Origin of the sequence: Streptomyces sp. NPDC005202 (assembly GCF_040608235.1) — a bacterium.
In the GTDB taxonomy this organism is placed as follows: Bacteria; Actinomycetota; Actinomycetes; order Streptomycetales; family Streptomycetaceae; genus Streptomyces.
In genome coordinates this window covers 1-57671 of the sequence record NZ_JBEXHW010000016.1, presented here as the reverse complement: position 1 = coordinate 57671, position 57671 = coordinate 1, and the positions used below count along the sequence as shown (strand labels likewise).

Sequence of the window (57671 nt, the reverse complement as noted above, 5' to 3'; positions counted from 1 at the left end):
GCTCGGCCACGCCCTCGCGGTGGTCCCTTTGCCGCACCGCACGGCGACCACCGCCGGGCGCGGCCGGAACAGGCTCGTACCGGCCGAGGAGAACGTCCTCGTGGGGGTCGGCCGATGAGCGCCGCCCTCCTCGCCGTGGTCCTGTCGCTGGTCTCGGCCGTCGCTTACGCGGCCGCGGCCGTCGCCCAGGAGCGGCTCGCCTCCCGCGACGCCGGGACGGGAATCCTGCGGCTGCTGCGCTCCGGCGCCTGGTGGGGGGCCGTGGCACTGAACGGGTCGGCGGCGCTGCTGCACGTCGTGGCCCTCAAGTACGGTCCGCTCACCGTGGTGCAGCCGCTCGGCGCGCTCACGCTGGTGGCCGCCGTACCGATGGGGGCACGGATGGCCGGGCGGCGGGTGACCGGGGTCGAGTGGCGGGGTACCGCGTTCACGCTCCTCGGGCTGGGCGCGCTCCTCGTCGCGGCGTCCGGGCCCGCGCCCGAGCAGGTGCTCAGCCCGGCCGAGGCGCTGGCCGTCGCGGGTACCACCGCCGTGCTCATCGGCGCGCTGTCCCGGCCGGGAGCACGGCCGGGCCTCAGGCACGCGACCGCGTCCGGCGTCGCCTCCGGGGTCGCCTCGGCGCTCACCCAGACCGTCACCGTGGCCGCGACAAACCACTCGGGGCCGCTGCTCAGTGCGCGGGTGATCATGGTGGCGCTGCTCGTGGCGGCCTTCGCCACGGGCGGGCTGCTGCTGTCGCAGACCGCCTACCGGGGCGGCCTGGGCGCCCCGCTCGCGGTGGTGACGCTGGCGAACCCGGTGGCCGCCGCGGTGATCGGGCTGACGCTGCTCGGCCAGGGACTGCAGGGCGGCGCGGCGGGCGTCCTGCTCGCACTGGCCGCAGCGGGCCTCGCGGCCTGGGGCGTGGTGCTGCTGTCCCGGGCCATGCCTCAGCCGGCGCCTGCGGAGCCCGCACAGCACGACGGCCACGAGGCGCACCCCGTGGCCGCTGTCCTGGCCCTGGAGCCGGAATCGACGTCGCAGGAACCGGCGTTGCTGCCCCGGCAGCCCGGGCCGGGGCATCTCACCGCGCTGTGACCGTCCCTCAGCCCAGCCCGCGCGAGTCCTGCTTGAGCGCCGTGTCGACGGTCAGCGCCGTCGCCACCACGAGGCTCAGCAGCGGCTCGGGCAGCTGGTAGTGGATCTGCAGGACGTAGTTGTCCGCGGTCGTGAACATCGTCTTGGCCAGGCCCTCCCAGGTCTTCGTGATCCGGGCGACCTCGTTGTCGGCGTGGTCGACGATCGCGAAGTTCCAGGCGCGCCAGTTCTCCGCCTTGATCGCGCCGACCTGCTGGCCGTTCGCGTTCATCGCGAAGTTGATCTTTCCGAAGACGTTCTGCTGGACGATCTCGCCGACGACCTGTCCGTCCGGACGCGACACGATCACCCGCGACTTGAAGAACTTCGCGGGCCGCGTGAGCAGCAGCTGCGGCTGGCCGTAGGCGTCACGGATCTCCAGCTTGTGCGTCATGAACTGGTCGAGGCTGGAGACGAACCGCAGGATCTTCTTCAGCGCGCTCTGCCCGACCTCGGTGACCGCGCCGATCTGGTTGCCGTTCTGGTCGAAGACCTTGTACTCGTTGGTCAGCTCGATCAGCTTGGCCTTCTGGTTCACCACCAGCACCGGCTCGCTGAACAGGGAGCCCCCGCCGGGGCCGTTCGGTGCGACCCCGGCCTGCTGTTGGCGCTGCACGCGCGGGTCGGGACCGGCCGGCTGCGGAGGTACCTGCGGCGCGGCCTGGCCCTGCTGGCCGGCATGGGTGTGCTCGGTCCACTGGGAACCGTCCCAGTAGCGCAGCGTCTGGGCCGCCCCATGAGGATCGGGGTACCAGCCTGCAGGTGTGTTCGAATGCGTGGTCACCGGGGCACACTACCGCGCGTCGGCCGGAAAGCAATCAACACGCGGACTCCCTCAGCCGGTCACGATGGCCGGGTCGCTCACGCCCGGACGCCCGTTCTCGACATGTCCGGCGAATCGCCGCAGGAACGTCTGATCGGCCTCGGACGTGACGGAGAGGTCGTACCAACGCCTGCTCGACCCGAGGTCGAAGAGGTGCTTCACCGTGGCACCGGGCCGCACCCTGACCGCCTTCGTGTGCCCGCCGTAGCCGCACGTCACCTTCAACTGCACCGTGCCGGAGCTTTTGTTGGTGAAGGTCAGCTCGACGTCGTCGCCGACGTGCCGGGCGGTGACCTCGGGACCCGCCGCCTTGCCGGGGCCCTTGAAGACGCGCAGGAAGCCGTTCGGGCCGTGCACGGTCAGGTCGTAGGAGCCGCCCGAGTACGCCGAGTTCCAGGTGTCGGAGATGGTCCTGCCGGCCTCGGTGGTGTAGGTCCACGGCCCGTCGGTGCGGTTGCCGGAGGTGACGAGGAAGGCGGCACCGGCGTGCGCCCCGGAGCCGAAGGTCAGCGTGAACTTCCCGGCCTCCGCGTCCGCCGAACCGTCGACCACCGGCGCGTATTTGAGTGGGCGGGTGGGACGCAGGCCGCGCTCCTGCCGGGGCAGGACGGGGTGGGCCGGCGGGGTCGGCACGTAGTCGGGGTGACGGTCGTGGTCCGGCGGCCGGTAGCCGGCGGTGTCGGGCAGGGCGACCGGCCTCGTGTCCTTGCGGGAGAAGTCGAAGGCCGAGGTCAGATCGCCGCAGATGGCGCGCCGCCAGGGCGAGATGTTCGGCTCGTGCACGCCGAAGCGGCGCTCCATGAACCGGATGACCGAGGTGTGGTCGAGCGTCTCCGAGCAGACGAACCCGCCCTTGCTCCACGGGGAGACCACCAGCATCGGCACCCGCTGGCCGAGCCCGTACGGGCCGGCGACGTGGCTGCCGTCGCCCTTGAACAGGTCGGGGCCCACGTCGACCGTGGACTTGCCCTGGGCGGCGGAGGCCGGCGGGAACGGCGGCACAACGTGGTCGAAGAAGCCGTCGTTCTCGTCGTAGGTGATGAACAGGGCCGTCCTCGCCCACACCTCCGGGTCGGAGGTGAGCGCGTCCAGCACCTGGGCCACGTACCAGGCGCCGTAGTTGGCGGGCCAGTTGGGGTGCTCGGTGAAGGCCTCGGGGGCGACGATCCAGGAGATCTGCGGCAGCCTGCCGCCCTTCACGTCGGCCTTGAGCCGGTCGAAGAACCCCTCGCCCCTCCGGGCGTCGGTGCCGGTGCGGGCCTTGTCGTACAGCGGGTCGCCGGGCTGGGCGTTCTGGTACTGCTTGAAGTACAGCAGCGAGTTGTCGCCGTAGTTGCCCCGGTAGGCGTCCTGGATCCAGCCCCAGCTGCCGTTCGCGTCGAGCCCGTCGCCGACGTCCTGGTAGATCTTCCAGGAGACGCCGGCCTTCTCCAGGCGCTCGGGGTACGTCGTCCAGCTGTAGCCGGCCTCTTCGTTGCCGAGGACCGGTCCGCCGCCCTGGCCGTCGTTGCCGGTGTATCCGGTCCACATGTAGTAGCGGTTGGGGTCGGTGGAGCCGATGAACGAGCAGTGGTAGGCGTCGCAGATGGTGAAGGCGTCGGCGAGCGCGTAGTGGAACGGGATGTCGTCGCGGGTCAGGTACGCCATCGTCGTGGACGACTTGGCGGGCACCCACTTGTCGTACCTGCCCTGGTCGAAGGCGGTGTGCCCGTCGTTCCAGCCGTGCGGGAGGTCCTGGATGAAGGCCAGCCCCAGGTCGTCGGCGTCGGGGTGGAAGGGGAGGATCTCCTTGGTGCCGTCCGACTGGTACCAGACCGGCTTGCCGTTCTGCAGCGTCACCGGGCGCGGGTCCCCGAAGCCGCGGACGCCTCTGAGGGTGCCGAAGTAGTGGTCGAAGGAACGGTTCTCCTGCATGAGGACGACGATGTGCTCGACATCCTCGATCGACCCCGTGCGGTGACGGGCGGGCAGCGCGGCGGCGCGCTCGATGCTGCTGGACAGCGCGGTGAAGGCCGTGGTGGCGCCCGCGAGTTGGAGGAATCGACGCCGGTTGACTTCGGGCATGGGTGAGGGACCTCTCATCCTGGCGCACGGATGGCCGGACGTGACGGAATGCGCGCGGAGCGAGTGTTCCAAGAGCACCAAACGGCAGGGAAGGGTCGGATGGAGCCAATGTGAAAGTCGGCGGTACGCAAGGTGCAGCGGCCGGCGGACGGCGCCGCTGCCGGTCCTTCGCGTCCCGGGCGGCGCCGCTACCGGCCCTGCGTGTCCCAGGCCCCGGTGGCGGTGACGTGCTCGAGGCCGGCGAGCGTCGGTCATCCAGAGCCTTGGGCGCGGCCGGCGCCTGAGCCAGCGCTCGTCTACTCAGCGCGCGGCTACCGGCTTCGGACCCGCTTGTAGCCCTCCCGGTCGAAACCGGAAAGGCTCCCCTCCGGCGGGCCTCGGACGGGCGTACCCCGCGGCAGCTGACCGATGCCCTGGCCGGAGCAAGCGACGTGGTGGTCACCACGAGCGGGGCTGACGCGTGCCCCGCCCTGCCGGGCCAGCGACATGAGGACTGGCCGGTGGACGATGTCGCGGACTACACCCGCACCCGGTCCCCGGCCAGCTCCTCCAGGAACGCGGCGGCGATCTGCGAGCGGCCCGCATTGTGCGCGCACACGAACAGCACCGTGGGCGGGGACGGTGGCTCCAACGGGTTCTCGGACACGAGCACGACCTCTCTGGCACGCCGTCACGACACAGCACGCCATGGCGACCGCCACGCTGGGCCGCGATCTCGCCGCAGCACTTGATCTTCAACCTCGGGCCTCGAATGGCTCGTCGTACTTGATCACTCGCATCGCGAACCGCCGTACGTGCAGGCGGCCTTCGGCTGATCACGTGCTCCGACCAAGGAACACACATGCTCAGCACGAAGGCCGTGGCGATGAGTCTGTTGCATCATGCTGTCCGGCAGGAGCCGTTCGCGGAACTGCCACGCTTCCAGGGCGAGTTCTACTCCTGCCTGACCCGGCGCGCGGATGCGTGGTTCGAACTGGCCGACGCCGTACTCTGTGCGGACGGCCCGGTCCGGTCCCTGGTGGAATTGTCGCTGGTGGGCGAGCACCACCGCGGGCATGGGGCTCTACGACGCCCTGGCCGCTGGTGATCCTCGCGGTCCACACCCAGCTGCGTCTGGCCCGGCCACACGTTTTGTGGGCAAATGTTCCGTGACAGAGGTGTCCGGGCCGGTACCGGCACCTCACCCCGGAGATGCTCGCGCACGCCTTCTGCTGACCGGATTCGCGCGCCGTCAGCTCTCGATGATCGTGCAGACGACAGTCGCGGTGCTGCCGCCGAAGTTCAACGTCGCGAACCGACGTGCATCCGCGACCTGGTAGCCGCCCGCCTGGCCGGTGACCTGAAGATAGCCGTCGAGCAGCATCCGCACACCGGTGGCCCCCACAGGGTGTCCGACGCCGATGAGTCCGCCGCTCGGATTGACCGGTATGCGCCCGTCCCGTGCCGTGTCGCCGCTGAGGACGGCCTCGCCGCTGCGTCCGGGCGCGGTGATGCCGAAGTGGTCGATGGCGAGGTACTGCGACACGGTGAAGCAGTCATGGGTCTCGATGCCGTCGAGCTCGAACACATCGCTGATCCCGGCGCGTGCAAAGGCGTCGGAGATGGTGTCTCTGACATGCGGGAACACGAAGTCGCTGTCCGCGCTGGCGTCCAGCTTGTGCTGGAGGTGCAGGGACGCGCTGCGGTGTCCCCACCCCGCGATGCGCGCGACCGGGGTGTGGACGGCATCACGGTTGTCCCGCAGCCAGCGATCGGATACGAGCACGACGCCGGCGCCCCCGTCGGTGACCTGGCTGCAGTCATAGCGCCGCACGCGACCGACCACCCGCGGGTTGGCGGCGTCGTCGTCGCTGAAGCACTCCGGCGGCGTGTCCCAGCCGCGCGTCTGGGCCTTCGGATTGGCCTTGGCATTGGCGATGTTCTGCCGCGCGATCGCCCGAAGGTGTTCGTCATCGAGGCCGAACCGCCGGTCGTATTCCTGCGCGATCTCCGAGAAGGTGAACGGCCACATGTACTCCTGGCCCTCCCCCTCATGCCCGACCCACGACGCGCTCGCCAGATACCCGGCACCGACCTTGCCCGGGACGTTGCGCTCGATCTCGGCGCCGACGACGAGGGCGACGTCGTATCGCCCGGACTCGAGATCGGCCATGGCCGCCATGACCGCCACACCACCGGAGGCGCAGGCTGCTTCGTGCCGCGCGGCGGGGATCCCGCTCAGCTCGGGCAGCACGGTGGCGACCATCGAGCCCAGATGGCCTTGCTTGACGTAGAACTCGCCCATCGCATTGGCGAAGTGAATCACCTCGACCTGCTCGGCCCCGATCCCGGCGGCCTCGAGAGTGCCGGTCGTGGTCTCCTTCACCAGGTCGCTGATCTCGAGTTTCTCCTTGCTGATGCTGCGGGCGAAGTCGCTCTGGTAGCCGCCGAGAATCCACACTGGCGCCGTCATCGTCATCGGTCCTTTGCTGGTGGGCTTTGCGTCTGGGTCCGGGAAGTCCGCGCACGGGCCTGGGCGAGCGCCTGGCGCAGCTGTGACTTGAGCACCTTGCCGTAGTTGTTCTTCGGCAAAGCCTCGAGGAAGTGGTAGTCCTTGGGCCGCTTGAATCGGGCCATGTACCGGCAGCAGAACGTATCGAGGTCCTGCGCGTCCACCGACGGGTCGCCCAGGACGACACAGGCCACCACCGCTTCGCCCCACTCCGGGTCGGGGCGGCCGATCACGGAGACCTCCGCGACACCCTCGTGCCGCAGCAGTACCTCCTCCACCTCACGGGGGTAGATGTTCGTGCCCCCGGAGATGATCACGTCCTTCGACCGGTCCTTGAGGGTGAGATACCCGTCCTCGTCGAGACTGCCCATGTCCCCTGTCCACAGCCAGCCGTCACGGATGGCCGAGGCGGTGGCTTCGGGGTTGCGCCAGTAGCCGAGCATCACCGTGTCGCCACGCACAACGATCTCACCGGTCACACCCGGTGGCACCGGCTTCCCGTCTCCGTCGACCACGGCGACCTCGCACATCGCGAACGCTCTGCCGACGCTGCCGATCCGCTCCAGCCACCGCGGGTGCCCGTCGTCGGCGATGACGTCGCGGCTCAGCGTCGTGATGGTCATCGGGGACTCGCCCTGGCCGTAGATCTGGACGAAGCAGTCCCCCATCACCTGGCGTGCCCGGATGAGGTCCTGGACGTACATGGGTCCGCCGCCGTAGGTGATGGTCTTGAACGCTCCGGTCTCCTTGACCGGAAGTCCGGTCTGCTCGACGTGCCGCACCAGGCGGTTGACGATCGTGGGTGCGGCGAAGAGGGACACCCGCCCCAGGGTCCGGGCGATGTCGCAGACCTCGGCGGCATCGAAGCCGCCGCTGGGCGGAAACACGTGCCCGGATCCGTTCAGCGTGAACACCCCGCTGTAGATCCCCGCGCCGTGCGACATCGGGGCCGCATACAGGGTCTTGTCCTGGGGTCCCACCGCGTCCACCTGTGCGTGGTAGCTCATGATCATCGCCAGCAGTTGCCGATGGGCGAGCGCGACGCCTTTGGGGCGGCCGGTCGTCCCCGATGTGTAGAACAGCCACGCGATGTCGGTCACCGCGACGCTCGCGCACGGCTCCCCGCGGCCCGGAGGGGTGTCGACCAGCGCGTCGTAATCCGCCGAGTCCGCGACGAGCAGATCGACCCCGGCCAGATCGCCGCCGAGGATCGGGCGGATCCCGGCGACATGCGCCTGGTCCGTCACGAGGAGCCGCGCCTGAGCGTCGGTCAGGATGTAGGCGGCTTCCTGCGGGTGCAGCTTGGCGTTGATGGGGACCACGGCCAGTCCGGCCCACCAGGAGGCGAAAAGGAGCTCCAGGTACTCGGGCCGGTTGCCCAGGAACAGCGCCACCCGGTCACCGGGCCGACAGCCGCGTTCGCGCAACGCTTGAGCGAGAGTCGCGACGCGGTCCCGCAGCTGTCGATAGGTTCGCAGGGGACGCGCGCCGACGTATACCGCCGTACGGTCCGGCGCATCATGAGCGGCTCGATCCAGAAGATGGCCGATGTTCATGCCGAATGCCCCTAGATCAGCGGTGGTTCGGTCGCGTCGCGCACCTGGGACTCCGTGACGCCTGGAGCGCACTCCACAAGCTTCAGGCCGGCGGCCGTGACGTCGATGACGGCGAGGTCGGTGATGATGCGCTGGACGACGCGTTCCCCCGTCAGGGGAAGGGAACACGTGTTGAGGATCTTGAACGCCCCGTCCTTGGCGACATGCTCCATGAGGACGATGACCTTCTTGGCGCCGTGCACGAGGTCCATGGCTCCGCCCATGCCCTTGACCATCTTGCCGGGGATCATCCAGTTGGCGATGTCGCCGGTGGCGGAGACCTGCATCGCCCCGAGGATGGCGGCGTCGATCTTGCCGGAGCGGATCATCCCGAAACTGGTCGCGGAGTCGAAGAAGGAGGCGCCGGGTCGTACCGTGACCGTCTCCTTGCCGGCGTTGATGAGGTCGGGGTCCTGATCGCCGTCGAACGGGTAAGGGCCCGTGCCCAGGATGCCGTTCTCGGACTGCAACACCAGCTCGATGTCGTCCGCGACGTAGTTCGGGACGAGCGTGGGCAAGCCGATCCCGAGGTTGACGTAGTCACCGTCCTGCAGCTCCTGCGCGGCGCGCGCCGCCATCTCTTCTCTCGTCAGCGCCATGATCGAGTACCGTCCTTCGCGGATCGCGGACGGGTGGTGAGCCTTTCTATTCCCTTGTCCGCAGCCTGTTCTGCCGTCAGAGCCACCACCCGGTCGACATAGACACCGGGCAGATGCACGTCATCCGGGTCGATGTCGCCTGGTTCGACGAGGTGCTCCACCTCAGCGATGGCGATGGCGCCGGCCATGGCGCATACCGGGTTGAAGTTGCGTGCCGCCTTGCGGAACCGCAGGTTTCCGTGACGGTCGCCCTTCCAGGCCCGCACGATGGCGAAGTCTGCGGGCAGCGCACGTTCGAGCAGGTACGTCCGGCCCTCGAACTCCGCCGTCGGCTTCGGCGGGGAAGCGACGGCGACCGAACCATCCGGGGCATACCGCCACGGCAGCCCGCCCTTGGCGACCTGAGTGCCCATGCCGGTCAGCGTGTAGAACGCCGGTACGCCCACACCCGCGGCCCGCAGTCGCTCGGCGAGGGTGCCCTGCGGGGTGAGCTCGACCTCGAGCTCACCCGCGAGGTACTGGCGCGCGAACTCCTTGTTCTCACCCACGTACGACGCCACAATGCGGCGGATCTGCTTGTTCTCCAGCAGCTTTCCGAGCCCGACCCCGTCGGTGCCGCAGTTGTTGGAGAAGATCTCCAGGTCGGTGATGCCGCGTTCCACGATCGCGTCGATGATCACCGCGGGGATCCCCGAGATGCCGAAACCACCGGATGCGATGCTGGCCCCGGAGGGAATGTCCGCCACCGCCTCGGCCGCGCTTGCTACGACTTTGTCCATCCTGTTTCCCCCCTCAGGTCAGATGTGCGAGCTGGGCCAGCACGGTTTCAGGGACTGCGTCCGCCGGGATGTCCGCGATGAGGAAGTCACCCACCGGGGCCGTGGCGCCCTCCGACCGCCAGTAATCCGGTGGCACTGCGACACCGGTCACCGACCGCCCCGCCACCCTGACTCCGTCGTCGTCACGCTGGCCCAGTGTCCAGCGGTAGTGGTCCGTGATGTTGGAGATCGGTGTGTAGGCCGTGAGATCGACCGCGGGCAGGCGCCCGGGACCGGCCCAGCGCGCATCCAGCAGAAGCAGAGACACCGGAAGAGCGGACAGGCGCCGGAGCCAGTCGGCCACGTACATGGCCATGTTCTCCGCGTGGTCGGCCTCGAGGTCGTCGAGGGCTCCCGCACCGCTGAGCTCGTGCGTGCGCGCCAGCCACAGCATCGGCGAGGGGATCTGCAGGACGAGGGGCGAGCTGGAGGTCTGCGACAGCACGCTCGCGAACTCAAGAGCCTTGCCGGCCAAGCCTTCGTCGGCGAGCAGCGTCTTCAGCGCGTAGCCAGTGCGTGAGCGTGCCGACATCGAGGTCTTGAGCGCGTCGTCGGAGGCGAGGAGGAAGTCGTACAGCGCGCCGAGGTCGAGCAGGGTGGCGTCCGGCTTGAGCAGGGCTTGGGCCTGACCGAAGAAGTTGGAGTAGGCCATCGCATCGCCCCACGGGACAGGTTGGCCACGCAGGAGGACGGTCCGCGCGTACTGCTGATGGTCGATGATCACGGCGGTGCTGCGCCCTGACGGCGGTGCGGAGACGACCGATACGAAATCGAGGGCCACGGTGGCTCCTGAGAGTCGGGGGAACGGAATGTCGGGAGGCCGACGACGGTGGCGGTGTGGTGGTGAGCGGTGACGTCACTCTCCGCTCTGCGCGAGCCAAGAGTGACGTCACCGCCGAACGGTGCCCTAGGACTTGCGGACGATGTGCTCGCCGTGCTTGTCCTCCAGCTCGCGCACGCGGGCCTCGAGGGCGGCGACCTTGAGGTCCCGGCGGTCCGGAAGCATGATGATGGGCATCTGAGAGACCGGAGCGGTGACCCGCTTGGGGCCGTTGATGTCGAACACCGTTGCCGTGAGCTCTTCGGTGTCGTCGCCCCAGGAGCCGTAGTACAGCAGGTCCTTGGGGGGCTCGGGCGTGACGAACTCCTCGACGAACTCGGCGTAGGGCTTGCCTCGCGTCAGCCGGTCCCTACGGGCCTGCTCACGCAGCGCCTTGGTGCCTTCCACATCGAGGACCAGGGTCTCCGGGTCGTAGGCGACCGCGAAGATGTCCTTGGCGACCTTGGGGGTGATGCGATTGAGTTCGAGGTCCTTGATCACCGCCAGCGGGTCCCGCTCGAGGGGATCGCCGTAACCACCGCCGGCGCCCTGGCTGATCATGTAGAGCTCGCCGTCCTTGGCGACGTCGAACTGCATTCCCATGTGGCTCGTCATGTACTGCCCGCCCTCGAAGGGCTGCTCGTTCATGACCTTTTCGATCGAGAGGTCGAACCGACTGGGATCCTTGCGGACCACGTCGTAGACATTGACCCCCTTGACCCTGGCCAGCGGGTAGGTGCCGCAGCCGTAGCCACCGAACATGCCGTAGATCGACGAGAACTTGGCGCCGGAGGTGACTGTCATGAAGCCCCACAGGGGCGTCCCCTCGCTGGCGACGATCATCTCGTAGCCCATGCCACCGGTGTACTTGCCGAAGCCCATGTTGTCCCGCACCAGGCGCTTGGACACCAGCTGCATGAAGGGAACTTCCTCCTCCATGACCTCCTGCTCCGCCATGTCGGCCATGGCGCAGAACAGCGGAGAGACCGCGTCCTCGCCGTCCATGAAGGCCTTGGCGCCCCCCGGCATGCCGTTGAGGTCCGCGCAGAGGTTGCCGAGCTGGTCTCCGTGCTGGTTCTCACCGCCCCACAGGAACGTGTTGATCTGGTTGAACCACGGCGCGATGACGTTGGAGAACTTCTCCGGGTTGGAGAACTGCAGCTTGGCCCACGACGACTGCAGGGCCGAGAAGCCGCGGAACGAGGCCTGCAGCGACTGCCCCATCGGAGCGTCGTAGCCGGCGTCGGCCCAGGTGTGCTCGTCGGAGATGATCTCGATCGGGCTCATCGCCGACGTACAGCGCGGCAGGTCCGGCCACCAGAAGGCCAGGATCGCCTGCATGAACATCGACTTCACCGAACACAGCGGCGAGTTGATGGCGCGGTTGAGGATCTCCGGCCCGGTGCCCCGCAGATCGATCGTCATCTTGTCGCCCTTGACCGTCACCTTGCAGGCGAACTTGATGAGGATGTTCTCCTTCAGGGTCGAGTCCATGAACTGGTTGAAGCGCACCGTGCCGTCGGGCAGTTCCCTGATCCTGCGGCGCACCTCCTCCTCCACGTCCTCGACCGTCACCCGCAGTGCGGCGACGAAGGTCTCCACACCGACCTCGTCGATGATGGCGTCGACGCGCTCCATGATCCGCTTCACCGCGCCGATCTTGACCTTGAGGTCGGCGAGCTGAAGCTTGGGGTCGCGGACCGAGTGCTGCAGGAAGGTCAGCAGGTCACGGCGGAGTTCACCGCGCTCCACGATTTTGAACGGGCTCATCCGCAGACCGTCGTCGAAAGGGGTCTCCGAGCCCGACGGCATGCCGCCCGGTTCGCAGGCGCCGTTCTCGCCTTCGTGGATGGTGGCGGCGACCCAGGCGATCACCTCGCCGTTGCGGATGACCGGCATGATCATCGACTGGTCGGTGTTGTGGACGTTGCCGAACCGGGCGTCGTTGTGGATGAAGCCGTCACCGGGGTTGATGCCGACGGTCGGCTCGTCCTTCCAGTACTTCATGATGTACCGGATCGGGTGGTGCAGGATCGCCGAGAAGGCGATCACGCCGTGGCAGGAGAGGTAGGTGACGTCTCCCGCGGCCGTGTAGATGGCGGTCGTGAGGTCACCCCACTTCGCGCCGGGGGCGGCACCCATCGCCTCGCACATCTCGTAGCCCTCGTCGAGAGCGCCGGCGAGACGCTTGCGGATCCGGTCGATCTGCAGCGGGTCGATGCCCTTGGCGATGCACTCCTGCTCGAGCTCCGATCGCGGCGCGATGTGGTGGGACCGCATGATCTCGCGGTCCGGACCGAGGAACAGGGTGGTCTCGTCCATGAACTGGTCGACCCACTCCTGCTCCTGCGGAGTCAGTCCCTTGTTCTGCTTCTGCTCGTGCATGACGGTCATTGCGATTCTCCCTGAAAGCCGATGGGGACTAGTCCCGCAGGAACCACACCGCACCCTGCGGGGTGGGCTCCAGGCGCCAGCCGGGCTCGACGAGGTACGTGGTGTTCTCGGTGGTGACGATCGCCGGGCCGACGACCCGGTGTTCGTGCGTCAGTGCCGTGGCGTCGTAGATCGGCGTGTTGATCGGCTGGTCCTCGCCGACGAAGTGGACCCTGCGGTGGTTCACCGGGGTCGGATCCGTGCGTTCCCCCGCGAACTCGAGAGAATCGAACTTCACGACGTCACCCTCGACGAAGGACGCGACGCGGATGGTCTGGACCCGGATTCCCGCCTCGGGAGCCTCCGAGCCCTCGCCGTAGCGCTTGCCGTAGATGTCGGAGAAGGTCCGGATCATGTGCAGGACGTCGCCGACACCGTTCATCCGGGTGATGTCGAAGACCACCGCCGTCGTCACCAGCTGGTTGCCGTACCGCATGTCCATCTCGAGGCGGTACTGGACGTCCTCCGGGTCGTATCCCTGGCGGACCAGGTCCTCCCGCCCCTTGGCCTCGAGCTCGCCGACGATGGCGTTGAACTCGTCGTACTTGTCGTACAGGCTGCGGTCCGTCGCGTTGTACAGGACCACGTGGGCACCACGCTCGTGGATGTGCAGCGGCTGCATGTTGCCGGCGCCGCAGGCGGAGAACACGGAGGAGAACGGCGGAGCGAGGATCTTCTTGATGCCGGCGTGGTCGGCGATGCCGCAGGCGTGCAGCGGGCCGTTCCCGCCGTAGGCGAGCATGGTGAAGTCCTCGGGAAGGTAGCCGCGGACCCGCAGCTCCTTGGCGATGCCGATGGCCATCTGCTCGTCGACGCCCCGCTTGATCTCCTTCGCGACGTCGATGACATCCATGTCGAGTTCGTCGCAGAGGGTCTCCTCGATCGCGAAGACCGAGCGCTTGGGGTTGAGCTTGATGAAGCCGTTGGCGTAGTTGTCCGGGTCGAGATAGCCGAGCAGCAGGTCCGCGTCGGTGACCGTCGGCCGCAGGCCGCCTCGGTCGTAGCACGCCGGCCCCGGATCGGACCCGGCCGACTCCGGACCGATCTTGACGCCCTTGTGAATACGGTCGAACGTGGCGATGGAGCCACCGCCCGCCCCGAGGGTCAGCAGGTGGACCATCGGCACCGACACCAGCCAGCGGTCGATCGTCGGCTGGAAGTCGTAGTGCTTGACGCCGCCCTCGGGAACCAGGCCGATGTCGAAGGACGTGCCGCCCATGTCCGTCGCGATCACATTGCCGATACCCGTCTCGCTCGACAGGTGCTCCGCTGCCCCGACACCGGCGATCGGACCCGAGTGGATGGTCTGGAGGGCGTCGGTGGAGTTCATCTGCGCCATGCCGCCCGAGTTGTGAATGACCAGCATCGGCTTGTCGTAGCCGGAGTCGCGCAGGTTGTTGGCGAGCTGGCTGAGCGCGTGGAACATGATCTCGTGAAGGAAGCCGTCGACGATGGTCGACGTGGCCCGCACGTACTCGCCCTTGCGGCCGGAGACCTGGTGGCCCAGCAGCACCGGAATGGCGCCGAGCTCGTGCGGCGGGTACTCCTCGAGGATGATCTCCTGGATCCGCAGTTCGTGCTCGGGGTTCTCGGTCGCGTTGGTCAGCGACACGACGAGGGCCTCGGCGCCGTTGTCGACGAGCTCGCGGACCATGTTGCGCACGTCCGTCTCGTCGATCGGGACGACGATCCTGCCGGCCGAGTTCACCCGCTCCTTGACCGAGCGGATGAGATGGCGCGGCACGAGGGGCTCGGGCCGTTCCGCGGCCGGCAGGTTCTGCTGCATGGAGGGATCCAGTCCCTCGCCGTAGCCGCGTCCCCGTGACAGCGGGATGGTGTCCTCGAAGCCGTGCGTGACGAGGGCGCCGACCTTGGGACCCTTGCGCTCGATGAGCGCGTTGGTGCCCAGAGTTGTCGCGTACCGGACGGAGTCGACTTCGGACAGCACCAGGTCGCGGTCCAGCCCTGCCCGGCTGCACGCGATGTCGAGCGCCTCATTGAAGCCGAGGGCGAGGTTGTGATGCGTCGTCAGGGCTTTGGCCTCGACGTACTTGTCGTCCCAGACGAAGAAGCAGTCGGTGAACGTTCCGCCGATGTCGACGGAGATACGCTTCATGGTGATGGGTCTCCTTCTCGACGGCGGTCAGTGGCGGTGGGCGATCTTGCCGTGGTCGACGTTGCTGCCGGATTCGACGCCCGGGCCGTAGCTGATGGCTTCCATGGGGTCGGTGCCGCGCTCCTGCCACTGGGCGCGAAGGGCGTCGATGTCCCAGAGCATGTCGACGGCCGGGGGGTGGCCCGGCGGCACGTACTCGGTCTCGAGCTGGGTGGCACACCCGGGGCAGTAGAACTCGAGGATCCGGCAGTACGTGGGATCCGGGGAGAAGGTGAACTCGTACCGCTCCGGATCGATGATCGGCTGGTGGATCTCGCGAGGATCACGGTCGTAGACGAGCGTGCCCTCCTTGTAGTTTCCCCGGGCGCTGCCGAGGTCGTGGTCACAGACCCGGCACACCCACCTCTCGGTGTCCAGATCGATGAACAAGTACTCGGTCATCGGAACGCGCATGGTGACCGTTGCCTTTCTTGTGAACTGTGGGTGGGCGGTCAGCGGGTGTCCGTGAGCATGAGGTCGCCCGTCGCCGTGACGTCGAGCTTCCAGCCCTCCAGGACGCGGGCGGTGAAGAACGGTCCCTCGACGATCGCCGGACCTTGTGCTGTGGCACCGGGCGCCTGGTCGACGAGGGAGTACACGGACACCTCGTCCACCTGAGTGGCACTCGAACGCACCTGACGGGATCCGTTGGGGACAGCCGGCGTCGGCGTCGCCGCGGCACCCGAGCCGAGGCTGGGGTGCGGCAGTTCGACGGTGACGCTGAGTTTCAGGGATGCGCGCTGCCCGTCGCTGAGGCGGGGTACGTCGCCCACGGTGTAAGGCGTCTCTGAGACGAAGCTGCCGTCCGCTTCCTCGACCGCCAGGTGCCAGGCGACCTGACACGATGCCAGGTCGTATCCTTCCTGGAAGATGTCGCGTTCGGCCCGGGCCAGCAAGGCGTCGTACACCTCCTTGGCGGACTCGGCGGTCGGCTCGGGGATCCCGCCCTCGTAGTTCTGGCCGATGTCGGAGAAGCTGATCCCGAAGGCCGAGAAGACGGCCGCGAGCTTGGGGATGAGCACGCTCTTGACGTTGTTCAGGCGCGCCGCGCCGCAGGCGCTCATCGGACCGGCGCCACCGAAGGCCGCGATCGTCGTCTCGGCCGGGTTCTCGATCATCGGCGCGAACGACTCGGCCATCCGGGAGAAGTAGGCGGCCTCCATCCGCACGAGCGCCTCTTCCAGCGTGATGCCGAGAGGCTCGGCGACCGTCGACCTGATGACCGCCTTCGCGCGCTCGGCGTCCAGCGAGACACCCCCGTCCAGATAGGTCGCCGGGTCGAGCACACCGAGCAGCAGGTTGACGTCGGTGATCGTGGCGCTCGTACCGCCGAAGCCGAAACAGGCCGGGCCGGGCGCCGCACCGACACTCTCGGGTCCGACCGTGATCTCGCCGTCCTTGACAGAGATGACCGAGCTGCCGCCGACACCGGCCGAGTGCACGTCGCTCAAGGGGAACGAGATCGGCACGCCCTTGACCGAGCCCCGGCGTTCGACCGCGATCTGCGCGTCCTTGACAGAGCCCACGTCGGTGGTGGTGCCGCCCACGTCGATCATGAGGACGTGCTTGAGGCCGTAGGCCTGGGCCAGGGCACGGGTGCCCTCGAGACCACCGCGAGGACCGGAGGAGTACGTCTTGAGCGCGACCGACTTGGCGACGCGCGAGGAAGCGCCGTCGTTGCGGTAGATGAGCAGCGGGTTCCTGACCCGGTGTTCCCGCAGCCGGTCCTCCGCGTTGTAGAGGAAGCGCTCCATGGTCGGGTGCAGGAAGGAGTTGATGATGCCGGACCAGATGCGGCGGGCACGGACCCGGTCGGCCGCGAACTCCCAGGAGTAGAGAATCGGTACCGAACCCAGCAGGTGGCGGGGGAACTTCCGCAGCAGGATCTGCCGCAGCCTGCGCTCCTCGTTCCCATTCGTCTCGCCGACGGCCACGACGATGCGCGCGGCACCGTCCGTCGTCAGCGCATTGACGTGCTGGACGAGGTCGAAGTTGAGGGCCTCGTCGTCCGCATGCGGGTCGACGATGGCGACGCGGTTTCCGACGAGGTCGTCGAAGAGACTCGCCTCTGCCTCGCTCTGACGCAGCTCGTCCACGACGGCCGCGTCGTCGGTGATGAGGCCGATGCGTGGCCCCTTGCGCTCCACAAGGGCGTTCGTGCCCTGCGTGGTCGAGTAGCGGATGTGCTGGGTGCTGTGCAGCAGCCCCTCGAGGTTCTTCTCGCCGAAGACCTCGGCAGACGCCTTCGTGATGCCGTCGAAGAGGCACTGCGACAGGTCGAACGGCGTGGTCAGCGTCTTGGTGTAGGTGAAGTCCTCGCCGTCCCAGACACAGATATCGGTGAGAGTCCCACCGTTGTCAATGTTGATCAGACGTTCCATGAAGGTCCCTTGCGTCGTCCGATGGGGATGCCGTGGTTCGTCTCTCCTCGGGCTCAGGAGGACTGCGGCAAAGTTCACTTCATTCGCCGGAACCCGACGTGTCCCACATTCGGACACCGCCTCGCGGAAAAAAGACCGTCCCCAGCCCTTCCCCTGAGAGATGCGGCGAGGTAATTTCGCGCGTTCACCTTGTATGTTTCACATGCGTGGCGCTTGATCGTGGGCCCGTGATGCCGCCTTCATCCCGTCTGTGGCGGTGCCGCGCGGGAGGGGCGTCGACTGTCGCGCCGGACCGGCCGTCCGGACCCGGTCGCCGTTGCGCCGGGTCGGTGTCCAACCCCAGGACAGGCGACGCGTCGCGGCGGCATGGGCGTCTCTGATCGTCGCTGCGCGGTGGCAGCCCGCCGAGCGGCGGGGGCCGCCATGACGCGACGGCCGGCTGCAAGGGTGGGAGCAACTCGGGCAGGCTTGCCTATAGACGCGGCCGGGTCCGTGCCTTGATACTTCTACTCCAACCGGGGCCCGTACCACCTGACTGGCCGCATCTCAGGTGCGCGGGCATTCGCGCTCGCCGACAGGAGACCCCGTCCGGCCGACCGCGCGCCGGAGAAGGTGTCCTCACATCCTACGAGTAGTCCGCCAAGGCGATGATCATGGCGCCGCTCGGCAGGTCGGTGCAGTCCGACCCGTGAGGTCTCGAGCCGAAGTAGGGACGCTGAGGACCGAGGAGCTGGACTGTGGATGTAGCCAACCGGCTGCTGCGCACCGCCGCTGCGCGTGCCGGCTTTCTTACATCAGGGTCGGCCGACGTGGGCGACGTCCCCGATCTCGTCGCCGCGTCATGGCAGCGCTCGCAGAGCGCGGGTGTCGACGCCCACAGCCTGCGGGCGGAGTACCACAACGACCTCGACACCTCCTCGCGACTCGTCCGCTGCTCCCAGCCGATCATCAAGCGGCTCAGCGAGGAGACCGCGGACATTCCGCTGAGCATCGCCTTGACCGATGCCAAGGCTCGCGTCCTGAGTCGTGTGGACACGGCCCGGCCGATCGGGCTCCTGCTCGACGGCGTGTCCTTTGCTCCCGGCTTCAGCTACGCAGAAGGGCATCTGGGAACCAATGGCGTGGGCACGGTCTTCGAGTCGGGACAGCCGGTCCACATCATGGGGCCGGAACACTTCCATGAACGGCTTCAGCCGTTCTCCTGCGCCGGCGCACCGGTCCGGGATCCGCTGACCGGACGCATCGAGGGCGTCCTCGACATCAGCTGCCTCACCGAGCACGCCAACCCTCTCATGCACTCCATGGTCCGCTCTGCGGCGCAGGACATCGAGCGCAATCTCCTGCTCGACCGGAGCCAGTGTCAGCAGGCATTGTTCGAGACGTTCGTCCGGGTCGACTCGCGGTCACGGGAAGCCGTCATGGCGGTCAGCGGCAACCTCGTCATGTGCAACTCACTGGCCCAGACCCTGTTCGATCCCGTCGAGCAGCGGACAATCCAGGAGCACGCGCGGTACCTCATGGCGCGTGAGGCTCAAGCTGTCGACGAGATCGAGCTGACGACCGGCAAGATCGTCCGGATGCGGGGCACACGGATCGTCGTGGGCGTGGATGTGGCCGGCATGGTGGTCGAAGTCACTCTCCGTAGCGAGAACAGCCCGCCCATGACGGCCAGGGGGCACACCGTAGCCGAGGTCTTCTCGGCGCCCTCGGCCGCCAAGGGGGACACGGGCTCGCGTCGGCATCCACTGCTCGGCCTCAAGAAGCTCAGCGGCAGCGGGCAGTCCCCTTCATGGAAACGAGCATGTACGGATATATCGGCCGCACTGGCCGAGCACAATGCGCTGCTCGTCATGGGGGAGACCGGCACCGGCAAGTTCTCGCTGGTCACCGAGATCTATCACAGCATCACGCCGGGTGGCCGCAGCGTGCTCATCGACGCCGTCGACATCTCGCATGACTCGCACACCAATGCGGTGGAGGCGATGGAGGCCACCCCCATCCCGACGCTGTACATCTTCCGCAACATCGACGCGCTGTCCACCGCCGGCGTGGAACGGCTCGACACGTTCCTCCAGGCCCTCACGGACAGCGAACGACCCGCGTACCTCGCAGCCACCCTCTCGGACGCCAATATCAACTCGGATCTCCCCTTCCGGGAAGTGCTGGTCCACTTCCAGCAGGCCGTGACGGTGCCGCCTTTGCGCCACCGGATCGACGACATTCCCACGGTGGTGTCCCAGTTGCTCGCCAGGCTCTCCAACGGGCGCGAGATCCGCGTCAGTCCGGCTGCGATGAGGGTGATCTGCCGCTACACATGGCCGCGCAACATCCACCAGCTGGAGGAGGCCCTCCGGGCCGCGCTGATCAAGCGTCCGGTCGGAGACCTCCAGCCCGAGGATCTGCCCGGCTACTGCCACAACGCATCACGGCGGCAGCTCACCGGCCTCGAGTCGATCGAGCGCGATGCCATCGTCAGGGCCCTGCACGATGCGCGCGGTAATCGGATGCAGGCCGCCGCTGCGCTGGGGATCGCCCGATCTTCGCTCTACCGCAAGCTCAAGTGCTTCGGCATCGAGACGATCTGAGCCCAGTGCGGCCGACCTGGCACTCGCGCTTCGGCGGATGATCCGCCGCCACCATCCGGCGCACCGCGTTCCGGGATGCGCTCGGCGTCCCGGTGACGATCTGGGCCGGCCGGATTTCGGTTCAGCAGTGCCCCACGGCCCCCGTTTCTCCGGGATCACGGCTGTGGAGCAGGGAATATCCGGGCCAGGTGAGCGCCTGCGAAGCGCAGCCAGCAAGCCTCGCAGGAGAAGCCGAGCAGGTCCCCCGAGCGGATCAAGCGCCGACAACGACTCGGCGGCCTCATCGACGAGTACGAGCGAGCGGCGTAAAAACGCAGGTCGTCGCAGGGAGCCGTGTTCTGGAACCCCACAGGTTGGCGGCGGTGACGACGAAGGCCCGGTAGGGGACAGGGGTCACGACGTACGGCTCCAGTCCCCGGACTTGCCTCCGGTCTTCTCCTCGACCCGCACATCCGTGAGGACCGCGGCCTTGTCGACGGCCTTCACCATGTCGATCACGGTCAGGGCGGCGACGGTGACGGCTGTCAGCGCCTCCATCTCGACGCCCGTGCGATCGGTAGTCTTGACGGTGGCCTCGATCTCGACGGCGTCGTCGGCCACCGAGAGGTCCACCTTCACCCCGGAGACGGCGAGCGGATGACACAGCGGAATCAGATCCGGGGTGCGCTTGGCACCCATGATTCCCGCGATCCGGGCCGTGGCGAGGGCATCGCCCTTGGGAACGCCCTCTCCGCGCAACAGCTCGACGACGTGCAGGGAGACCAGGACCCGCCCGCTCGCGCGCGCGGTGCGCGCGGTGACGTCCTTGTCCGAGACGTCGACCATGCGGGCGGCACCCGCGTCGTCGAGATGCGTGAGGTGACGCTGCGTGCTCATGGCTGACGATGCTCCCAGTGGTCTGCGTGGGCAGACACGGTACCGGCACCGCGGAAAGACGGCAGCCCAGGGCCGATCCACGAACCCCGGAGGTCCCGGGCCGGCCCGACGAAGGCTCGGCCGAGCACGATCAGCCGAGCAGGAAGGCGTCCAGCTCGGCACCCGGCTCGACCTCCGTGGTGTCCTCGGGGATCACGATCAACGCGTCCGCATGGGCCAGGGCGGCGACCAGGTGCGACCCGGCCCCGCCGACCGGAGCGACACCGCCGGCCGTCCCCTCCTGGGTGGGCGGCTCGTACCTGCCGCGCAGGAACTGCCGCTTGCCGGCCGGCGAGGTCAGCGGCTCGCCGACCTCGAGACGGGCCCGGACCACCCTGCGCTCGTGGGGCTCGAGCCCCATGAGGGCCCGGATCGCGGGGCGGACGAACAGCTCGAAGGAGACATACGCGCTGACCGGGTTGCCGGGGAGGGCGAGCAGCGGGGTGCGGTCGGGGCCGATGCGGCCGAAGCCCTGCGGCTTGCCAGGCTGCATGGCGAGCTTGCGGAACTCGACCCGGCCGCCTTCCGCGGCGGAGGAGCTGCCGTGCGGTCCGCCGGCGTCGTCCCTGTCGTCCCTGTCGTGCGCCCCTCCCCCGAACCGCGACAACGTTTCCTTCACCACGTCGTACGCGCCGACGCTGACGCCGCCGCTGGTGACGATGAGGTCGGCGTGGGCCAGCTGCTCCTCCAGGGCGGCACGCAGGCTCTCGGCGTCGTCGGCCACGGCCCCGGCGCGGTAGGCGATGGCTCCGGCGTCCCGGGCCGCGGCGGTGAGCGCGAAGCTGTTGGAGTCATGGATGCGGCCGGGGGTCAGCTCCTCGCCGGGCTGGACGAGCTCGCTGCCGGTGGACATGACGACCACGCGCGGGCGCGGCCGGACCGTGACGGTGCTGCGGCCGATGGCCGCGAGCAGCCCGATCTGGGATGGGCCGAGGACCGTACCGGCCTCCAGGGCGAGATCGCCGGCCTGCACGTCGCTGCCGCGGAGGCGGATGTGCTGTCCGGCCCGGGCGGGGCGGTAGACCCGGACCTCGCCGCCGGCGCCCTCGGGAGCGGAGGAGTGGGCACGCATGGTGGTGGCGGGCCCCCGGCCCGTACCGCCGTCGGTCCACTCGACCGGAACGACGGCGTCGGCGCCGGGCGGCAGCGGGGCACCGGTCATGATGCGGGCGGCCTCACCGGGGCCGACGGTCGGCAGCTCACCGCTGCCGGCGGCGACGTCCCCGATGACGGTCAGCACGGCCGGGCGGTGCTCCGAGGCGCCCTCGACGTCGGCGGTGCGGACCGCGTAGCCGTCCATGGAGCTGTTGTCGAACGGCGGCAGCGCGACCGCAACCGTGACGTCCTCGGCGAGGACACAGCCCTGGGCGTCGAGGAGGCGCAACTCGAGGGGCTCCAGCGGGCGGATGTGAGCGAGGATGTCCGCAAGGTGCTCGGGCACCGACCAGATCGGGTCCTCGGCGGCGGCCGTCCCGGCGTCGTGGGCTTCCTGGGCGGCCGCCGGGCCGTGGCCCGAGGGGGTGGGCACGGCCGACGCGGCGGCCTGTTCGACACTGCTCAAAGCGCTCCATCCCTCGTGACATGACTGCGAAGCCTGGTCCGGAAGTCCGGTCCCGATCTTCACGTTCGCGTGCGAGTCTGACAAGGGCACGCAGACAGTCGACACGGTCCCCGGTGTCGTTGCGGCGGCCTGGAAGACGACGCCGTGCACGGGCCCGCCCAGGCTCCGGGTCTCGGCCAGCGTAGGCAGGGCGTCGGTGAGCTGGATCTCGCCGCCGCGGCCGGCGCGTCGCCGACGGACGGCCAGAGACATGGGACGTGTCCCCTTCACGCTGAACGAGCACGGGTTCACGCTGAACGAGCACGGGCTCGCAACAGCAACGGGTCACTTCTCACGCACGGGAACGGCCCAGGCTCAGGGAGGATGCGGTCAGGCGCGGTCGATGTGGACGCTGGTCGACTTCACGCGGGAGACGGCGGGCCCCGACTCTACGAAGAGGCCGTTCATTTCCCCTCCCGGGAAGTGATCAAGGGCCGGGCAGACGGTGCCGAGTGGACATCACGGATCTCGTACTCGCCGGAGGCCGAACCGATGATCATCTCATCGGCTACGCCGGTGAACAGGCCGTTCTCCACTACCCCCGGAATGCAGTTGAGCTGGCCATCCAGTGCGATCGGGTCCTTGATGGCCTGCAGATGCGCATCGATCAGGTAGTTGCCACTGTCGGTGATCACGGTCTCGCCGTTGCTGGTGCGGAGCCGAAGGTCAGGTTCTGGATAGCCGAGGCGGGTCAGGAGCCGGGCGATGGAGCGTTGGGTTGATTCCCAGGCGAACGGGATCACCTCGATGGGGAGCGGGAACGCGCCGAGTGTGTCGACCACCTTGGTGCCATCCACGACTGCCACCATCTTGTCGGACGCGTCGGCGACGATGCGTTCCCACAGCAGGCACCCACCCCCTCCCTTGATCATGGCCCCGTCGTGGTCGATCTCGTCGGCGCCGTCGATGGTGATGTCGAGCCTGTCGACCTCAGCCAGCATGGTCAGTGGGACGCCCACCTCGATGGCCAGATCGCGGGTGCCGGTCGAGGTGGGGACTCCTACGACGTCGAGCCCTTCGGAGACGGCGGCACCGAGTGCTCGGACGAACCAGTGCGCGGTCGTACCGGAGCCCAGGCCGATTTTCATGCCGTCGCGGACGTAGGCGTGGACTGCTGCGATACCGGCGGCCCACTTGGCCTTTTCCTGGTCGGTGCGAGGCTGCATGGTGCTGTCTCCTGTGGAAGGTCGGGACGATCGCGTTCGGGGAGAGGGGTCCGGTCGGCAGAGCTCACCGGCGAAGCGAACTTCTCGATGACAGTGCAGTTCGGGACGGGGTGTCCCCACGCGACGTGTCGGTAAGTGACTCCAAGGCGTTGTGCGGTGTTGCGTCGATGTTGGTGTCCCCGACGTAGATGGCTTCGTCGGTGGTGACCCCGAACTGGTCGAGCACAGCACGAAGATGGCTGGGCTCGGGTTCGCTGACCGGCACCGAGTCGATCGATCCCCAGCACGACGTCGACGAGTTCGGCGAGGCCAGTGCCAGCCAGCACGTGCTGGGCCCGGAGTGTTTCACCGAAGTGTCGTTTGAACTCGCAGATGAAATGCGACTGGGCGGCCGACGCCTCGGTGGTCTCCGCCTTAAGACGCAGATGCCGGGTGAGCACCACATAGTGGAGCGGGTCGTACATGTAGTCCCGGCTCCCGATCCGTGCCGTCTTGCCGCCCGCCCTGGGCGACCAGGCAGACGCAGCGAGTTCACCGCGTCCCAGTCCGGCGGGACCGGGGAGTCGAAACGGTAGAGGGTCAGACCGGGCCAATCGGAGCAGTTGGCACCCTCATCGGGCGCATATTGGGCGATCGGCGAGACCAGCTCTACGGCGCGGACCGGCTCGTCCGGCATGAATTCATCAGCCATGAACGTACTCCACTCCAACTGTGCCGCGGCTGTCTGTATCAGGTCTCCGCAAGCCAGTCCGCCCACTGACTCGCCCTGGGCCAGAACCGGGATTCCGGCGTCGGCCGGCACCCGCTGCCGCGCTGCCGCGCTGCCGCTGCTGGGGGTGGCTGCGTGTCGGCGGTTGACGGGGGTGCAGAGGTACGGAGCGGCGCGATGGACGACGCCGTTGCGAGTGAGCCTGCTGCTGGTCCCGGTGCTGGTCCCGGTGGGAGACGGAGTGAGGCAGAAGCCAATGCCGCAGCCTGTGGCCAGGAACGTGGCCAGGAACGCGGCCAGGACCTGGCGCCAGGTGAGCTCACCACGGCCGGGAGGGCGGCGATGGTGAGCAGCCGCACCATGATGAGCAGGCACAGTGCCGCGCTGTCAATGCCGGTGGCGAAGAACACACTTCGGAGACGGAGGCGATCGCCGCCACGTCTGATCCGGGCGGCGAGCCGTATCCCGAGGGGGCGCGCCGGGCGTGGTCGGCGGACGGTGGTGCCCGATGACGGCGGTGGCCTCGTTGGCGCCGGCACATACGCCGGCGGCATGCCCGGCAGGGCGATGAGCAGCACGAGAAGCCGGCGCGGCCGGCGTCTTGGCCATCCCCTCGATGATCCCCCCGGCAGGGGATGTGGGCCTCGTAGCGGATTCCTAGTCTCCCTGGAGTCGGTGCGCCGCCGGCGGAGTTCTGGTGGACAGGGGCGTGACACCGCGGCGGAGTACCGGACGGAGTGCACCGCCGACGGAGCACGCATGGGAAGGAGTTGGGTGACCTGGGGCCACCAGGGTTTGTGGACCGCCTGACAAGGATGATCACGGGGTCCCCGGCAGAGCAGTGCGAATGCAGTCAGGCATGACCTGCGGAGGGAGCGGGAGCCTATGAACGCGTACGAGCCGATCCTCGTGCTCGGTGCCATCGCGGCGGCGTTTGCGGTGGGATCCATCGTGATGGCCGCCCTCGTCGGCCCCAAGCGTTACAACCGGGCCAAGCTCGACGCGTACGAGTGCGGCATCGAGCCGACCCCGCAGCCGGCCGGCGGCGGGCGGTTCCCGATCAAGTACTACCTGACGGCGATGCTCTTCATCGTCTTCGACATCGAGATCGTCTTTCTCTACCCCTGGGCCGTCACCTTCGACGCCCTCGGGATCTTCGGGCTCGTGGAGATGCTGCTCTTCGTGCTCACCGTCTTCGTCGCCTACGCCTACGTCTGGCGCCGCGGCGGCCTTGAGTGGGACTAGCGGAGAGGGCATGTCCATGGGACTCGAAGAGAAGCTGCCGAGCGGCTTTCTGCTGACGACGGTCGAGCAGGCCGCCGGGTGGGTCCGGAAGTCCTCCCTCTTCCCGGCCACCTTCGGCCTCGCCTGCTGCGCCATCGAGATGATGACCACCGGCGCCGGGCGCTACGACCTGGCCCGCTTCGGCATGGAGGTCTTCCGCGGCTCCCCTCGGCAGGCGGACCTGATGATCGTTGCCGGGCGTGTCAGCCAGAAGATGGCCCCGGTGCTGCGGCAGGTCTACGACCAGATGCCGAACCCGAAGTGGGTCATCTCCATGGGCGTGTGCGCCTCCTCCGGCGGCATGTTCAACAACTACGCGATCGTCCAGGGCGTCGACCACATCGTCCCCGTCGACATCTATCTGCCCGGCTGCCCGCCCCGCCCCGAGATGCTGATGGACGCGATCCTCAAGCTCCACCAGAAGATCCGCGAGGAGAAGCTCGGCGTGAACCGCCTCCGGGCGGAGAAGCAGGCCGAGCAGGAGGCGCTGCGTGCAGTCCCGACCATCGCGATGAAGGGGCTGCTGCGATGAGCGCCATCAACGGTGCCGGGCGGAATGGCGACGCGGGGAAGAACGGTTCTCCGCCCGTCCCGCGCGGCGAGCTCGGCGAAGTGATCGACACGCGGCGCGGCATGTTCGGCAGCGGCGACTCGGGGGATACCTCCGGCTACGGACGCCTCGTACGGTCCGTACGGCTACCCGGCGCGACCGCCCGCCCGTACGGCGCTCCACGCGGCCGAGGTGCAAATGGAGACTTTGACGAGGTCGCCGACGAGCTCGAGGGTGCCCTGGAGGAGCAGGGTCTGGCGCCCGAGAAGGCCATCGAGAAGGCCGTCGTCGACCGCGGCGAGCTGACCTTCCACATCCGGCGCGAGCACTTGCTCCAGGTCGCCAGGACGCTGCGGGACGACCCCGCCCTGCGCTTCGAGCTGTCCCTCGGGGTGAGCGGAGTGCACTACCCCGGCAACACGGGCCGCGAGCTGCACGCCGTGTACCACCTGCGGTCGGTCACCCACGGGCGGCTGATCCGACTGGAGGTCTCGGCGCCGGACGCCGACCCGCACATCCCGTCCACCGTCTCGGTCTACCCCACCAACGACTGGCACGAGCGCGAGACGTACGACTTCTTCGGCATCGTCTTCGACGGGCACCCCGCTCTCACCCGGGTCCTGTTGCCCGACGACTGGCAGGGCTTCCCGCAGCGCAAGGACTACCCGCTCGGCGGCATCCCCGTCGAGTACAAGGGCGCCCAGATCCCAGCTCCGGATCAGCGGAGGTCGTACAGCTGATGTCCGAGACATATGCAGAGGCGACAGCCCGGGAGACCACCGAGGGCCGGGTCTTCACCGTCACCGGTGGCGACTGGGACGAGGTCGTCGCGGCAGCCGCCGACACAGCCGACGAGCGGATCGTTGTCAACATGGGCCCGCAGCACCCGTCCACTCACGGCGTGCTCCGGCTCATCCTGGAGATCGACGGCGAGACGGTGACCGAGGCCCGCTGCGGCATCGGCTACCTGCACACCGGCATCGAGAAGAACCTCGAGTACCGGACCTGGACGCAGGGCACCACCTTCGTCACGCGGATGGACTACCTCGCGCCACTCCACAACGAGACGGCGTACTGCATGGCGGTGGAGAAGCTGCTCGGCATCCAGGACCGGATCCCGGAGCGGGCCACCGTGCTGCGCGTGCTGCTGATGGAGCTGAATCGCATCTCCTCGCACCTGGTGGCCCTCGCCACGGGCGGCATGGAGCTCGGCGCCACCACCCTGATGATCTACGGCTTCCGGGACCGCGAGGTAATCCTCGACATCTTCGAGCTGATCACCGGTCTGCGGATGAACCATGCGTACGTCCGTCCGGGTGGCCTCGCCCAGGACCTACCCCCGGGCGCCGTCGACCAGATCCGCGAGGGTGTCGCGCTGCTGCGCTCTCGGATGCACGAGTACGACAAACTCGCCACGAACAACCCGATCTTCAAGGCCCGGCTGGTCGACGTCGGCTGTCTCGACCTGGCCGGCTGCATGGCACTGGGCATCACAGGGCCGATCCTGCGCGCCACCGGCCTCCCGCACGATCTGCGCAAGTCCGACCCATACTGCGGTTACGAGACCTACGACTTCGAGGTCGCCACCGCCGACAGCTGCGACTCCTACGGGCGCTTCCTGATCCGCCTGGAGGAGATGCGGCAGTCGCTGCGGATCGTCGAGCAGTGCCTGGACCGGCTGGAGCCCGGCCCGGTGATGGTCGACGACAAGAAGATCGCCTGGCCCGCCCAACTCGCCCTCGGCCCCGACGGCATGGGTAACTCCCTCGACCACATCCGCAAGATCATGGGCACCTCCATGGAGGCCCTTATCCACCACTTCAAGCTCGTGACCGAGGGCTTCCGGGTCCCGCCCGGTCAGGCGTACGCGGCCGTCGAGTCGCCCCGGGGCGAGCTGGGGGTGCACGCGGTCAGCGACGGCGGCACCCGCCCTTACCGGATCCACTTCCGGGACCCGTCCTTCACCAACCTGCAGGCCATGGCGGCGATGTGCGAAGGCGGCCAGGTCGCCGACGTCATCGTCGCGGTGGCCGGAATCGACCCGGTGATGGGAGGTGTGGACCGATGACGGTACACGCAAACGAACCCGTGGGGCTGGGCATGCCGGCGCTGCCGGCGCCCGCCTTCCCGGCAGAGGTGAAAGCGCGGCTGAAGGCCGCCGCCCGGGAGATCATCGGGCGCTACCCGGTGCCGCGCTCGGCGCTGCTGCCGTTGCTGCACCTGGTGCAGTCCGAGGAGGGGTACGTCAGCAGCACCGGTATCCGGTTCTGCGCCGAGCAGCTGGACCTGACCACGGCTGAGGTCACCGCCGTCGCCACCTTCTACACCATGTACCGGCGCAGGCCCGCCGGCCGCTACCACGTCGGAGTGTGCACCAACACCCTGTGCGCGGTGCTCGGCGGCGACCAGATCTTCGCCGAGCTCAAGGAGCACCTCGGGATCGAGAACAACGAGACCACCGAGGACGGAGCGATCTCCCTTGAGCACGTCGAGTGCAACGCGGCCTGCGACTACGCGCCCGTGGTGATGGTCAACTGGGAGTTCTTCGACAACCAGACGCCTGAAAGCGCCAAGCAGCTCGTCGACGACCTGCGGGCGGGCCGCACGGTCCTTCCCACCCGTGGCGCTCCGCTCTGCACATTCCGGGAAACGGCCCGCATCCTCGCCGGGTGCCCGGACCAGCGACCCGGCGTGGTCGACGCCTCCGGGGCCGGCGGCGAACCCTCTCTCGCCGGGTTGCGACTGGCCAGGGGCGAGACCCTGGCCGGCACCGGCAGCGCCCCGCGGGACACCGCCGTGTCCGACCCCGGCCGCCCTGCCGGTCCGGAAGGGCGGGAGGGCCGGTGACCGCCGACATCCTTCTCGAGGGGATGGGGCCGGAGAAGCTGCTCACGCCGGTGCTCACCGCCTTCTGGGACGAGCCGCAGTCCTGGACCCTGGAGACCTACCGCCGCCATGACGGCTACCAGGGGCTGCACAAGGCCCTGCAGATGCCCCCCGACGACGTGATCGCCCGGGTGAAGGAGGCGGGGCTGCGCGGACGCGGCGGCGCGGGCTTCCCCACCGGGTTGAAGTGGGAGTTCATCCCGCAGGGCGATGGCAAGCCGCACTATCTCGTGGTCAACGCCGACGAGTCCGAGCCCGGCACCTGCAAGGACATCCCCCTCCTGTTCGCCAACCCGCACGCGCTCATCGAGGGCATCGTCATCGCCTGCCATGCAATCCGCTCGAACCACGCCTTCATCTATCTGCGCGGCGAAGTCGTTCCCGTACTGCGCCGGCTGCACCACGCCGTCGCCGAGGCGTACGAAGCGGGCTACCTCGGCAAGGACATCCAGGGCAGCGGCTTCGACCTCGAACTCACCGTGCACGCCGGCGCCGGCGCGTACATCTGCGGCGAGGAGACCGCCCTGCTGGACTCCCTCGAAGGCCGCCGCGGCCAGCCCCGGCTGCGACCCCCCTTCCCGGCCGTCGCCGGCCTGTACGCCTGCCCCACTGTCGTCAACAACGTCGAGTCCATCGCCTCGGTTCCCGCGATCCTGCATCGGGGCAAGGACTGGTTCCGGTCAATGGGCAGCGAGAAGTCCCCGGGCTTCACGCTCTACTCGCTCTCCGGCCACGTCGCCCGCCCCGGCCAGTACGAGGCCCCGCTCGGCATCACGCTCCGTCAGCTCCTCGACTTGAGCGGCGGCATGCGGCCCGGGCACCGGCTGAAGTTCTGGACCCCGGGCGGCTCGTCCACTCCGCTGCTCACCGACGAGCACCTCGACGTGCCGCTGGACTACGAGGGCGTGGGCGCGGCGGGCTCCATGCTCGGCACCAAGGCACTCCAGTGCTTCGACGAGACCACCTGCGTGGTGCGCGCCGTGACCCGCTGGACCGAGTTCTACGCCCACGAGTCCTGCGGCAAGTGCACCCCATGCCGCGAGGGCACGTACTGGCTGGTGCAGCTGCTCCGTGACATCGAGGCGGGCAAGGGCGCGATGAGCGACCTCGACAAGCTCGCCGACATCGCGGACACCATCAACGGCAAGTCCTTCTGCGCGCTGGGCGACGGCGCCGCCAGCCCGGTCTTCTCCTCGCTGACGTACTTCCGGGACGAGTACGAGCAGCACATCACCGGCCAGGGGTGCCCCTTCGACCCGGCGAAGTCCACGGCCTGGGCCGACGACCACAAGACCGCCACCAAGGGGGTGCTCGCGTCACCATGACCATCGCCACGAACGCTCCCGCCGGGGGCGGAGCCGCGCCGGTCCCGCCGGAGGGCCTCGTCACCGTCACCATCGACGGCATCGAGATCAGCGTGCCCACGGGCACGCTCGTCATCCGGGCCGCCGAGCTGCTCGGCATCGAGATCCCGCGCTTCTGCGACCACCCGCTGCTGGACCCCGTCGGCGCCTGCCGCCAGTGCATCGTCGAGGTCGAGGGCCAGCGCAAGCCGCTCACCTCGTGCACGACGACGGTCAGCCAGGGCATGGTCGTACGGACCCAGCTCACCTCGCCGGTCGCCGAGAAGGCGCAGCGCGGGGTGATGGAGCTGCTGCTGATCAACCATCCGCTGGACTGCCCGGTCTGTGACAAGGGCGGCGAGTGCCCGCTGCAGAACCAGGCCATGAGCGCCGGGCAGGCCGAGAGCCGCTTCGAGGGCCGCAAGCGGACGTACGCCAAGCCCGTTCCGATCTCCACACAGATCCTGCTGGACCGGGAGCGGTGCGTGCTGTGCGCCCGCTGTACCCGCTTCTCCCACCAGATCGCCGGCGACTCCTTCATCGACCTGGTGGAGCGCGGCGCGCTGCAGCAGGTGGGCACCGGTGAGGGCGACGACTTCCGGTCGTACTTCTCCGGCAACACTGTCCAGATCTGCCCGGTCGGCGCCCTGACTTCGGCCGCCTACCGTTTCCGGTCACGACCGTTCGACCTCACCTCCTCGCCGAGCGTCTGCGAGCACTGCGCCGCGGGCTGTGCGATGCGCATCGACCACCGGCGCGGCAAGGTGCTGCGGCGGCTCGCCGGGGACGACCCGGAGGTCAACGAGGAGTGGAACTGCGACAAGGGCCGCTTCGCGTTCCGCTACGCGCAACTGCGCGACCGGCTGACCACGCCGCTGGTCCGCGACTCCGCCACCGGTGAACTGGTCCCCGCCTCCTGGCCGGAGGCGCTGGAAATCGCCGCTGCCGGACTCGCCGCCGCGCGCGACCGGGCCGGCCGCGGCACAGCCGCTGGCGTCGGGGTCCTGGTCGGCGGCCGGGTCACGGTCGAGGACGCCTACGCCTACGCCAAGTTCGCCCGGGTGGTGCTCGGCACCAACGACATCGACTTCCGGGCCCGCCCGCACAGCGGCGAGGAGGCCGACTTCCTGGCTGCCGCCGTCGCCGGGCATGGCATCGACGTGGACGGCAGCGGGGTGACCTACCGCAGTCTGGAGGCCGCACCGGCCGTGCTGCTCGCGGGCTTCGAGCCGGAGGAGGAGTCGCCGATCGTCTTCCTGCGGCTGCGCAAGGCGGCGCGCAAGGGCCTGAAGGTCTTCTCCATCGCCACCCATGCCTCCCGGGGCCTGACCAAACTCGGTGGCGCGCTGCTGCCGGCCGCGCCCGGAACCGAGGCCGAGTGGCTCGACGCCCTCGCCGGCGGGGTGGGGCTGGAGGACGCGGGGCAGGAGGCGGCCGAGGCGCTGCGCAGTCCTGGCGCGGCGATCCTGCTCGGCGAGCGCCTGGCCACGGCACCCGGGGCGCTCACTGCCGCCCTGCGGCTCGCCGCGGCCACCAGGGCCCAGCTCGCCTGGATTCCGCGGCGCGCCGGGGAGCGGGGCGCGGTGGAGGCCGGAGCCCTGCCGGGCCTGCTGCCTGGCGGACGACCCGACAACGATCCGGACGCCCGCGCCCAGACCGCAGCCGTCTGGGGCATCGCCTCGCTTCCCGCCGGGTACGGCCGCGACACCGGCCAGATCCTGGCGGCCGCCGCGGGCGGCAACTTGGGGGCCCTGCTGGTCGGCGGGGTGGAGACGGCGGACCTACCGGACCCGACCGCCGCCGAGGGGGCGCTGGACCGGGTGCCGTTCCTGGTCAGCCTGGAGCTGCGGCCCTCCGCCGTCACCGCCCGCGCCGATGTGGTGCTGCCGGTGGCGGCCGTGGCGGAGAAGGCCGGAGCCTTCCTCACCTGGGAGGGCCGGGTGCGGGTCTTCGATGCCGCCCTCAAGCCCGATCAGCTGACGCAGCCTCACCTCCCGTCCGACCTACGGGTGCTCAGCATGCTGGCGGACGCCATGGGCGTGCACCTGGGCCTGCCCGACCCCACCACGGCCCGGCGTGAGCTGGACGCCCTCGGGCCATGGACCGGCGAGCGGCCGGACGCCCTTGCCGATGCCCCCGAGGCGCTGCCCCGCCCGGGCGCGGGGGAGGCGGTGCTGGGCGGCTGGCGGCAGCTGCTGGACAACGGCGCGCTCCAGGACGGCGATGCCCACCTGGCCGGCACCCGCCATCCGGTGCTGGCCCGGATGTCGCCCACCACTGCTGCCGAGATCGGCGCCGTGGACGGCGGCGCAGTCACCGTGACCGGCCCCGCCGGGTCCCTCACGTTGCCGCTGGCCGCCACGCCGGGGATGCCCGACCGCGTTGTGTGGATCCCGCTCAACTCGACCGACGGTGGCGCCGTCCACACCCTGGGCGCGGGTCCCGGGCGCGTCGTCGGCATCGCGTCGGCCACCACCGGCGGAGACACCGGCGGGAAGGAGAGCCGATGAACCACTCCCTCACCACCCTGGCCACCGTCGGCGACCAGCTCGGCTTCTTCGGCCGCGACCCGTTGTGGTTGGTCCTGCTCAAGGCCGTCTTCGTGTTCGTGTTCCTGACCGTCACGGTGCTCATCGCGATCGTCTGGGAGCGCAAGGTCGTCGCCTGGATGCAGCTGCGGATCGGCCCCGACCGACACGGTCCCTGGGGCTTGCTGCAGTCGCTCGCCGACGGCGTGAAGCTGGCCCTCAAGGAGGACCTGGTCGTCGAGCGTGCCGACAAGGCCGTCTACGTCCTGGCCCCGATCGTCAGCGCGATCCCCGCCTTCATGGCCTTCGCGGTCATCCCGTACGGGCCGGCCGACCGCCAAGTGTCAATCCTCGGCACCCGTACCACGATGCAGCTCACCGACCTGCCGGTCGGCGTGCTCTACATCCTGGCCGTCGCCTCGGTCGGGATCTACGGCATCGTACTCGCCGGCTGGTCGTCCGGGTCGACGTACCCACTGCTCGGCGGACTGCGCTCGGCGGCGCAGATGGTCTCGTACGAGATAGCCATGAGTCTGTCGTTCGCCGCCGTGTTCCTCTCCTCCCGGTCGATGTCGACGTCACAGATCGTGGAGGCGCAGCAGCGCACGTGGTTCGCGATCGTGCTGCCGGTCTCCTTCCTGGTCTACATCGTGTCGATGGTCGGGGAGACCAACCGGGCACCCTTCGACCTCCCGGAGGCGGAGGGCGAGCTGGTGGGCGGCTTCAACACCGAGTACTCCTCGCTGAAGTTCGCGTTGTTCATGCTCGCCGAGTACGTCAACATGGTCACCGTCTCGGCGCTGGCCAGCACTCTCTTCCTCGGCGGCTGGCGGGCGCCATGGCCGATCAGCACCTTCTGGGCGGGCGCCAACCACGGCTGGTGGCCGATGCTCTGGGTCACCATCAAGATCCAGCTGCTGTTGTTCCTCTTCATCTGGCTGCGCGGCACGCTGCCCCGGCTGCGCTACGACCAGTTCATGAAGCTCGGCTGGAAGGTCCTCATCCCGGTCTCGCTGGTGTGGGTGCTGATGGTCGCCGCCGTCCGGGCGCTGCGCAACGAGGGCTACGACATCGCCAAGGTCGTCCTCTACGTCGGGGCGCCGGTCACCACGATCCTGCTGCTCTCCCTGGTGTGGAACCTGTTCCGGCACAAGGAGAAGCCGGTGAAGCACGCGCTGCCGGACACCTTCGACCCGATGGCCGGAGGCTACCCGGTGCCGCCCATGCCCGGGCAGCAACTGCCGTCCGTACCGCGCCGCCGAAGCCGCGTGCAGCAGCCTCAGGCGCAGTTCTGGGAGTCCGGCGAACCCGCCGCCGTCGGCGGTACCTGCACCCCGAAGGGAGCCGAGGATGCCTGACATGTTGGGCCCGGCCGCCGGATTCGGCGTGACCTTCAAGGCCATGTTCAAAAAGCGCCTCACAGAGCAGTACCCGGAGTACAAGAAGCCCACCGCGCCCCGTTTCCACGGCCGCCACCAGCTCAACCGGCACCCGGACGGACTCGAGAGGTGCGTCGGCTGCGAGCTGTGCGCCTGGGCCTGCCCCGCCGACGCCATCTATGTCGAGGGCGCCGACAACACCGACGAGGAGCGCTACTCGCCGGGCGAGCGATACGGCGCGGTCTACCAGATCAACTACGCCCGCTGCATCTTCTGCGGGCTGTGCATCGAGGCGTGCCCGACCCGGGCGCTGACGATGACCAACGAGTACGAGCTCGCCGACAGCAACCGCACCGACCTGATCTTCACCAAGGAGCAACTGCTCGCCGGGCTCACCGAGGGCATGGTCGCCCCACCGCACGCCATGTACCCGGACACCGACGAAGGTGACTACTACCGCGGCAGGGTCACCGGCGCGGCCCCCGGCACCAGGACGCGGCAGCCCACCAAGAAGGCCGACCGGGAGGAGGTGAGCCAGGCATGACCGTCCCTTCGCTCGCCGCTGCCATCGCCACCTCCACCAGCGAGGCCGTGCAGTTCTGGGTGCTCGCTGTGATCGCGGTTGGCGGTGCCCTCGGCATGGTGTGGTTGAAGAAGGCGGTGCACAGCGCGCTCTGCCTCGCTGCCACCATGCTGGCACTCGCCGTCTGCTACATGGCGCAGGGCGCGGCCTTCCTCGGCGTGGTGCAGATCGTCGTCTACACCGGCGCGATCATGATGCTGTTCCTCTTCGTCGTCATGCTGGTGGGCGTCACCGCCGCCGACTCGCTCAAGGAGACCCTCAAGGGGCAGCGCTGGGGCGCCGCTCTGTGCGGCCTCGGCCTCGGCGTCCTGCTGATCACTGGGATCGCCGACGCCAAGCTGCATACCTTCACCGGCCTGGCGAAGGCCAACGCGAAGGGCAACGTCCAGGGTCTCGCCGAGCTCATCTTCACCCGCTACGTCTGGGCCTTCGAGATCACCGGCGCGCTGCTGATCACGGCCGCCGTCGGGGCGATGGTGCTCACCCACCGGGAGCGCACCGAGGTCTGCCACACGCAGCGTGAGCTCGCCGAGCGGCGGGTACGCGAGGGCGTTCAGGTCACCCCGCTGCCGGCCCCTGGCGTCTACGCCTGGCACAACGGGGTAGACATCCCCGGCTTGTTGCCGGACGGCACCACCGCCGAGGTGTCGGTCAACTCCACGCTGCGGGCCCGCGGCCAGATGCGCGAGGTCAGCCGGGACATGCTGCGTCGGATCGAACAACTGGAGACTTCCAGCGCCAACCGGCTGGGCCGTACGCCCCCGCGGCGCCGCATTGCCGACACCTCGCGTGCTGCGCTCACTGATGGCGCCGCAGACGAGGCGGCCGAGCGGACCTTCGCTGCGACATTCACCGAGGGGGAGGCCATTCCGTGAATCCGGTCAACTACCTCTATCTCGCGGCCCTGCTGTTCAGCATCGGCGCGGCGGGCGTGCTGATCCGGCGCAACGCGATCGTCGTCTTCATGTGCATCGAGCTGATGCTGAACGCCTGCAACCTCGCGTTCGTCACCTTCTCGCGCATGCACGGCAACCTCGACGGCCAGATCATCGCCTTCTTCACGATGGTCGTCGCCGCGGCCGAGGTCGTGGTCGGCCTGGCGATCATCGTGACGATTTTCCGTACCCGCCACTCGGCCTCGGTCGACGACGCCAGCCTCATGAAGCTGTAAGGGGTCGCAGACAGTGGAGAACCTCATCGGATTGCTCGTCGCTGCGCCGCTTCTCGGCGCTGCGGTGCTGCTGTGCGGCGGCAGGCGGCTCGATCGTACGGGCCACTGGATCGGCTGCGCGCTCGCGGCGGCCTCGTTCGTGGTCGGGGCGGTGCTCTTCGCCGGCATGCTGGGCCGGGACGGCGAACACCGCGCCATCGACCAGTACGTGTACAGCTGGATTCCCGTCGGAGGCTTCCACGCGGACGTGGCCTTCCAACTGGACCAGCTGTCGATGACCTTCGTCCTGCTGATCACCGGTGTGGGCACGCTGATCCACATCTACTCGATCGGCTACATGGAGCACGACGAGCGGCGCCGCCGCTTCTTCGGCTACCTCAACCTCTTTCTCGCGGCGATGCTGCTGCTCGTCGTCGCCGACAACTACCTGCTGCTGTACGTCGGGTGGGAAGGCGTCGGCCTGGCGTCGTACCTGCTGATCGGCTTCTGGCAGCACAAGCCGTCCGCGGCCACGGCGGCGAAGAAGGCGTTCGTCGTCAACCGCGTCGGCGACATGGGTCTGTCGGTCGCGATCATGCTGATGTTCACGACCTTCGGCACGTTCGCCTTTGAGCCGGTGCCGGCCTCGGTCGACGGGACCGGCGAAAGCACGCTCACCGCGATCGCGCTGATGCTGCTGCTCGCCGCGTGCGGCAAGTCGGCCCAGGTGCCGCTGCAGTCCTGGCTCGGTGACGCGATGGAGGGCCCGACCCCGGTCTCGGCCCTCATCCACGCGGCGACCATGGTGACCGCCGGCGTCTACCTGATCACCAGGTCGGGTGCGATCTTCAACGCGGCGCCGGAGGCCCAGGCGGCGGTCGTGGCGGTCGGCGCGGTCACGCTGCTCTTCGGTGCGATCGTCGGTTGCGCGAAGGACGACATCAAGAAGGCCCTCGCCGGGTCGACGATGTCGCAGATCGGCTACATGGTCCTCGCCGCCGGCCTCGGCCCCATCGGCTACGTCTTCGCGATCATGCACCTGGTCACGCACGGCTTCTTCAAGGCCGGGCTCTTCCTCGGCGCAGGATCGGTCATGCACGCCATGAACGACGAGGTCGACATGCGCAGGTACGGCGGCCTGGGGACGTACATGCCGATCACCTTCGTCACCTTCGGCCTCGGCTATCTGGCCATCATCGGCTTCCCCGGCCTGTCCGGCTTCTTCTCCAAGGACAAGATCATCGATGCGGCCTTCGCCAAGGGCGGTACGGAGGGCTGGATCCTCGGCGGCGCGGCCCTGCTGGGCGCGGCCATCACCGCGTACTACATGACCCGCGTGATGCTGCTGACCTTCTTCGGTGAGAAGCGGTGGCAGCCGGCCCCCGATCCCGGCACGGCGCCCAGCGTCGAGCCCGGAATCGAGGTGCACCCCGGGGAGATGCCGCACCCCCACGAGTCTCCGAAGTCCATGACGATCCCGATGATCCTGCTCGCCTTCGGGTCGGTCTTCGCCGGCGGCGTGTTCAGCCTGAACGACGCGTTCCTGCACTGGCTGGAGCCGGTCACCGGACACGCCGAAGGGCATCCGCCCGTCAGCGCACCGATCGTCACCCTCGCCACGATGGCCGTGCTCGCCATCGGTGCCGGGCTCGCCTGGGCGCAGTACGGACGCAGGCCCGTCCCCGTCGCGGCGCCCCGTGGCTCGCTCCTCACCCGGGCCGCGCGCCGCGATCTGCTCCAGGACGACTTCAACCACGTCGTGTTCGTCAAGCCCGGCGAATACCTCACCCGCGGCCTGGTCCACCTCGACCGCTCGGTCGTCGACGGCGTGGTCAACGGCACCGCCGCCGCGGTCGGCGGACTGTCCGGCCGGCTGCGCCGCGTCCAGAACGGATACGTCCGGTCGTACGCACTTTCGATATTCGGCGGTGCCGGGGTGCTGGTCGCCGCCATTCTCCAGATGAGGTCGGTGTGATGAGCTCATTCCCGCTGCTGACTGTCACCGCCGCCGTCCCGGCGGTCGGCGCGGTCGTCACGGCCGCGCTGCCCGCCGCGACAACGGATGCCCGGCGGCGCAGCGCCAAGGCCGTCGCCCTGGTCTTTGCCTCCGTCACCCTGGCCCTGGCCGCCGTCATTGCCGGACGCTTCGATCCCGGCGGCGCCCGCTACCAGTTCACCGAGTCGTATGCCTGGATCAAGAGCTTCGGAATGGCCTTCTCACTCGGCGTGGACGGCATCGGCACGGTGCTGGTGCTGCTGACCGCCGTGCTCGTGCCGCTGGTGATGCTCGCCTCCTGGCACGACGCCGACCCGGAGTCTCTGCCCGAGAGGTCGTTCGGGAACCGCCGCCGCACCCAGGTCTTCTTCGCCCTGGTCCTCGCCGTTGAGGCGATGGTGCTGGTGTCCTTCCTGGCCACCGACGTCTTCCTCTTCTACGTCTTCTTCGAAGCCATGCTCATCCCGATGTACTTCCTCATCGGCGGCTTCGGCGACCGGGCGGGCAGTGACGAGGCGGCCGGGCAGCGTTCGTACGCGGCCGTGAAGTTCCTGCTCTACAACCTGCTCGGCGGCCTGGTGATGCTGGCCGCCGTGATCGGGCTGTACACGCTCTCCGCCCGGGCCGGGATCGGCATCGGGGGCGACGGCAGCTTCGACCTGGCCACCCTCACCCGTGCGATCCGCGACGGCAAGCTGTCCATCGACCCGGCGACGGAGAGGGCGCTCTTCCTCGGCTTCTTCTTCGCCTTCGCCGTCAAGGCCCCGCTGTGGCCGCTGCACACCTGGCTGCCGGGCGCCATGGGCGAGACCACCGCCGGCACCGCGGCCCTGATCACCGCGGTCGTCGACAAGGTCGGCACCTTCGCGATGCTGCGGTTGTGCCTCGGGCTGTTCCCCGACGCATCGAAGTTCTTCGCGCCCGCGATCCTGGTGCTCGCTGTGATCGGGATCATCTACGGGGCGCTGCTCGCGGTCGGCCAGAAGGACATCAAGCGGCTGATCGCCTACGCGTCCATCTCCCACTACGGCTTCATCATCCTGGGCATCTTCGCGATGACCACCCAGGGTCAGAGCGGCGCCACCCTGTACATGATCAGCCACGGCATCGCCACCGCCGCGCTGATGCTGGTGGCCGGGTTCCTGATTTCGCGGCGCGGCAGCCGCCTGATCGCCGACTACGGCGGCGTGCAGAAGATCGCCCCCGTGCTCGCCGGAGCGTTCCTCGTCGGCGGCCTGGCCAACCTGTCGCTGCCGGGGCTGGCACCCTTCGTCAGCGAATTCCTGGTGCTGGTCGGCACCTTCACCCGCTACCCGACGCTGGGCGTCGTCGCCACCTTCGGCATCGTCCTCTCCGCGCTGTACGTGCTGGTGCTGTACCAGCGCACCATGACCGGCCCCGTGAAGGAGAGCGTGGCCCCCATGGCCGACCTCAGGGCCAGGGAGCTGCTCGTGGTGGCCCCGCTGGTGGCCCTGCTGATCGGGCTCGGCGTCTACCCCAAGGCCGTCACGGACCTCGTCAACCCGGCGGTCGAGGCCACACTCGCCGAGGTCCATCGCATGGATCCGAAGCCCGTCCACCCGGCCGCAGGACAGCGCGGCGGGTTCTCGCACTCCCCCATCCACGAGAACGCCGGAGGTGAGGGGAAGTGAGCGCCCTCGCATCGGGAGCCGCCTACACCGTGTGGACGGCGGCGGGCGACACCGCCGGCATCCCTGCCCCGAAGGTCGAGTACGGGCAGCTGGCGCCCATGCTCGTCGTGTTCGGCGCCGCTGTCGTCGGCATCCTCGCCGAGGCGTTCCTGCCCCGCCGCATCCGCCACACCACCCAGGTGGCCGTCGCCCTGCTGGGGCTGATCGCCGCCGTCGGCACCGTCGTCACGCTCGCCACGTGCGGCTACGCCTCCAACAAGGCCAACCTGGCTGCCATGGGCGCGGTCGCCGTGGATGGCCCGGCGCTGTTCCTGCAGGGCGTCATTCTGCTGGTCTCCATCGTCGCGGTGCTCGCCTTCGCCGAGCGGCGGCTGGAGCCGCGCGGCGCGGACGGCGCGCCCGTGGACGCCTTCGCCCCGCAGGCAGCCGCAGTGCCCGGCAGCGACGCCGAGAGGGCTGCCGTTCGGGCGGGGTCCGCGACCACCGAGGTCTTCCCGCTGACGATGTTCGCGGTCGGCGGCATGCTGCTCTTCCCGGCGGCAGCCGACCTGCTGACGATGTTCGTCGCGCTGGAGGTCTTCTCGCTGCCGCTGTACCTGATGTGCGCCCTGGCCCGGCGCCGCCGCCTGCTCTCTCAGGAAGCCGCGGTCAAGTACTTCCTGCTCGGCGCCTTCGCCTCGGCGTTCTTCCTGTTCGGAACGGCTCTGCTGTACGGCTACGCCGGCACCGTCTCGCTCGGCGGCATCGCCGACGTCATCGCCGGCCGGTTCCCGGCGGTTCCGACGCTGGGCACCACCACGAACAGCGCCCTGCTGCTGATCGGCGGCACGATGGTGCTGGTGGGGCTGCTGTTCAAGGTCGGCGCGGTTCCGTTCCACATGTGGACGCCGGACGTCTACCAGGGCGCCCCGACACCGGTCACCGGCTTCATGGCCGCTACCACCAAGGTCGCGGCCTTCGGCGCGCTGCTGCGGCTGCTGTACGTCGCCGTCCCGGACATGCGGTGGGACTGGCGGCCGGTGCTGTGGGGGGTGGCGATCCTCACCATGGTCATCGGTGCGGTGCTGGCCGTCGCCCAGACCGATGTGAAGCGGCTGCTGGCGTACTCCTCCATCGCCCACGCCGGTTTCGTCCTCACGGGGGTGATCGCCACCAGCAAGGCGGGCCTGTCCTCGGCCCTCTTCTACCTGGCCGCGTACTCCTTCGTGACCTTCGGCTCCTTCGCCGTCATCACCCTGGTCCGCGACGCGGGCGGCGAGGCCACCCACCTCTCCCGCTGGGCCGGCATGGGCCGCCGCTCCCCGCTGCTGGCGGCGGTTTTCACCCTCTTCCTGCTGGCTTTCGCCGGCATCCCGCTGACATCGGGGTTCGCCGGGAAGTTCGCCGTCTTCCAGGCCGCAGCGACGGGCGGAGCGGTCCCGCTGGTGATCGCGGGTGCGCTGTCCTCGGCAGTCGCGGCGTTCGTCTACCTCCGGGTCATCGTCCTGATGTTCTTCTCCCAGCCGGAGCCCGGCGGCCCGTCCGTCGCTGTCCCCAGCGCGTTGACGGCCACCTCCATCGGCCTCGGCGTCCTGGTCACCCTGGCGCTGGGCCTGCTCCCGCAGTACGTCCTCGACCTGGCGGACAAGGCCTCGCTCTTCGTCCGCTGAGGGCGCCGACGTACCCTTCCCCATCGCTCACCACGAATAGCGTCGATCTGCAGCGAGTGGTCGACGACCCCCACACTGCCTCGGCCGTGAACGTCATGGCCATCGCGGTGGGCTGCGCCTCGGACCGGCCCTGGTCGAGTTCCCCGCACGGCTGGTGGATCAAGCCCGCGGGGGCGGCGGTATCGATCTCGTTGTCGGCGACCATCAGTTGGACCATACCGAGCTCGGCCAGTCGGGACGCGAACAGCCGGCGGTCCGCGGCCCGCGCCACCGCGATGTCCTGCGCGGTGCGGGCCAGGCACATCGCGTACGCCGCGCCCGTCCGCTCCAGCGTGGCGATCGCCTCGAGCATGTGCGTGTTGCCCTCGTCGGGCGCCGCGAGTTCAGCACCGGCGGCCCGAACAACGATTATCCGGCCTCCTCGAAGATCAGTGCACGTCCGCGCAAGTCCAGGCCGTGGCCGCCGAACTCGGGCAGGACATGCGGCGAACACGCCTGCGCTTCGGGCGGCCTCCCTCAGGCGCGTCCGCGGCGCCTCTCCCCCGACGGCGGACACACCGCCGCACTCCTCCTCGGCCGGGATCGCCACCTTGCGGACGAATTCCGCCGTGCGGCGAGCGAGATCGACAGACGGGAATGCGACCGCGTCCGCCGAATCCGTTACCGCCCCACCTCGGGATCGCAGCTGGTCAGCAGTCCCCTGCGGTCCTGGGACGGGAGCGCAGTGTTTCGAGCGTCCGCCAGGCTCGGGTGGCCAGCTGCAGATTGAAGCGGGTGTCCGGATTCGCAAGGTCATGCCCCGAGATCTCACGAATCCGCTGCAGCCGGTACTTGAGTGTGCTGCGATGCACCGACAGAGCCGCCGCCGTGGAGTCGTAGTGTCCACCGCACTCGAGGTACCAGCTCAACGTGTTGACCAGGTCGGACCGCTTGCTGGCGTCGTAGTCCAGGAGCGGTCCCAACCACTGCCGCATGAACCGCTCGACTGCTGCCGGGTCCCCGACCTCGCCGAGGAGCCGGTACACACCCAGATCCTCGTAAGTGACCACGCGGTCGCTGCCGTGCACGCCTTGCAGCTTCAGCGCGAGCAATGCCTCGCCGTAGGAGCGCGGGAACTCCCCAGGTCGCTCACAAGGGCCGCCGACCCCGATCTGGCACTGGCCGCCGCCCAGTTCGGCCACGACGGCCGTGCGGAACCGATCCCAGGGCACCACGCGGTCGGAGAGCAGGACCACGGCGTCACCACGGGTCATCAGCAGCGAGCCGGCACCTGTCGAACCGGCCGCGCGGCGCACGCCGTGGAGAAACGCCTCCGGGTCCTGGCCCTGCGTGCATCCCCCGACGACGATCACCCTGTGCACGCGCTCCAAGTCGTAGCCCAGCGCCTGCGCGCGGGCCAAGGCGCTCTGTTCGTCGGTACCCGACAGTAGTTCCTCGACCAGGTCACGCCGCAGGTGCAGTTCGGTCTCGGCCAAACTGCGCAGGCGGACGAGTTCCATCGCCAGCACGGTCGCCCCGTGCTCCAATGCGATCAGCTCTTGGTCCCGGGCCGCCCCCGCAGGGTCCACCAGCGCCAGGACACCGAGGACGTCCGGGCGCGGACTGGCGATTACCAGCAGCCGCCCGCCGTCGCGGATCGGCCGCCCGTCGCGCATCGCGCGCCGCAGCATCTGCTCGCGGCGCGCTGGGGGATCCTTCGGGTACGGGTCGGGTTTGTTCGGGCCCGCCCACGCCCGCAGGTTGCCGTATCGGTCCTCGATGGCTACGGGGAATCCTGTCAGTTCATGCAGGGCGGTCGCGATGCCCTCCTGCCCTTCGCCCGCGACCGCGACCCTGGTGAACCGATCGTGGATCTGCAGGGTCCGTTCGAGTGCGCCGAGTGTTTCGGCGAGCGCGGCGTTGGCTGTGCGCAGCTCCTCGGAGGCGGTCCGTTCCTTCGCGTGGAGCCGCGCGTTCGCGAGGGCCACACCGGACTGCTGGGCGAGTGCCTGAAGCAGGAACAGCTCGTCCGACGACGGTTCCTCGCCGGCCGACACGATCAGGTGACCGACGTATTCGTCGAGGCTGCGCACTGGCAGCGCCCATCCCCAGCCCTGGCCGGGGACGGTGACCAGACCGCCGTTGTGGCCGAGAGCCATGATCTGGGGCTCGATTGCCGCCCGCACCTCCGGACGCACCGCCGGAGTCGCCTGCCACCCGTCCGCCAGGAAGTAGACGCCCTCGACGTGGCAGCGCCCGAAGGACGCCACCGACGTGGTCGCCAGGTGCAGGATCTGGCGTTCGTCGGTGCTTTCGGTCATCAGCATGGAGAGCATCAGCAGGCCGCGGAGGTTGCTCAGCTGGTCGCGCAGTGCCGTGTCCGGCGCCGCCGAGCGTGCGGCCGGGACCGCAGGCGTACCCATCGCCTCCTCACTGCCTCGTCGCGAGGAACTCGTCGGGCTCGAGGTAGTAGGGGTTGGTGACCAGCATGCCGCCGACCAGAACCTTCGGGTGCGTCTTCAGCACGTGCAGCAGTATCCCGCCGCTGAAACGGTCGAGGTCATACAGGCACAGGACCACCTGGGGGTAACGCGGCAGGAAGCGATTGAGCCGCGACTCGTACTCCACCAATTCGTCGACCCCCGGCATCTGGCTCAGTGACCAGGTCATCTCCCCCACGGCCCGGGAAAAGCTGACCCCATGAGCGAGAGCTCCGCCGACCGCGTCGCCCCAGAAATCGAGCATGACGTCCATGGAGAACCTGCCCTCACGCAGGTACGTGTCACTTGATCGCTGAACGTCGAGCTGCCGGCTGCTCAGACTCGGTCCACGGTCGAGGTCCGCGGCGAGGGCTGCCAACACCACCTCGGGATCGTTCGCGTCCACGACACAGATGCACTTGTCGCCGGTCTGCAGTCCCTCGCGGAGATACGGGATCAGGATCTCGTCGCGCCCCGCCGGGCCGCGGTAGAAGGCGCACAGATGATCGCCGGGCGTGACCTGGACACCGGGCACGCCGAGAGCAACCGAGGTCGGCATCGAGTCGGGCACCGATCGACCCCCTCTCCGGTAAATGTCTAATCGGGGAGTATAACGTTCCAGCTGTAGATCGTGATCTTCATGTTTGGGTTGCACACCGTAGCGGGTCGGCCGACAGCTGACCTTCCGCGTTCTGCCAATGCTCGAACGGGACGTGCTGTGGGCCCTGTCGGCGCGGCGAGGTGGTGGCCTCGTCTGCGGATCGGCGGTTGTCCCCCAGCGGGGGAGTCTCGGTGCAGGAGGTTCGCCTGGTTCACAGTGCCGGCGCGGTGATGCGGAAGCCGACGCGGACCCGGCGGCCGCGGGTGTCCTTGTCGGTGTCGATCCAGTGGGCCAGGCTCTTGATGATGCCCAGGCCCCGGCCGTGCTCGTCGGAGTCCTCGTCATCGGGTGCCTGCCGTGGGCCGGCGTCGGCTCCGGAGTCGGTGACCGCGATGTGCAGCAGCCCGGCCTCCAAGGTCAGGCCCAGGGTCATGTCGCAGCGGCCGTGCCGAGCAGCATTGGCAGCGAGCTCGGCAACGATGAGCTCGGCGCTGTTTCTGTCGTCAGGAGGCAGGTTCCAGCGGGCGAGGACGTCCGAGGCGAAGCGGCGCGCCACCGAGACCCAGGCGACCTCGGCGGGCACGGCCAGGACCGCCTGCCGGATCTGCAGAGGGACGGGCAGGGGGCAGTGGGCTCTGCCGGTCCATGGAGAGCCGTGGCACCAAGCATGGGGAGTCCCTCTCGTGCGGGTGGCGCGGGGGGACAGCGCGGGGATACACCGGCAGCCGGCGCCAAGACGTAGCGGAGGGCGCGGATTGTCAACGTTCGTGACGCGAGTCGCACGTCACCAGCGCCGAGGGCGGAGGATCGTCGGAACCAGCCGATGCCTACGAAGGGCCGCGTTCTCTGAGCGCTACATGGTCAGTCACAGTCCGGGGACTCCTCGGTCAGGCCGGTGTTGACCCAGTGGGCGAGGAAGTCCTCGAGCTGGGCCTCGCAGTCCTGCACGGCCTGCTTGGTGACCAGCACGCCGATGGCGAATCCGACGGGGAGCGCGACTGCCGCGCAGCCGACGGCGATCAGGGTGGTGTTCATGTGCTGTCTTTCACCTGCCATGACGAGCGTCGGAGACGGGGAGTGACCGGGGAACACTTTGGCTCGGGGGTGAACCCGGCTGGCTGCGTTGTTCAACCCAGCGGCCGCCTCGCCGCAACCAGGCGCGGGCCCTCCCTACCGGCCCGGCCCGAGACCGGGCCGGGCGCGAGATTCGGGCCGATCTTGGGCCGTCAGCGGGTGGCTTCCAGCAGGTGGTAGAGCAGGAGGAGCTGGGTGATGGCCAGCGGCTCACTGCGCTCACCGACGTCGAGCTTGCCCAGCGTGTCCGGAGGGTCGCCGGCGTCCACGCCGAGCTGCGACCAGATGGCCTTCTCCACCACCTGGCTCTCCTCGCGCGGGGCGTAGCCGTGGACGTGCAGCGCGTCGACGGGACGGCCGTCCTCGTCCCGGGCCAGTTTGAGGTGGATCGCACGCTGGTCGCCCTTGGAGAGGACCCCGTTCAGGTCCGGGTGCCGGATGGTCGGCCGCAGCAGCAGCTCGGCCGACAGCGGCGTGCCGGGCGGGTCCTCCCGGCCTGCAATCGGTGCGAAGCGGACGACGATATCGGCGGATCGCCGCTGGGGGCGGATGAACGCCTCCGACTCCGGCTCGCGGCGGTCCATCTCGGCGAGCACCTGGTCGACGGTGTAGCCGCGCTTCTGGGTGTCCCGCTTGATCTTCCACTCCCGGCGGACCTCCTCCGGGGGGTTGAGGTAGACGGTCACGTCGAAGCAGGCCCGGGTCAGCTTCGTGTGCAGCGGCAGCAGGCCCTCGACGATGACGAAATCGCGTGGCTCGACGAGCTCGGGCCGGGTGAGCCGGCCGGTGTCGTGGTCGTAGACCGGCTTGAGGATCGGCTGGCCTGTGGCGAGTAGCTGGAGGTGCTGCTCCATGATCCCGACGTAGTTGCAGTCCGGGTGCAGCGCGGTGAACGGCAGGCCCTTGCGCTCCTGCCGGTCGTAGCGGTGGTAGTCGTCCACGCAGACCGATGTGCTGCGCTCCGGCCCGAGCGCCTCGACCAGCCCCTTGGTGAGGGTGGTCTTGCCCGCCGCGCTGTCGCCGGCGATGGCGAGCATGACGGGTCGCTTCACGGGTGCCTGGTTGGCGTCCGCGCGCTGCATCCGCATCAGCTTGTACGGCATGTCGACTCCTCCTCTGTCCTGCTACGGATGCCGGTCAGCGCGGCCTCGACGACCGCGGGAACGGTGAAACCGAGCTCGCTGTAGACGACCGGGCCAGGGGCGCTGGCGCCGAACCGCCGCAGCCCGATGACCTGGTCGCCGGGCCGGGCGAGGGCCTGCCACCCGTGCGGCACGCCGGCCTCCACCCACACCGCCGGGCAGTCCGGCAGCAGTCCGGGGTCGGTGCCGAGCGCCTCTTCGAACCGCTCGCGCCACGGGACCGACACGACCCGGGCGGCAACGCCGCGCTCGGCGAGCGCATCGGCGGCGGCACACACAAGGGCCACCTCCGACCCGGTCGCGATCAGGACCACGTCGGGCTCCTCGGAGGTCTCGCGCACGACCTGGGACCCGTGCCGGGTGAGCACGCTCGCGGGCACCGGCTCCAGCACCGGGAGGTCCTGGCGGGTGAGCACCAGCACGGTCGGGCCGTCACGGCGCTCGAGCGCCACCTGCCAGCAGGCCGCGGTCTCGTTGGCGTCGCCGGGGCGCAGCACCGCCAGCCCCGGGATGAGCCGCAGCGACTCCAGCTGCTCGACCGGCTGGTGCGTGGGTCCGTCCTCCCCGACCGCGATGGAGTCGTGCGTGAAGATGAACACCACCGGCAGCCCCATGAGCGCGGCCAGCCGCACCGTGGGGCGCATGTAGTCGGAGAACACGAGGAACGTGCTCCCGTACGGCCGCAGCCCTCCGTGCAGTGCCATACCGTTGAGCACCGCGCCCATGGCGTGCTCGCGAATCCCGAAGTGCACCGTGCGGCCGTCGTAAGCGCCGGGCCCGACGTCCCCGACTCCGGGGATCGTCGTGTTCGTCGAGGCCGCGAGGTCCGCCGACCCGCCGACGAGCGCCGGGTACGACGGGCCGACCGCGGCCAGCACCGCCCCCGACGCCTTGCGGGTGGCCATCGCCGTACCGGGCTCGAAGTGCGGCAGCAGGCCGGCGAGGTCGGACGGCGGCTGCGCCGACATCGCCGCATCCCACTCCGCGGCGAGCTCGGGGTGGGCGTCGTGCCACCGGGCGCGGTCGTGCTCCCAGGACAGCCGCTCGGCGCGTCCCTCGCCTGCCAGCCGGCGGCAGTGCTCCGCGACGGCGGTGGGCACGTGGAACGGCTCGGCCGGCCAGCCGAACCGCGCCCGCGTCGCCGCCAGCTCCTGCTCCCCGAGCGGGGCACCGTGCGCCGCGCTCGTGCCTGCGAGCGTCGGCGCGCCGTACCCGATCGTCGTGCGCACCGCGACGAGGCTGGGCCTGGTCTCGTCGGCGACCGCCTCGGTGAGCGCTGCCGTCACCGCGGCCACGTCGTTGCCGTCGTCGACCCGCAGCGCCTGCCAGCCGTAGGAGGCGAACCGCCCCAGGACGTCGTCCCGGCAGGACTGGCTGGCGGGGCCGTCGATGGTGATGTCGTTGTCGTCGTAGACGACGATGAGCCGACCCAGCCCAAGGTGCCCGGCGAGCGAGGCCGCCTCGTGGCTGATGCCCTCCATGAGGTCGCCGTCGCCCGCAAGCACCCACGTGCGGTGGTCGACGACGGTGTGCTCCTCGGTGTTGCACCGGGCGGCGAGCATCCGCTCCGCCAGGGCCATACCCACCGCGTTGGCCAGACCCTGGCCGAGCGGACCGGTGGTGGTCTCGACGCCGGGCGTGTGCCCGTATTCGGGATGACCCGGCGTCGCCGACCCCCACTGACGGAACCGGCGCAGCTCATCGATCGGCAGGTCGTAGCCGAACAGGTGCAGCAGCGCGTACAGCAGCATCGACCCGTGCCCGGCGGACAGCACGAATCGGTCGCGGTTCAGCCAGCCGGGCTCGGTCGGGTCGTGCCGCAGGAAGCGCGACCACACCACCCACGCCGGGACCGCGGCGCCCATGGGCAGGCCGGGGTGCCCGCTGCGGGCGGCCTCCACGGCGTCGGCGGCGAGCAGCCGGATCGTCGCTATCGCCTGGGCGTCGATGTCGTCCGGCGCGGGCGCCAGGTCGGCCGTCACGGGGCCGGCCGGCGCGGTCAGCACCCTGTCTCCGGGCGCACTCATGCTGCCTCCTGGTCCTTCTCCTGCAGGCCCTGCGCCTGCGCGTAATCCGGTGCCGCTTCCGCGGCCAGCGAGCGCAGCTTCGCCACCTCGTCGGCGAGGCGGTCCCGCTTGCGGAACAGCGCGCTGCCGGCGCAGAACGTCGTGGCGCCGGCCTGCGCGGCGCCGGCGATGGTGCTGCGCGCGATGCCGCCGTCCACCTCCAGCTCGATCTCCCGCCCGGTGCGCGCGATGAGCGCGCGGGCTGCGGCGATCTTGGGCTCCATGGACGCCAGGTATTCCTGGCCGCCGAAGCCCGGGTTGACCGTCATGACGAGCAGCAGGTCGACAAGGTCGAGCACGTGCTCGACCGCGCTCAGCGGGGTGGCCGGGTTGACCGCCACCCCGGCGCGGGCCCCCAGGTCGTGCACCGCGGCGAGGGTGCGGTGCAGGTGACGGGTCGACTCGGCGTGGACGATGACGATCTCGCAGCCGGCCTGGACCCAGCGCCGCAGCATGCGATCCGGCTCCTCGACCATCAGGTGCGCCTCGAATCCGAGGGTCACCAGCGGGCGCACCGACGCGATGATGTCCGGACCCATGGTCATGTTGGGAACGAAGGCGCCATCCATGACGTCCCACTGAATGCGGTCCACCCCGGCCCGCTCGAGCAGCTGGCACTCTTCTCCCAGTCGCGAGAAGTCCGCGGGCAGGACTGACGGGACGATGCGCGGCGGCGATGCGGTCGGCGCCATCTGGGCCTCCTGTCTTCAGCGTTGCGGACGACGCTACGTTCGGAGACCGTGAGCGGCTCCCCCCGAGCGGGGGAGACCGTCGGGGATTCCGGTGCACGAATCCCGACGGTTATCGTGTTCGGATGGAAGACCGACCGTTGCGGGTCGTGCTCGTCGACGACCACGAGATGGTGCTCGAGGGACTCAAGGCATTGCTGGCACGGTTCACGCGGCGCGTCCGTGTGGTGGGGCAAGCGGCAGACGCGGAAGAGGCGGAACGCGTCGTCGCGGCGTTCGATCCCGACATCGTGTTGTCCGACGTGCGGCTGCGTGGCCCCTACAGTGGCCTCGACTTGTGCCGGCGGCTCGTCGAGGCCGACCCCGAGAGGAAGGTCGTGCTGCTGAGCGCGTACGACGATGAGCAGTACCTGTACCAGGCACTGCGCGCTGGGGCAGCCGGCTACCTGCTCAAGTGGATGGGTGGCGAGGAGCTGCTCCGCCACGTCGAGCGGGCGGCCGCGGGAGAGACGGTCGTCGACCCGACCATGGCCGGCCGGGCAGCCGCGTCCGCCGCGCGGCTGCAAGCCGGGGAGTTCTGGCCCGGCGCGGCCCTGGGCCTCACCCAGCGGGAGAGCGAGGTCCTCGCGCTCATGGTCACCGGTCTGTCCAACCGCGGAATCGCGAACAAGCTCGTCCTGGGTGGTGAGACGGTGAAGAGCCACGTGCGCTCGATCTACCGCAAGCTCGAGGTGAGCGACCGGGCCGGCGCGGTCGCGGTCGCGCTCCGCGAAGGGATCTTCCGTTGACCGGGCACGGCCTCGGACTGGCCGACCCGGAGCGGGAGAACGCGCTGCTGGTGGGCATCATCGAGGCGATCTCGGCTGGGCCCGAACTGGGGCCGCTGGCAGGGAACGTCGCCAGGCTCATCTCGGAAGCGACCGCCACCGACGTGTGCTTCGTGCATGTGCTCGATGACGCCGGCGGGTCGCTCACGCTCGTCGGCGCGACACCGCCGTTCGACCGCGAAGTGGGCCTGATCCAGCTGCCCATCGGCGAGGGCGTGAGCGGGTGGGTGGCAAGCCATCAGCAGCCGGTGGTCATTGTCGAGAACAAGGAGGACGACCCGCGATACCGGTACTTCCCGCAACTGCGCGGCCAGGACTACACGTCCATGGTCTCAGTGCCCATGGCCAGCCACCCCGGTGGGTTCGTCGGCACCCTCAACGTGCACACGCGCGACCGCCGCGAGTTCACCGACCGGGACGTGCGACTGCTCACCTCGATCGGCAGCCTCGTCGCCGCAGCGCTGCACCAGGCGCGGCTGCACCGCAGGCTGGCCACCCGCGAGCGCGCGCTCGAGCGGTTCGCCGAGCAGGTCATCGCGGCACAGGAGTCGGAGCGGCGCCGACTGGCCGCCGACATCCACGACGGCATCACCCAACGGCTCTTCAGCCTCCGCTTCCACCTCGACGCCGCGTCCGACGCACTCACCGAAGCGCCGGACTTCACGGCCGAGCAGCTCGTGCACGCACGTCGGCTCACCCGCCTCACGCTGGACGAGGCCCGGGCGGCGATCAACGGCCTACGCCCGCCGGTCCTCGATGACCTCGGACTCGCAGATGCCCTGGCCAGCCTGGCCCGGTCGATCGCGGCCGTCGAGGTGACCGTCGATGTCGAGGAGTGCCGGCTTCCCGAGCACGTGGAGATCGCGCTCTACCGCATCGCGCAGGAGGCGCTGCAGAACGTCGTCAAACACGCCCAGGCCAGCCAGGCCCGGCTCGAGCTGCGCTGCGACCGCGACGAGGTATCGCTGCAGGTGACCGACGACGGGCGCGGTTTCGACGGCCTTGCGTTGCTGCCAGGGCACGTTGGCGCCAGCGGGTACGGCATGGGCAGCATGGCCGAGCGCGCGGAGCTCGTCGGCGGCCGGCTCGAGGTATGGTCCCGCCCCGACCAGGGCACGACGGTCATCGCCAAGGTCCCGTTCCCGTAGGGGCGGTGGGCATCGCGCGTGTCGTCTCGGCTCCCGAGACGGTCAGTTGTTGCCGGCCAGTCGGCTCCTGAGCAGCGTCGCCACGGCCTCGGCGAGCACCGCCGGCTCCACCGGTCGCGTGATGACCGCGTCCGCCCCGCTCCAGGTGGCCAGCCAGGAGTCCTGCGGCCGAGCGATCAGCAACAGCACTGGCGGACAGCCGTGGATCTCATCCTTCAGCTGCCGGCACAGGCCCATGCCGCCCTCCGGCACGGCCTCGCCGTCGAGGATCAGCAGGTCGATCTGCGCGCCCCCCGTGGCATGCAGGTCCAGCGCCCTGACCACCGCGGGCGCGGTAGCGCACTCCAGGTACTCGATCTCCGGCAGGTCGGCGGCGGGGCGGCGGCCGAGGGCCAGCCGCCCCTGCTCGCGGGTGTTCCGGTTGTCGCTGTAGACAAGGACCGTGACGGTTGCGTCGGCGTGCGCCATGCGGGCATCCCCCCGATCAGCGGAGATCATTTTCGTCGTTCCTTCCCGACGGGCCGCATGGGGTGGACCGCGTGGTCTCAAGCGCGTGATGGCGAAGCAGAGTCGCCGCGTCGGGGCCGTTGAACCCGTCGAGCACGGCCAGAGCTCCGGTGAAGTCCTCGCCGCGGGTGTAGTCGTTCGCCACGATCACGCAGCGCAGGCCGGCACCCAGCGCTGCAGCCAGCCCGTTCGCCGAGTCCTCGACGGCGAGGGCGCGGGCAGGGGGCACTCCGAGCCGCGCCAGCGCCTCTCCGTAGACGGCCGGGTCCGGCTTGAGAGCGGGCACCTCGGTGCCGGTGACCACGACCGCGAAGGTGCCCGACCCGAAAAGCCGGTCGAGCAGCGGTTCGACCCACGCCCGGGTGCCGGTCGTGGCGACGGCGAGAGTGATGCCGGTGGCCGCGAGCTCGGCGAGCAACTCGGGAACGCCCGGGCGCGCTGGAATGCGGCCCTGCTCGACCATCTCCCGGAACCGGGCCGTCTTGTCCGCGTGCAGCGTTGCTGCGAGCGCCGCTGCCTCCTCGGAGCGATACCCCTGGCTCTCCAGGAATCCGGCAATACGCCGACGCCCCCCTGTGATCTTGAGGAGGCGGCCGTATGCCTCGACGTTCCACCGGTACGGCAGCCCAGCGGCGGCGAAAGCCGCGTTGAAAGCGACCCGGTGGCCATCCCGCTCGCTGTCGACGAGCGTGCCGTCGACGTCGAAGACGATTGCGGCACGCTGCGCCGTGGCTCGCCGGAACCCGTTAGGCGGCATGCTCCCGTTCCAGCGCGTCAGTGTAGGTGCCGGTGAGGGCGGCGGTGTTGCACGCGACCCGGTGGGCGAGCGCCTGCTGGCCGTCGGCCACCCGCTCGGGGTCGCCTCGCCACGCAGCAAGCGCCGGGTCGACGAGGCCCCGCCCGAAGGAGAAGGTGAGTGGCCAGGGCGCCTCAAGTCGCTGCATTGCGGCGAGGTTGGCGGTGGCCTGCGCAGCGCTCTGCCCACCTGACAGGAACGCGATCCCCGCGACCTTCTCCTCCACGACGGCGCGCAGTGTACTCACCGTGGCCTGCGCGACTTCGTCCGGTGTGGCGGTCTCGCCGGAGTCCCTTCCGGGCACCACCATGTTCGGCTTGAGCACGATGCCGTCAAGCTCCGCCCCGTCCAGCTCGGCGAACACCTCCTGTAGCACATCCGACGTGACCGCCGCGCAGCGGGCGATGCCGTGCGTGCCCTCCATGAGGACCTCGGGCTCGACGATCGGCACGATGCCGGCCTCCTGGCACAGCATCGCGTACCGGGCGAGCGCGTGGGCGTCGGCTCGCACCTTCCGCCGGGTCGGCCGTCCGTCCCCGATCGAGATGACCGCCCGCCACTTCGCGAAGCGCGCGCCCAGCGCGGCGTACTCGGCGAGCCGCTCGCGCAGCCCGTCCAGCCCCTCGGTCACGGTCTCGCCCGGCGCGCCGGCCAGTGGCTTGGCTCCGGTGTCCACCTTGATGCCGGGGAGCAGCCCGCGCTGTGCCATGGCCTCGGGGAAGGTGCGCCCGTCCGAAACGGCCTGGCGGAAGGTCTCGTCGCACAGGATCACGCCGCTCACCCCGCTGGCGAGGTCGGGAGTGGTGATGAGCATCTCCCGGTAGGCCCGGCGGTTCTCCTCGGTCGGCGCCACGCCGGCCTTCTCCAGCCGGGCGGACATGGTGGCGATGCTCTCGTCTGCGGCGAGGATTCCCTTCCCAGGGGCCACCATGGCGGCAGCAGTGTGGGCCAGGTCGGCCATAACAGTCACGCTCCTTCAGCGTCGGGAACAGGCGTGGGGCGGTGGTCTGCGCGGCAGGTTCAGCGGAACGAGTCCCCGCAGGCGCAGGACCCATGTGCGTGGGGGCTGTCGATCGTGAAGCCCTGCGCCGCGGTCGTATCGACGAAGTCGATCGTCGCGGCGTTCAGGTACGGGGCACTCGTCCGGTCCACGACGACCCTGATGCCGCGGAGTTCCTGGACGATGTCGTCGTCGAGTACCCGCATATCGAAGAGCAGCTGGTAGCTCGGGCCGCAGCAGTCCCCGGGCTGCGCGACCACACGCAGGTGTACGTCGTCGCGGCCCTCCTGCTCGAGCAGGCTCCTGATCCTGGACGCCGCGGCGTCGGTGAGGACGACCCCGCTTGGTGGGGTCAGGTCCCGGACTGTCATCTCGCTGCTCCCGTCACTGGTTGTGCCGGCGGTAGTCGACGACGCTGTAGGAACCGAGCCGGTCGAGCTTGTGCTCGCTGCGTACGAAGCGAACGGTGCCGCTGCGGGCACGCATGACGAGCGACTCGCTGACTGCCCGGTCCGGGCCGTACCGCACGCCGCGCAGCAGCTCGCCATCAGTGATCCCGGTGGCCACGAAGAACGCATCCTCGCCGCTGACGAGGTCCTCGGTGGTGAGGACCCGGTCCAGGTCGTGCCCGGCGTCGAGAGCCCGGCGGCGCTCCGCGTCGTCGCGCGGCCAGAGCCGGCCCTGGATCACACCGCCGAGGCACTTGACCGCGCAGGCGGCGATGATCCCCTCCGGCGTGCCGCCGATGCCGAGCAGGAGGTCGACACCGGTATCGTCGCGCGCCGCCATGACCGCGCCCGCTACGTCGCCGTCGGAGATGAACTTGATCCGGGCGCCTGCCCTGCGCACCTGATGTGCCAGGTCCGTGTGCCGTGGCCGCTCGAGGATGCACACGGTGACGTCCTCGGGCGCGCAGCCCTTGGCCTTCGCAACAGCGCGCACGTTGTCGGCGATCGGGGCGCAGATGTCGACGGCTCCGGCTGCGGCGGGACCGGTGACGAGCTTGTCCATGTAGAACACGGCGGACGGGTCGAACATCGACCCGCGCGGGCTGACCGCGAGCACGGAAACGGCGTTGCCCATGCCCTTGGACGTCAGCGTCGTCCCGTCGATCGGGTCAACCGCCACGTCGCAACCGGGACCGCGGCCGTCGCCGACCAGTTCGCCGTTGTAGAGCATCGGGGCGGCGTCCTTCTCGCCCTCGCCGATGACCACGATGCCCCGGATCGGCACGGTGCCGATCATGGCGCGCATGGCATCGACGGCGGCCTCGTCGGCGCCGTTCTTGTCACCCCGGCCCACCCAGCGCCCGGCCGCCATCGCCGCGGCCTCGGTGACGCGCACCAGGTCGAGCGCAAGGTTGCGGTCCGGCGCGGGCCGAGCCGCCGCACTACCCCCCGTACCGACATCGGCGGGTGTCGTCATGTCCCTCTCCCTCTCGGGTCGAGCCCTGTACGCGTACGGGGCCGGCTTCCTGGGGCAGAACGACCGCCCCGTACGTGGTCGGGGCGATACGGAGAGGCCGTACGGGGCGGTGTCCTGACCAGGACCCTAGGTTTGCGGCCCGCTCCCTCTCACCCCCCGGCGGGTGGAACGCGCGGGGGAACCGGCACGCGGTGGGCGGCGCCAACCCGTCGTCGTGGCGTCTCCGTCGTGCAGCAGGTAGTCGAGGAGCAAGGTCGTGCTCGCCGACGTTCGCACATGGGTCACGGCGTGCCATGGCCTGCGCAGCGGCGTGCCCGGCACCGTCACCTCGACCAGCTCCCCTGTGGCCAGATGCCGGGCGACCGCGTCACGGGAGACGAGGGTCGCACCGAGCCCGGCCACCGCCCCGGCAACCACCGCGCCGTTGGAGCCCAGGGTCAGCTGTGGAGGGTCCACCTCGAGACCGGCCAGCAGGGCCTCGCAGGTGACGCGGGTACCCGAGCCCGCCTCGCGCAGCAGCCAGGTGGTCCGCCCGAGATCAAAGTCCTCGGCCGGCCCGGGGGCTGCGACGACCACGAGTTCGTTGGGGCGAACCGCGCGCACGACGACGTCGTCGAGACCGCTTGGTGGTCGCCCGGCGATGACGAGGTCGGCCTCGTGGGCGGAGAGCAGCCCCCACACCTGCTCGCTCGTGCCGACCTCGAGCCCCAAGTCCACCCCGGGGTGGTGCGCGAGGAATCCTGCGATCACGGTGGGCAGAACGTGCTCCCCCGCGGTCGTGACCGCGGCGACCCGCACCCGTCCCCGTTCCGGGTCGACGTCCCCCCGCGCAGCGGTCAGCGCCTCGTCGTGCAGGCCGAGGATGGTACGGGCGTAGTCGGCGTAGGTCTGTCCGGAGGGCGTGAGGCACAGGCCTCTTCCCACACGCTCCACCAGTGGGACGCCGACCTCCCGGGTGAGTGCGGCGACGGCTGCCGACACTGCGGACTCCGTCACCACGAGGCGCTGTGCCGCGAGCCTCACAGACCCGGCCTCGGCAACAGCGACGAAGGCCCGCAGCCGGGCGGTGGTCGTCATACACACCTCCATGGGTTGAAGGATGAGTTCAGCATCAGCAGAAATATTTGAGGGTTAGCTCCACTATTCTGACCTGTCGCAGCCGAGCTGAGTCCAGGTCGCGACGGCCTCGTCCGCCGTCGGCGGACGCGACGCACATGCCGTGCCGCCCGGGGCTGTCACGTCGACCGTTGGGGGCGTGGCGCGAGAGCGCATATCCCCACGACGTTCCACCTGCCAGGGGATGTGACCCGAGGGACTCGGTCTCTACGGTCTCTTGAGGCAGGGCACTTGGCGTCCCCTGGGACCTGCGCCAAGTGTCCTGTCGGGACGAATTCCGAGCGAGCTTTCGCCCGTCCAGGCCATGGAGTCCAGGCCTCCGCATACCTAACGTGCACCGACGGATCAGAACGCGTCTGGCCGAGTTCGTCCGACTCAGGAATACGGTTAATGACAGTGGCAGGAGGCGTTATGTGGTTCCCCGTCGGCGCAACCTCGGGGTGCACTGCGCCAGGGGGCGGCAGATGACGCTCAGTCGGCTCAGGATGTTCGTCGCCGTGGCCCGTCTGGGCTCGGTGAAAGCCGCCGCACGGTCGCTCAACGTGACCGAGGCGGCAGTGTCCGGCGCAGTGGCCGCGCTTCGCCGCGAGTTCGGCGACCAGCTGTTCGTGCGGGGCGCCGGCGGCATCACGTTGACCTCCGGCGGCCGACGGTTGGCTGCCAGCGCCGCTGAGATCCTCGGTCTGGCCGAGGAGGCCCGCCAGCGGGTGCGGGAGGCCGGGGAGCAGACCCCGTATCTGCGGGTGGCGTCCACCGCGACCGCAGCCGAGCACGTGACCCCGCGGCTACTCGAGGCCTTCTGTCGTCGCCAGCCCGACGTCGATGTCTCCACCATGGCCGCGCCCGGCTCCGCCCTCGCCGACCTACTGCGGGACCGGCGGGCCGACGTGGCGATCGGTCCGGCGCTGGGCCCCGACACCTCGATTGAAGCCATCCCGTTCCTGCGGTTCCAGCTCGTCGTCGTCGCGTCCTCCCGTCACCCGCTGCGGGGCCACGCACGAATCCCACCTGACCAACTGGCCCGGCAGCCGTGGCTGTTCGGCCCGGCCGGACTCGATCCGAGCACGCGGGCTGGCGCCTTCCTTGCGCGCCTCGGCGTCGACGCCGCCAGCGTGTCGGTCTTCCCCAGCGCGACCGAAGCCCGCGAGGCTGTCGCCGACGGGCACGGCCTGACCATCGAGTTCCTTCACGTCGTACGCGACGAGCTGCGGCGGGGGACGCTGGTCGCACTTGACGTCCTGGGGACGCCGGTCAACGGGCTGCTGTACGCGAACGCGCTACGTGACGACCATCGCTCGGAAACCGCGGCCCGCCTGTGTCAGTTCGTCACGACACCGACGGCGACCCAGGCCGTACAGACCCGGTCGAGGGGGGTGTCCATGAACAGGTTCAAGCCGGCCGTCCACGTGACGATCTGGAGCTGATCGACGAACCAATCGGCAAACCAACCGGCAATAAGGAGCCGTGTTTCCGCGATGGAGTTCATCAACGAGTTTCCGGTGGGCCTGCCGGTCGAGCAGGCCTGGGCGCTGTTCACCGACGTCGAGCGGA

The 57671-nt window shown here is 69.5% G+C and carries 47 protein-coding genes and 2 pseudogenes (1 of these 49 running past the window's edge); 21 read left to right on the top strand and 28 right to left on the bottom strand.

Annotation, left to right across the window (positions count from 1 at the left end):
- Together ABZV31_RS22665 and ABZV31_RS22660 are read left to right on the top strand one after the other, a co-directional pair.
- Positions 1–118: the end of a phosphatase PAP2 family protein gene (locus ABZV31_RS22665; protein ID WP_355896701.1), read on the top strand. 680 nt of this gene lie to the left of the window's left edge; the window shows 118 of its 798 coding nt (coding positions 681–798); its start codon lies beyond the left edge, outside the window; it ends in the stop codon at positions 116–118.
- On the top strand, positions 115–1077 hold the full coding sequence (locus ABZV31_RS22660; RefSeq protein WP_355896699.1) for a hypothetical protein: 963 nt from the start codon (positions 115–117) through the stop codon (positions 1075–1077). The genes ABZV31_RS22665 and ABZV31_RS22660 overlap by 4 nt, the downstream gene beginning before the upstream one ends.
- Before the next feature lie 7 nt (positions 1078–1084).
- Here ABZV31_RS22660 and ABZV31_RS22655 read toward each other — a convergent pair whose 3' ends face one another.
- From ABZV31_RS22655 to ABZV31_RS22645, 3 genes and pseudogenes are all read right to left on the bottom strand, one after another.
- On the bottom strand, positions 1085–1900 hold the full coding sequence (locus ABZV31_RS22655; protein ID WP_355896696.1) for a phospholipid scramblase-related protein: 816 nt from the start codon (positions 1898–1900) through the stop codon (positions 1085–1087).
- Positions 1901–1951: 51 nt separating this feature from the next.
- A complete protein-coding gene (locus tag ABZV31_RS22650) occupies positions 1952–4003 on the bottom strand; it encodes a phosphocholine-specific phospholipase C (protein ID WP_355896693.1) in 2052 nt (683 codons plus the stop codon).
- Between the two features lie 520 nt (positions 4004–4523).
- A pseudogene (locus ABZV31_RS22645) lies at positions 4524–4634 on the bottom strand (phosphotyrosine protein phosphatase); the annotation flags it as partial.
- Positions 4635–4868: 234 nt separating this feature from the next.
- On the opposite strand from ABZV31_RS22645, the pseudogene ABZV31_RS22640 reads away from it, so the two are divergent.
- Positions 4869–5069: pseudogene (locus ABZV31_RS22640) on the top strand (transposase); the annotation flags it as partial.
- A gap of 165 nt (positions 5070–5234) precedes the next feature.
- Here the strand turns inward: ABZV31_RS22640 and ABZV31_RS22635 are convergent.
- From ABZV31_RS22635 to ABZV31_RS22595, 9 genes are all read right to left on the bottom strand, one after another.
- Positions 5235–6461, bottom strand: a complete 1227-nt coding sequence (locus tag ABZV31_RS22635; RefSeq protein ID WP_355896691.1) for an acetyl-CoA acetyltransferase — start codon at positions 6459–6461, stop codon at positions 5235–5237.
- Positions 6458–8050 (bottom strand): AMP-binding protein, encoded by a 1593-nt coding sequence (locus ABZV31_RS22630; protein WP_355896688.1) that lies wholly within the window; start codon positions 8048–8050, stop codon positions 6458–6460. Before ABZV31_RS22630 ends, ABZV31_RS22635 begins: the two co-directional genes overlap by 4 nt.
- Before the next feature lie 11 nt (positions 8051–8061).
- Positions 8062–8688 carry a CoA transferase subunit B gene (locus ABZV31_RS22625; protein ID WP_355896687.1) on the bottom strand — a complete coding sequence of 209 codons (627 nt, stop codon included), beginning with the start codon at positions 8686–8688 and terminating at the stop codon, positions 8062–8064.
- On the bottom strand, positions 8679–9467 hold the full coding sequence (locus ABZV31_RS22620; RefSeq protein WP_355896684.1) for a CoA transferase subunit A: 789 nt from the start codon (positions 9465–9467) through the stop codon (positions 8679–8681). Before ABZV31_RS22620 ends, ABZV31_RS22625 begins: the two co-directional genes overlap by 10 nt.
- A 13-nt stretch (positions 9468–9480) precedes the next feature.
- Positions 9481–10287 carry a hypothetical protein gene (locus tag ABZV31_RS22615; protein WP_355896682.1) on the bottom strand — a complete coding sequence of 269 codons (807 nt, stop codon included), beginning with the start codon at positions 10285–10287 and terminating at the stop codon, positions 9481–9483.
- Between the two features lie 126 nt (positions 10288–10413).
- Positions 10414–12720, bottom strand: coding sequence for a hydantoinase B/oxoprolinase family protein (locus ABZV31_RS22610; RefSeq protein ID WP_355896679.1), 2307 nt, complete (start codon positions 12718–12720; stop codon positions 10414–10416).
- Positions 12721–12748: 28 nt separating this feature from the next.
- Entirely contained in the window at positions 12749–14875 is a 2127-nt protein-coding gene (locus ABZV31_RS22605) for a hydantoinase/oxoprolinase family protein (RefSeq protein ID WP_355896677.1), read from the bottom strand.
- A 27-nt stretch (positions 14876–14902) separates the two neighbouring features.
- The gene (locus tag ABZV31_RS22600; RefSeq protein ID WP_355896674.1) at positions 14903–15316 is read right to left on the bottom strand and encodes an acetone carboxylase subunit gamma; all 414 of its coding nucleotides are present in this window, start codon (positions 15314–15316) and stop codon (positions 14903–14905) included.
- Positions 15317–15366: 50 nt separating this feature from the next.
- Complete coding sequence (locus ABZV31_RS22595) at positions 15367–17295, bottom strand: hydantoinase/oxoprolinase family protein (protein WP_355896671.1); 1929 nt, start codon at positions 17293–17295, stop codon at positions 15367–15369.
- Positions 17296–18290: 995 nt separating this feature from the next.
- Here ABZV31_RS22595 and ABZV31_RS22590 point away from each other — a divergent pair.
- On the top strand, positions 18291–19880 hold the full coding sequence (locus ABZV31_RS22590; RefSeq protein ID WP_355896668.1) for a helix-turn-helix domain-containing protein: 1590 nt from the start codon (positions 18291–18293) through the stop codon (positions 19878–19880).
- Positions 19881–20273: 393 nt separating this feature from the next.
- On the opposite strand, the gene moaC is transcribed toward ABZV31_RS22590, so the two are convergent.
- The 3 genes from moaC to rpiA form a co-directional block, all read right to left on the bottom strand.
- Positions 20274–20756 carry a cyclic pyranopterin monophosphate synthase MoaC gene (gene moaC, locus ABZV31_RS22585; RefSeq protein WP_355896666.1) on the bottom strand — a complete coding sequence of 161 codons (483 nt, stop codon included), beginning with the start codon at positions 20754–20756 and terminating at the stop codon, positions 20274–20276.
- Between the two features lie 130 nt (positions 20757–20886).
- Positions 20887–22245: a gephyrin-like molybdotransferase Glp gene (glp, locus tag ABZV31_RS22580; protein ID WP_355896900.1), complete on the bottom strand. Its 1359-nt coding sequence runs from the start codon at positions 22243–22245 to the stop codon at positions 20887–20889.
- A 554-nt stretch (positions 22246–22799) separates the two neighbouring features.
- Positions 22800–23561, bottom strand: coding sequence for a ribose-5-phosphate isomerase RpiA (gene rpiA / locus ABZV31_RS22575; RefSeq protein WP_355896663.1), 762 nt, complete (start codon positions 23559–23561; stop codon positions 22800–22802).
- 1594 nt (positions 23562–25155) lie between these two features.
- Here rpiA and ABZV31_RS22570 point away from each other — a divergent pair.
- Genes ABZV31_RS22570 through nuoN form a run of 14 tightly spaced genes read left to right on the top strand, consistent with a single transcriptional unit; the run spans position 25156 to position 41270 of the window.
- Complete coding sequence (locus ABZV31_RS22570) at positions 25156–25515, top strand: NADH-quinone oxidoreductase subunit A (RefSeq protein ID WP_355896660.1); 360 nt, start codon at positions 25156–25158, stop codon at positions 25513–25515.
- Positions 25516–25531: 16 nt separating this feature from the next.
- Positions 25532–26086 carry an NADH-quinone oxidoreductase subunit B family protein gene (locus ABZV31_RS22565; RefSeq protein WP_355896897.1) on the top strand — a complete coding sequence of 185 codons (555 nt, stop codon included), beginning with the start codon at positions 25532–25534 and terminating at the stop codon, positions 26084–26086.
- Entirely contained in the window at positions 26083–26844 is a 762-nt protein-coding gene (locus ABZV31_RS22560; RefSeq protein WP_355896657.1) for an NADH-quinone oxidoreductase subunit C, read from the top strand. The genes ABZV31_RS22565 and ABZV31_RS22560 overlap by 4 nt, the downstream gene beginning before the upstream one ends.
- On the top strand, positions 26844–28172 hold the full coding sequence (locus ABZV31_RS22555) for an NADH-quinone oxidoreductase subunit D (RefSeq protein WP_355896654.1): 1329 nt from the start codon (positions 26844–26846) through the stop codon (positions 28170–28172). The genes ABZV31_RS22560 and ABZV31_RS22555 overlap by 1 nt, the downstream gene beginning before the upstream one ends.
- Entirely contained in the window at positions 28169–28951 is a 783-nt protein-coding gene (gene nuoE / locus ABZV31_RS22550; protein ID WP_355896651.1) for an NADH-quinone oxidoreductase subunit NuoE, read from the top strand. The genes ABZV31_RS22555 and nuoE overlap by 4 nt, the downstream gene beginning before the upstream one ends.
- 23 nt (positions 28952–28974) lie before the next feature.
- On the top strand, positions 28975–30315 hold the full coding sequence (gene nuoF, locus ABZV31_RS22545) for an NADH-quinone oxidoreductase subunit NuoF (protein ID WP_355896895.1): 1341 nt from the start codon (positions 28975–28977) through the stop codon (positions 30313–30315).
- Positions 30312–32843, top strand: a complete 2532-nt coding sequence (locus tag ABZV31_RS22540; RefSeq protein ID WP_355896648.1) for an NADH-quinone oxidoreductase subunit G — start codon at positions 30312–30314, stop codon at positions 32841–32843. Before nuoF ends, ABZV31_RS22540 begins: the two co-directional genes overlap by 4 nt.
- Positions 32840–34219, top strand: coding sequence for an NADH-quinone oxidoreductase subunit NuoH (nuoH, locus tag ABZV31_RS22535; protein ID WP_355896645.1), 1380 nt, complete (start codon positions 32840–32842; stop codon positions 34217–34219). The genes ABZV31_RS22540 and nuoH overlap by 4 nt, the downstream gene beginning before the upstream one ends.
- A complete protein-coding gene (nuoI, locus tag ABZV31_RS22530) occupies positions 34212–34784 on the top strand; it encodes an NADH-quinone oxidoreductase subunit NuoI (RefSeq protein WP_355896642.1) in 573 nt (190 codons plus the stop codon). The genes nuoH and nuoI overlap by 8 nt, the downstream gene beginning before the upstream one ends.
- Positions 34781–35698 (top strand): NADH-quinone oxidoreductase subunit J, encoded by a 918-nt coding sequence (locus ABZV31_RS22525; protein ID WP_355896639.1) that lies wholly within the window; start codon positions 34781–34783, stop codon positions 35696–35698. Before nuoI ends, ABZV31_RS22525 begins: the two co-directional genes overlap by 4 nt.
- Positions 35695–35994 (top strand): NADH-quinone oxidoreductase subunit NuoK, encoded by a 300-nt coding sequence (gene nuoK, locus ABZV31_RS22520; RefSeq protein WP_355896636.1) that lies wholly within the window; start codon positions 35695–35697, stop codon positions 35992–35994. Before ABZV31_RS22525 ends, nuoK begins: the two co-directional genes overlap by 4 nt.
- A 13-nt stretch (positions 35995–36007) precedes the next feature.
- Positions 36008–37948 carry an NADH-quinone oxidoreductase subunit L gene (gene nuoL / locus ABZV31_RS22515; protein ID WP_355896633.1) on the top strand — a complete coding sequence of 647 codons (1941 nt, stop codon included), beginning with the start codon at positions 36008–36010 and terminating at the stop codon, positions 37946–37948.
- Entirely contained in the window at positions 37948–39621 is a 1674-nt protein-coding gene (locus tag ABZV31_RS22510; RefSeq protein ID WP_355896630.1) for an NADH-quinone oxidoreductase subunit M, read from the top strand. The genes nuoL and ABZV31_RS22510 overlap by 1 nt, the downstream gene beginning before the upstream one ends.
- Positions 39618–41270, top strand: coding sequence for an NADH-quinone oxidoreductase subunit NuoN (nuoN, locus tag ABZV31_RS22505; RefSeq protein ID WP_355896627.1), 1653 nt, complete (start codon positions 39618–39620; stop codon positions 41268–41270). The genes ABZV31_RS22510 and nuoN overlap by 4 nt, the downstream gene beginning before the upstream one ends.
- A 689-nt stretch (positions 41271–41959) precedes the next feature.
- Here nuoN and ABZV31_RS22500 read toward each other — a convergent pair.
- The 7 genes from ABZV31_RS22500 to rpe form a co-directional block, all read right to left on the bottom strand.
- Positions 41960–43672 carry a helix-turn-helix domain-containing protein gene (locus tag ABZV31_RS22500; protein ID WP_355896624.1) on the bottom strand — a complete coding sequence of 571 codons (1713 nt, stop codon included), beginning with the start codon at positions 43670–43672 and terminating at the stop codon, positions 41960–41962.
- Between the two features lie 7 nt (positions 43673–43679).
- Positions 43680–44300 (bottom strand): MEDS domain-containing protein, encoded by a 621-nt coding sequence (locus ABZV31_RS22495; protein WP_355896621.1) that lies wholly within the window; start codon positions 44298–44300, stop codon positions 43680–43682.
- Between the two features lie 241 nt (positions 44301–44541).
- On the bottom strand, positions 44542–44913 hold the full coding sequence (locus ABZV31_RS22490) for an ATP-binding protein (RefSeq protein ID WP_355896619.1): 372 nt from the start codon (positions 44911–44913) through the stop codon (positions 44542–44544).
- Between the two features lie 278 nt (positions 44914–45191).
- Positions 45192–45365: a hypothetical protein gene (locus ABZV31_RS22485; protein ID WP_355896618.1), complete on the bottom strand. Its 174-nt coding sequence runs from the start codon at positions 45363–45365 to the stop codon at positions 45192–45194.
- Between the two features lie 191 nt (positions 45366–45556).
- A complete protein-coding gene (locus ABZV31_RS22480) occupies positions 45557–46507 on the bottom strand; it encodes a phosphoribulokinase (protein WP_355896615.1) in 951 nt (316 codons plus the stop codon).
- The gene (tkt, locus tag ABZV31_RS22475; RefSeq protein ID WP_355896612.1) at positions 46492–48573 is read right to left on the bottom strand and encodes a transketolase; all 2082 of its coding nucleotides are present in this window, start codon (positions 48571–48573) and stop codon (positions 46492–46494) included. The genes ABZV31_RS22480 and tkt overlap by 16 nt, the downstream gene beginning before the upstream one ends.
- A complete protein-coding gene (gene rpe, locus ABZV31_RS22470; RefSeq protein ID WP_355896609.1) occupies positions 48570–49304 on the bottom strand; it encodes a ribulose-phosphate 3-epimerase in 735 nt (244 codons plus the stop codon). Before rpe ends, tkt begins: the two co-directional genes overlap by 4 nt.
- Before the next feature lie 146 nt (positions 49305–49450).
- Between rpe and ABZV31_RS22465 the strand changes: the two genes are divergently transcribed.
- Together ABZV31_RS22465 and ABZV31_RS22460 are read left to right on the top strand one after the other, a co-directional pair.
- Complete coding sequence (locus ABZV31_RS22465) at positions 49451–50089, top strand: response regulator transcription factor (RefSeq protein WP_355896606.1); 639 nt, start codon at positions 49451–49453, stop codon at positions 50087–50089.
- Positions 50086–51276 (top strand): GAF domain-containing sensor histidine kinase, encoded by a 1191-nt coding sequence (locus ABZV31_RS22460; protein WP_355896603.1) that lies wholly within the window; start codon positions 50086–50088, stop codon positions 51274–51276. The genes ABZV31_RS22465 and ABZV31_RS22460 overlap by 4 nt, the downstream gene beginning before the upstream one ends.
- Positions 51277–51318: 42 nt before the next feature.
- On the opposite strand, the gene ABZV31_RS22455 is transcribed toward ABZV31_RS22460, so the two are convergent.
- The 6 genes from ABZV31_RS22455 to ABZV31_RS22430 all read right to left on the bottom strand — a co-directional run bounded on the left by ABZV31_RS22455 (position 51319) and on the right by ABZV31_RS22430 (position 56081).
- Positions 51319–51774 (bottom strand): hypothetical protein, encoded by a 456-nt coding sequence (locus ABZV31_RS22455; protein WP_355896600.1) that lies wholly within the window; start codon positions 51772–51774, stop codon positions 51319–51321.
- Positions 51761–52540 (bottom strand): HAD-IA family hydrolase, encoded by a 780-nt coding sequence (locus tag ABZV31_RS22450; protein ID WP_355896597.1) that lies wholly within the window; start codon positions 52538–52540, stop codon positions 51761–51763. The genes ABZV31_RS22455 and ABZV31_RS22450 overlap by 14 nt, the downstream gene beginning before the upstream one ends.
- Positions 52530–53540 carry a class I fructose-bisphosphate aldolase gene (locus ABZV31_RS22445; RefSeq protein ID WP_355896594.1) on the bottom strand — a complete coding sequence of 337 codons (1011 nt, stop codon included), beginning with the start codon at positions 53538–53540 and terminating at the stop codon, positions 52530–52532. Before ABZV31_RS22445 ends, ABZV31_RS22450 begins: the two co-directional genes overlap by 11 nt.
- Before the next feature lie 59 nt (positions 53541–53599).
- Entirely contained in the window at positions 53600–53950 is a 351-nt protein-coding gene (locus ABZV31_RS22440) for an iron-sulfur cluster assembly accessory protein (protein WP_355896591.1), read from the bottom strand.
- Positions 53951–53963: 13 nt separating this feature from the next.
- A complete protein-coding gene (gene glpX / locus ABZV31_RS22435) occupies positions 53964–55004 on the bottom strand; it encodes a class II fructose-bisphosphatase (protein ID WP_344005771.1) in 1041 nt (346 codons plus the stop codon).
- 126 nt (positions 55005–55130) lie between these two features.
- Positions 55131–56081 carry a LysR substrate-binding domain-containing protein gene (locus tag ABZV31_RS22430; RefSeq protein WP_355896587.1) on the bottom strand — a complete coding sequence of 317 codons (951 nt, stop codon included), beginning with the start codon at positions 56079–56081 and terminating at the stop codon, positions 55131–55133.
- Positions 56082–56452: 371 nt separating this feature from the next.
- Between ABZV31_RS22430 and ABZV31_RS22425 the strand changes: the two genes are divergently transcribed.
- A complete protein-coding gene (locus ABZV31_RS22425; protein ID WP_355896584.1) occupies positions 56453–57544 on the top strand; it encodes a LysR family transcriptional regulator in 1092 nt (363 codons plus the stop codon).
- Positions 57545–57671: the final 127 nt, after the last annotated feature.

What these genes read in the sequence shown, in the direction of transcription:
- ABZV31_RS22660 (WP_355896699.1), top strand. Translation starts at nt 115, where the DNA reads ATGAGCGCCGCCCTCCTCGCCGTGGTCCTGTCGCTGGTCTCGGCCGTC.
- ABZV31_RS22650 (WP_355896693.1), bottom strand. Translation starts at nt 4,003, where the DNA reads ATGCCCGAAGTCAACCGGCGTCGATTCCTCCAACTCGCGGGCGCCACC.
- ABZV31_RS22635 (WP_355896691.1), bottom strand. Translation starts at nt 6,461, where the DNA reads ATGACGATGACGGCGCCAGTGTGGATTCTCGGCGGCTACCAGAGCGAC.
- ABZV31_RS22630 (WP_355896688.1), bottom strand. Translation starts at nt 8,050, where the DNA reads ATGAACATCGGCCATCTTCTGGATCGAGCCGCTCATGATGCGCCGGAC.
- ABZV31_RS22625 (WP_355896687.1), bottom strand. Translation starts at nt 8,688, where the DNA reads ATGGCGCTGACGAGAGAAGAGATGGCGGCGCGCGCCGCGCAGGAGCTG.
- ABZV31_RS22620 (WP_355896684.1), bottom strand. Translation starts at nt 9,467, where the DNA reads ATGGACAAAGTCGTAGCAAGCGCGGCCGAGGCGGTGGCGGACATTCCC.
- ABZV31_RS22610 (WP_355896679.1), bottom strand. Translation starts at nt 12,720, where the DNA reads ATGACCGTCATGCACGAGCAGAAGCAGAACAAGGGACTGACTCCGCAG.
- ABZV31_RS22605 (WP_355896677.1), bottom strand. Translation starts at nt 14,875, where the DNA reads ATGAAGCGTATCTCCGTCGACATCGGCGGAACGTTCACCGACTGCTTC.
- ABZV31_RS22600 (WP_355896674.1), bottom strand. Translation starts at nt 15,316, where the DNA reads ATGACCGAGTACTTGTTCATCGATCTGGACACCGAGAGGTGGGTGTGC.
- ABZV31_RS22595 (WP_355896671.1), bottom strand. Translation starts at nt 17,295, where the DNA reads ATGGAACGTCTGATCAACATTGACAACGGTGGGACTCTCACCGATATC.
- moaC (WP_355896666.1), bottom strand. Translation starts at nt 20,756, where the DNA reads ATGAGCACGCAGCGTCACCTCACGCATCTCGACGACGCGGGTGCCGCC.
- rpiA (WP_355896663.1), bottom strand. Translation starts at nt 23,561, where the DNA reads ATGCAGCCTCGCACCGACCAGGAAAAGGCCAAGTGGGCCGCCGGTATC.
- ABZV31_RS22570 (WP_355896660.1), top strand. Translation starts at nt 25,156, where the DNA reads ATGAACGCGTACGAGCCGATCCTCGTGCTCGGTGCCATCGCGGCGGCG.
- ABZV31_RS22565 (WP_355896897.1), top strand. Translation starts at nt 25,532, where the DNA reads ATGGGACTCGAAGAGAAGCTGCCGAGCGGCTTTCTGCTGACGACGGTC.
- ABZV31_RS22560 (WP_355896657.1), top strand. Translation starts at nt 26,083, where the DNA reads ATGAGCGCCATCAACGGTGCCGGGCGGAATGGCGACGCGGGGAAGAAC.
- ABZV31_RS22555 (WP_355896654.1), top strand. Translation starts at nt 26,844, where the DNA reads ATGTCCGAGACATATGCAGAGGCGACAGCCCGGGAGACCACCGAGGGC.
- nuoE (WP_355896651.1), top strand. Translation starts at nt 28,169, where the DNA reads ATGACGGTACACGCAAACGAACCCGTGGGGCTGGGCATGCCGGCGCTG.
- nuoF (WP_355896895.1), top strand. Translation starts at nt 28,975, where the DNA reads ATGGGGCCGGAGAAGCTGCTCACGCCGGTGCTCACCGCCTTCTGGGAC.
- ABZV31_RS22540 (WP_355896648.1), top strand. Translation starts at nt 30,312, where the DNA reads ATGACCATCGCCACGAACGCTCCCGCCGGGGGCGGAGCCGCGCCGGTC.
- nuoH (WP_355896645.1), top strand. Translation starts at nt 32,840, where the DNA reads ATGAACCACTCCCTCACCACCCTGGCCACCGTCGGCGACCAGCTCGGC.
- nuoI (WP_355896642.1), top strand. Translation starts at nt 34,212, where the DNA reads ATGCCTGACATGTTGGGCCCGGCCGCCGGATTCGGCGTGACCTTCAAG.
- ABZV31_RS22525 (WP_355896639.1), top strand. Translation starts at nt 34,781, where the DNA reads ATGACCGTCCCTTCGCTCGCCGCTGCCATCGCCACCTCCACCAGCGAG.
- ABZV31_RS22510 (WP_355896630.1), top strand. Translation starts at nt 37,948, where the DNA reads ATGAGCTCATTCCCGCTGCTGACTGTCACCGCCGCCGTCCCGGCGGTC.
- ABZV31_RS22500 (WP_355896624.1), bottom strand. Translation starts at nt 43,672, where the DNA reads ATGGGTACGCCTGCGGTCCCGGCCGCACGCTCGGCGGCGCCGGACACG.
- ABZV31_RS22485 (WP_355896618.1), bottom strand. Translation starts at nt 45,365, where the DNA reads ATGAACACCACCCTGATCGCCGTCGGCTGCGCGGCAGTCGCGCTCCCC.
- ABZV31_RS22480 (WP_355896615.1), bottom strand. Translation starts at nt 46,507, where the DNA reads ATGCCGTACAAGCTGATGCGGATGCAGCGCGCGGACGCCAACCAGGCA.
- tkt (WP_355896612.1), bottom strand. Translation starts at nt 48,573, where the DNA reads ATGAGTGCGCCCGGAGACAGGGTGCTGACCGCGCCGGCCGGCCCCGTG.
- rpe (WP_355896609.1), bottom strand. Translation starts at nt 49,304, where the DNA reads ATGGCGCCGACCGCATCGCCGCCGCGCATCGTCCCGTCAGTCCTGCCC.
- ABZV31_RS22455 (WP_355896600.1), bottom strand. Translation starts at nt 51,774, where the DNA reads ATGATCTCCGCTGATCGGGGGGATGCCCGCATGGCGCACGCCGACGCA.
- ABZV31_RS22450 (WP_355896597.1), bottom strand. Translation starts at nt 52,540, where the DNA reads ATGCCGCCTAACGGGTTCCGGCGAGCCACGGCGCAGCGTGCCGCAATC.
- ABZV31_RS22445 (WP_355896594.1), bottom strand. Translation starts at nt 53,540, where the DNA reads ATGGCCGACCTGGCCCACACTGCTGCCGCCATGGTGGCCCCTGGGAAG.
- ABZV31_RS22440 (WP_355896591.1), bottom strand. Translation starts at nt 53,950, where the DNA reads ATGACAGTCCGGGACCTGACCCCACCAAGCGGGGTCGTCCTCACCGAC.
- glpX (WP_344005771.1), bottom strand. Translation starts at nt 55,004, where the DNA reads ATGACGACACCCGCCGATGTCGGTACGGGGGGTAGTGCGGCGGCTCGG.
- ABZV31_RS22430 (WP_355896587.1), bottom strand. Translation starts at nt 56,081, where the DNA reads ATGACGACCACCGCCCGGCTGCGGGCCTTCGTCGCTGTTGCCGAGGCC.